The sequence below is a fragment of the Metabacillus litoralis genome (genome assembly GCF_020524045.1).
GTDB classification, from domain to species: Bacteria; Bacillota; Bacilli; order Bacillales; family Bacillaceae; genus Metabacillus; species Metabacillus litoralis_C.
The window spans coordinates 173,015-230,685 of the sequence record NZ_JAIVKL010000003.1; the positions used below are offsets into that span (position 1 = coordinate 173,015).

Genomic DNA, 57,671 nt, shown 5'->3' on the forward strand with positions numbered 1-57,671 from the left:
TTTATCAAACAAAGATATGCCAGTTACGGCTACTCCTGATGAAGGAAGTGAAGTCGCGATTCCAGGAGATACTGAAGAAGATCCAGCAGGTGGTGGAGAACCAAAAGATCAGAATGCATCTGCTGCATCAAATGCTACTCTACAAGTGTATGCTGTCCAAGGTGGAATTTACACGACAAAAGAAGGTGCGGAAACGGTAGTTGCACAGATAAAAGAAAAAAATTTAGCTTCAACCTACTTAGAGCTAGACGGTAAATATACAGTTTTAGCAGGTCTAGGTAAAGCAAAGTCAGAAACTGATGCTCTTAATGAGATGTATAAACAAAAAGACTTTTCGGAGTTTTGGGGAGGCAAGCAGCTCGGACTTGAAATTTCTACAAGTAGTTCTGCAGATCAATGGGTGAACATAATCACAGAGTTATCACCTCTAGCCTCAGCTGCTGCAACTGGTGCAGGGGTAAGTAGTGAAAATATTACGAAATTAGAATCACAAATTATGGCTATTTCACATAATGATGCTGAAAAACCAGTCATTGAGAAGTTATTACAAGCAATTGCAAGCCTCAAAGAACAAAATGGCTGGCAAGCACAGCAAAATCTCTTAGAAGTTGTTCGAGATTTACATGCGAAGTAAAGAAATAAATACTTTATGATGGTAATGGAAATACCTAAAAAGAAAGTTGATAGTGAATTCCATAGAATTTTAATATTTATTTGAAGAGACCGCATTTTTGCGGTTTTTTCTTTTTGTAATAATGTCTAGAGTGTGTCAATCAACTCTTCTTTTTCTCTAAAAATGAAAAATGTGAAATTGTTCCCTAACAATTACTTTGGTAAGATGTAGAAGTATCTTCTAATCTGAAACGAAGAAAGGATGTAACATCATGAAAACAAACCTCATCTTAGCTTCAGCATCTCCCCGTCGAAAAGAACTACTCGAGCTTCTTCAACTACCTTTTGAGGTCATTCCAAGTATGGTAGAGGAAGTGATAGACGAACAGCTTCAACCAGCCGAAATGGTTCAATCATTAGCACAACAAAAAGCTGAGAGTGTTGCAAAAGAACATCAGGATGCATTTGTTATCGGCTCTGATACTCTTGTGGTGTACCAAAATCAAATGTTAGGTAAACCAAGTAGTGAAGACGAAGCAAAAGAAACGCTTAAAGTTTTGTCAGGCAACACACATGAAGTTTTTACAGGTGTCTCGATTGTCCATGAAGAAAAAATTCAAACTTTTTATGAAAAAACAGCTGTGACTTTTTTTCCTCTCGAAGAAAAAGAAATCGAGGAATATGTATTATCAGGTGAACCGATGGATAAAGCAGGTGCATATGGTATTCAAGGATTTGGGGCACTTTTCGTCAAAGAAATTGCTGGTGATTATTTTTCAGTTGTAGGTTTACCAATAGCAAGAACAAGCAGAGAACTGATGAAAATGGGTTTGCCAGATAAAAATACCATGCTGAAAAGTGGAACAACTTTGTTGTGAAAGTGGGTTTACAAGCCTGGGTGTGTCACTAATCAAATGATTTAATTGCACACAAAAATAAGATGATCAAGTATGGAATAAAACGGGAACGTAGGAACATTATAATACACATAGAAAAGTATCATGAGCAGAAAGGGAAATGAAGGAGGATAAATGGAATTATCAACTTTTAAAATCCGTGATTTTCCCGAGGATGAACGACCAAGAGAACGCTTGTTAAAGGAAGGTGCTGACAAGCTTTCAAATCAGGAGCTATTGGCAATCTTACTTCGAACAGGTACAAAAAAAGATTCAGCTTTAGATTTGTCTCAACAGTTATTAAAGCATTTTGAAGGCTTGCGCATGTTAAAGGATGCTTCTGTTGAAGAAATTACAACGATATCAGGTATTGGAAATGCAAAAGCCGTTCAAATTCTAGCTGCACTTGAGCTTGGTAGAAGAATGAATCGTCTTACCTATGACGAACGTTATGTGATTCGATCACCACAAGATGGTGCTGATTATGTGATGGAGGATATGAGGTTTTTAAGTCAGGAACATTTTGTTTGTTTATATTTAAATACGAAAAATCAAGTTCTGCATAAACAAACAGTGTTTATCGGCAGTTTAAATGCCTCGATTGTCCACCCGCGAGAGGTGTTCAAAGAAGCTTTTAAACGATCTGCAGCTTCCCTAATATGTATTCATAATCATCCATCAGGAGATCCTTCGCCGAGTAGAGAAGACATTGAAGTGACAAAAAGATTAGCAGAATGTGGAAAGGTTTTAGGTATAGAACTTTTGGATCATCTTATTATTGGTGAACAAAAATTTGTTAGTCTTAAAGAAAAAGGCTACGTGTAATACTTTTTTTTTTGCGTAAATACGATATAATAAGGTTTATGAGTTTTTTTGATTACTTCAATTCTTTAAGAATAATTTTGACCATTCTTTTTAGAAATAGATTTTATATAAAACTCATAGCAGGAAATATGAAGAAGAGATATATAAGTATTCCTCTGATTTATAAAGAAATTCTAACTATTCAAGATTGAAAGTAGTTTAACTACCACAATATAGAAAGTTGTTTTCTATCAATTTTCCTAAAAATTAAGTAAAAGTATATTCGTTTCAGAAAGGAAGATACACCCTATGTTCGGTATTGGTACAAGAGACCTTGGAATAGATTTAGGGACAGCTAACACACTTGTATTTGTAAAAGGAAGAGGAATCGTTGTTCGTGAGCCTTCTGTTGTTGCTTTACAAACAGATACAAAGCAAATTGTAGCAGTCGGTAATGATGCAAAAAACATGATTGGTCGTACACCTGGAAATGTTGTAGCCATTCGTCCAATGAAAGATGGCGTAATTGCAGATTATGAAACAACAGCAACAATGATGAAATATTATATAAAACAAGCAGCTAAGACAAAAGGTGTTTTTTCAAGAAAACCTTATGTGATGATTTGTGTACCTTCAGGAATTACAGCTGTCGAAGAACGTGCAGTTATTGATGCGACAAGACAAGCTGGGGCCCGTGATGCCTATACGATTGAAGAACCATTTGCTGCAGCAATTGGTGCGAATTTACCTGTTTGGGAACCAACAGGAAGCATGGTTGTAGATATTGGTGGCGGTACAACAGAAGTAGCGATTATCTCTCTAGGTGGAATTGTAACAAGTCAATCAATTCGTGTTGCTGGTGATGAGATGGATGATGCGATTATTACATACATTCGTAAGACATATAACTTAATGATTGGTGATCGTACTTCAGAAGCAATTAAAATGGAAGTCGGTTCTGCTGGTTCTCCTGATGGTGTGGAAAACATGGATATTAGAGGGAGAGACTTATTAACAGGTTTACCGAAAACAATTGAAATTACGGCAGCTGAAATTGCAGATGCATTAAAAGATACAGTATATGCAATTGTTGATGCAGTTAAAAATACTCTAGAAAAAACTCCACCTGAGCTAGCGGCAGACATTATGGATCGTGGAATTGTCTTAACTGGTGGTGGAGCACTTCTTAGAAACTTAGATAAAATTATTGGTGAAGAAACAAATATGCCTGTATTAATAGCAGAAGATCCATTAGATTGTGTTGCTATTGGAACAGGAAAAGCGCTAGAACATATCCACTTATTTAAAAATAAAGCAAGAGAAAGTCGCTAATAGAAATAAGAAAATATGTAATTTATGGATGTAATCTTTATATGTTTGCTTCTTTTACCACAACAAGAGGACACAAGACTTCACTCTTTGAATGTCTTGTGACTTTTCTTGTTATTGGACTATGAAAGCAAGTGGAACATATTCTTCTTCTATGGTTACTTTTAATTGACTTGGATTAAATATATGCTCGCGATTTGTTGATGAAATATAAGTTAAGAGGGTGTTCATCATGCCACAGTTTTTCTTAAATAAACGCCTTATCTTGTTACTAGTAAGTGTTATTGTTTTAGTGGCATTGATTGGCTTTTCAATTAAGGGAGATCGCAAGTTAGCTTGGCCTGAACAATTTATACAAGATACTGTAAGTGTGTTTCAATCAATTTTACATAAGCCTGCTTCATATGTATCAGGCTTCTTTGAAAATGTAAATGATCTCAAAAATACATATGAAGAAAATGAACTTTTAAAAAGTAGACTTGATGAATATATGCAGCTACAAGCAGATTTACAAGAATATAAACTTGATAATGAAAAACTAAGAACTGAATTAGGGAAAATTTCCAATTTAAGAAAATATGATCCGATCTTTTCTGCAGTTATTGGTCGAAATCCTGATAGATGGTACGATTATATTTCAATTGATAAAGGTGAACAGGATGGAGTAGAGCCGAATATGGCAGTTGTTACTGCTCAAGGCTTAATTGGAAAAGTAAAATCAACTTCACAATTTACATCAACTGTTCAATTGTTAAGTGCAACTGACTTGAAAAATAGGATTTCTGCAGAAGTTCAACCGCTAGAGACTGATGAAGAAGTAAAAGAAGCGGAAAAGGAAGAGAAAAAAGCAACGAAGGAAAAAGTAACAGGTCTAATTGAGGGATACGATGAAGAAAAAGGTGCCCTTTTACTTCGTCGTATTGAATCAAAGGCTAAGCTGAGTGTTGGTCAAAAAGTGATTACTGCTGGTTTAGGAGGCGTTTTTCCTGGTGGTATTATGATAGGAGAAATTATTGAAATTGAACCTGATTCATATGGACTTGAACAAATGGCCTATGTGAAACCAACAGCAAATTTCTATGATCTTGATCGGGTTTGGGTTGCAAAACGTGAAGCAGCGTCTGAAGATCCAGTAGGAGTGCTGACAAAGGAGGAGGAAGAATCGTGAAACGTTTCTTTCTTCCTTTCCTAGTTCTCTTTGCGTTTATTTGTGAAAGCTCCTTTGCTCACTTAGTCCATTTTTCCTTTGTATCTGAGGATTATGTCTTTGTTCCACGCTTTGTTTTACTATTTGTCATCTTTATAACAGTCTACTTAAATCGTACACAGGGAATGGTCCTAGGCTTCTTTTTTGGCTTATTGCATGATATTGTTTTTATAGAAGTGATCGGGATCTATTTATTTGCATACGGAATTTTGGCTTATCTTATTTATAAAGCAATGAAAGTATTGCATGGGCACATATTAATCGTACTATTATTAATTGTCTTATCTGTAGCCGTGCTAGAATTTTATGTATACGGTGTTAATTATGTAATAGGTGCGACAAATATATCACTATACCAGTTTACAACCCTTAGGTTATTACCTACATTATCACTCAATCTGGTTGTTGCTATTTTGGTTAGCTTTCCTATTAAGTCATATTTAACAAAATTAAGATTTGAAATGACTGAGGATTAAGTAAATGATAATATTTATTAATCCCTCGTTTTGCTTTACCAACAGAAGATCCTAAAATCTATGAGATTAATATCTTTTAAAAAGAAGGATTTCATGCATTTCTGTCGAATAGTACAATCGTTGAGGTGAACGTCATGAAGGTCCAAAAACAACAATTTGTTACGATAAAAGGCACAAAAGATGGCTTAACGTTACATCTCGATGATTCATGTTCTTTTGACCAATTACTCCATGAACTCGAGGAAATGCTATCTTTGAAACAATACATTCAACAAGACGGCCCTGTAATTGGGGTGAATGTAAAAGTAGGAAATCGTTTTGTGAATAAGAAACAACGAGAAAAACTTGAATTAGTTATTAAACAGAAGCGTAATTTAATGATTGAATCAATTGAAAGTAACGTGATAACGAAAGATGAGGCTCTTCGCTTAAAAAGGGAAACGGAAGTTATCTCTGTTGCTAAAATAGTACGCTCAGGTCAAGTGTTAAAAGTAAAAGGTGACTTGTTACTTGTAGGTGATGTTAATCCAGGTGGTACTGTTATCGCATCAGGTAATATTTTTGTTTTAGGTGCTTTAAGAGGTATTGCTCATGCAGGTGCTGATGGTAATAGACAAGCCGTAATTGCTGCCTCTTTAATGAAGCCGGCACAATTGCGTATTAGTGATATAATTAACCGTGCACCAGATTTTTTACCACTAGAAGGTAACGAGCTAGAATGTGCACATATCAATGAAAATGGTGAAATGGTTATTGAGCGACTACAGCAACTTACTCATTTACGACCTAATTTAACAAGGTTTGAAGGGGGAATCTAACAATGGGTGAAGCAATTGTCATTACTTCAGGTAAAGGTGGAGTTGGTAAAACAACGACATCAGCTAATATTGGAACTTCTTTAGCTATTTTAGGGAAACGTGTTTGCCTAGTAGATACAGACATCGGTCTTCGGAACCTAGATGTTGTAATGGGATTAGAAAATAGAATTATTTATGATTTGGTGGATGTAGTTGAAGGTCGTTGTAAAATACATCAAGCTCTTGTGAAAGATAAGAGATTTGAAGACTTACTCTATTTATTACCAGCAGCTCAAACTAGCGACAAGACGGCTGTTAAACCAGAGCAAATGAAAAAACTCATAGACGAATTAAAGCAAGACTATGATTATATTATAATAGATTGTCCAGCTGGAATAGAACAAGGATATAAAAATGCTGTTGCAGGTGCTGACAAAGCTGTTGTTGTAACAACCCCTGAAATTTCTGCTGTACGAGATGCAGATCGAATAATAGGTTTACTTGAACAAGAAGATATTGAACCACCTAAATTGGTCATAAATCGAATCCGTAACCATCTTGTTAAAAATGGAGATATGCTTGATGTGGATGAAATTGTTACACATCTTTCCATTGATTTAATTGGAATTGTTGCTGATGATGATGATGTGATTAAAGCTTCGAACAATGGAGAACCTATTGCTATGGATCCTAACAATAGAGCTGCTATTGCCTATCGGAATATTGCTCGACGAATTTTAGGAGAATCTGTTCCATTACAATCTCTCGAAGAACCAAATAAAGGTGTTTTAGTAAAATTGAAGAAATTCTTTGGTGTACGAGTTTAATTAAATAATGATTTTAACGACTAGTTTACATTCCTGCTCCTTAAGAAGCTGCAGAATCTCACTAGTCTTTTTTTTGGCTCTTTTCTGAACGTTTGTTGCTATTTAACCAAAATTTGTAATGGTAACAGTTTTTTTCACTATAAGGGTACCGATTGCTTCGGGGATTTAAAAGCAACAAAGTTTGCGATAACAGCCATTTATAATGTCTAGCTCCAGTGCTTTTCATTCTTCAGTGCTTTACCCTACTATAATTCAACATCCTTCGCTTACCGTGTTTCTTTTATTTTTAGACGATGATCTTCCGTTATATTTTCTTTCTTGCTTAAAAAACCTTCGTAAAAGACCATTAAAAACATAAGAATTTAATCATATCTCCAATGGACAAGGCATAAACTTGTACAAACTTGCTAAAAGGATGGATGGGGATGAGTCATCGAGCGGACGAAATAAGAAAAAGAATTGCAAAAAGAAAACGTGAGCGAGGAAATACTTCAGAGCAAGATTACTCTAAAAGAACATCATTATATATGTCTGATGAAGAACGACACAGTGGGTTCTATTCCCCTCCTAATTATGAAATGGGACCTGGGAACAATCAAACAGGACACCCACTATTTCGGACAGAAGTATTTATATTTAAGATCCTATTATCTGCTGTCTTGATCTTATGTACAGCGATTGTTTTTAAAAATGGGTCACCGATGTTTGATCAAGCAAAATCAGCGATTACCTACTCTTTAGAAGAGGAATTTCAGTTTGCTGCTGTTTCAACATGGTATCGTGATCAATTTGGAGAACCACTAGCTTTGTTCAATACGAATAAAGAGACTAGTGATGTCAAGGTGGAGGAATCACAAACTGCACAATTGGCAGTGCCAGCTTCAGGGAAAATACTTGAATCTTTTAAAGATAACGGACAAGGAATCATGGTTGAAACAAACAAGCCAACTGTTGAAGCGATGAATGAGGGAATTATTATTGAGGCTAGTGAAAAGACAGAAACAGGTTTAACGATTGTTGTCATGCATGCTGATGGGACGAAATCATGGTATGGAAATTTAGATAAAGTGAATGTAGCACTTTATGATTTTGTGAAAAAAGGGACAGAATTAGGAAAAATAAAGTTATCTGATAAGCAAAAGGGAACCTATTATTTTGCCATAAAAAAGGGCGATGATTTCATTGACCCAATACAGGTGATTAAATTTGAATAACTATTTAGGTTTACTAGGGAAAATTCATATTCATCCATTACTGTGGGTCATTATTGGAATCAGTGTGGTGACGGCAAATTTTAAATCATTGTTTCTGTTAATGCTTATCGTTTTTGTTCATGAAATGGGCCATGCAATTAGTGCTCATTTTTTTTCTTGGAGAATAAAATCAATCATGTTACTTCCCTTTGGAGGCGTAGCTGAAGTGGATGAGCATGGAAATCGTCCTTTAAAAGAAGAATTTATTGTTGTTTTGTTAGGTCCATTACAGCACTTATGGCTTCAAGGTGCTGCATTTATTTTACAGAATGTGAATGTCATAAATAGTAGTGATTATCAGCTTTTTACTTTTTATAATTTATCCATATTATTGTTTAATTTGTTGCCTGTTTGGCCATTAGATGGTGGTAAGTTGTTATTTATATTGTTCTCAAAATCATTCGCTTATCGAAAAGCACACTTTTATATGATGTTAACATCAATCATATTTTTATGCATATATGTAATATTTATTGTATCCACATCACCAAGTCATCTTAATATGTGGATTATTACGACTTTTCTTATTTATAGCTTATATTATGAATACAAACATAGAATGTATAGCTGTATGAGGTTTTTAATGGAGCGATATTATGGTAAGCAAAATACGATCCAAAAATTAAAACCAATCGTAGTTGATGAATCTGACCTCATTTATAGTGTACTACTTCAGTTTCAAAGAGGATGTAAACATTTAATTGTTGTGGAGAGAAATGGCACAAAAGTGTCTGAGATGGATGAAAATGAATTATTACATGCCTATTTTGCAAATAAATTGACCGATTCAAAGGTCGGTGATCTTGTTTATACCTATTAGGTTCATACACACGAACTCTCAAAAATGATATAGTTTAATATATCATGACAGTGGATGAATATTTCCTCAGAAAGAGAGTCAATCGTGTGCGAAAAATATTTATAAATGAAAAGACAAGTGAAAAAAGAATAGCTATTCAAGAAAATGAGCAAGTAACTGAAATCCATCACTCACATTCATCTGAAATAGATGTTGTAGGAAACATCTATCTTGCACGAGTGAAAAAGGTATTACCTGGTATGCAAGCTGCTTTTGTAGATATCGGGTTTAATCAAAACGGATATCTTCATCGTAATGATTTAATATCCTTTCAACTAAGCGATAAAACAGAAGCAAAATCATCTATTTCTCATTATGTAAGAGAAGGTGAGCAGTTACTTGTTCAAGTTGTGAAAGAAGGTACAAATCAAAAGGGACCAAAGTTAACAACAAATATTGAGTTTGGTGGAAACTTAATTGTTTTTATGCCTTATGGAAACTATACAGCAGTTTCTAAAAAGATTGAGGATAATAAAGAAAGAGAAAGACTTCTGCATATTGCAAATGAACTAAGAGATAAAAATGAAGGTCTTTTATTTCGTACAGCTTGTCAGCAGCAAACAAGCGAGCAACTTCATAAAGAATATATACAATTGAAGCAATCATTTTTATCTTTAAGCATAAAACAAAGTGAAAAACCTGTTTGTGTTTATGAAGCAAAAAGTTTTGTAGATCGTTTATTAACTGAAATAGTAGTTCAAGAAGATGATACAATTATTTGTGATCAAATTGATACGGTACAAAAGCTAAGAAAAAAATTTCCAGAAGCAAGGGTTGTTTATCATGAAAAACGAGAAGGACTTTTTTCAACTTATAACCTTGAACAAGAAATAGAGAAGCTGTTCAAATCAATCGTTTGGTTGAAAAACGGTGCTTACATTATCATAGAACAAACGGAAGCAATGACGATTATTGACGTAAATACTGGAAAATTTTCCGGGAAATTATCGATGCGTGATACCGTTCTACAAACTAATCGACTAGCTGCGATAGAATTGGCAAAACAAATTCGTTTGCGAAACCTTAGTGGAATGATCTTGATCGACTTTATCGATATGAAACATACACAAGATCAAAATGAAATTTTCAATACAGTTGTTAATGAAATGAAAAAAGATCGTGTGCAACACAAGGTAATTGGTTTTACAGAGCTTAATATTTTGCAGATAACAAGAAAAAAAGTGCGTCAACCACTTCATGCAAGCTTAACTCAAGAATGTTCAATATGCCATGGAGATGGTAGAGTGGTATCTGCTGAAACCATTGCTTTTAAGTTAGAGAGAGAGTTATGGGAGTATCAGTTTATGGATAGTGAAGCTTTGTTAATTGAAGCAACAAGCGATGTAATATCGTTACTAAAAGGAAATAATGATGAACATATCGTAAAATTAGAAGATACATTAAAGTATAAATTAGTGTTGGTGGAATATTCGAATAAGACTCCTAGCTATCATATAAGACATGTAGGCGATATGAAAACAATTCTAGCAAGAATAGAGAACTAGAAATTTTAACTTCATATCATTAAAAAACAGTTGCATATTCATGGATATATTGGTATCATGTTTAATGTTATGACTTGTAGCGCACCCGTGCTACAACCGCTCAATATAAGGTATTAAAGTGATGTTTTATACATACACCTCATTTTGGCGAGTCTGAGTTTATAGGAGGTGCATTGGAATGTACGCAATTATCGAAACTGGTGGAAAGCAAATCAAAGTAGAAGAAGGTCAAGTAATCTACATTGAAAAGCTTGGTACTGATCAAGGTGAAACTGTTACGTTTGACAAAGTTTTATTTGTAGGTGGAGACAACGTTAAAGTTGGTAGCCCAACTGTTGACGGAGCGACTGTTACTGCTAAAGTTGAAAAGCATGGTCGTCAAAAGAAAATCACTGTCTTCAAATATAAAGCTAAGAAAAACTATCGTAAAAAGCAAGGTCACCGTCAGCCATACACTAAAGTTGTTATTGAAAAAATCAACGGGTAAGGCTGTTTGAAATGATAAATGTGAAGATTTATCGTTCAAATGAGGGACTTATAACATCGTTCACTCTGTCTGGACATGCTGAGTTCGCTGAGCATGGCAAAGATCTTGTTTGTGCTGGAGCATCAGCTGTTACCTTTGGATCTGTTAATGCAGTTCTAAGCTTAACTAAAATTGAACCACAAATTGATCAAGGTGGAGATGGTGGATATCTACATGTTAGATTACCTGAAAATCTCGACAAATCAACAAGTGATAAAGTTCAACTTTTGTTAGAAGGTATGGTTGTTTCTCTTCAAACAATTGAAACAGACTATGAACAATATATTTCAGTATTGATTATGAATGAAACAGGAGGTGAAACTTCATGTTAAGATTAGATCTTCAGTTCTTCGCTTCTAAGAAGGGAGTAGGTTCGACTAAAAATGGTCGTGACTCTATCTCAAAACGTCTTGGTGCAAAGCGTGCAGATGGTCAATTAGTATCTGGTGGTTCAATTCTTTACCGTCAACGTGGTACGAAAATTTACCCAGGTGAAAACGTAGGCCGCGGTGGTGATGATACACTATACGCTAAAGTTGATGGTGTTGTTAAGTTCGAACGTTTCGGACGTGACCGCAAAAAAGTTAGTGTATACCCAGTAGCACAAGAAGCATAAGTTCATTAGGAAAAACTCTAACCTAACTTAGGTTAGAGTTTTTTTTATGAGGCTGAAACATAACGTAGTAGTTAATAAAAATTCCGAACAATGTAATAGCTTAGGGAGTATATTTCAAGAGAGACGTAACTACACTTACAACCATTGTTCGGTTTCTATTTTGTTAAAATACTTATGTCCAACCTCTTTATTTAGGGAAGCAGGTTAATGACGTTAAAAGTGAAATAAACTTAAATTGATGTGGTGACATTAGTAATCAACAATTAACTTTAACGAAGATTCAAATAAATTGAACTTCTTTTAGAGTATTTTTTGTGAAATTTGGAATATCCCTTATGTTCTAAATCAATGTTTGTTATAATTTCTATTGCAGCCTTAAATAATATAACTCCTTAATGAAAATAAATTATTTTTTAATATAGTGGGAGAAATTGTATGGAAAATAAATTGAACGAAGCTAAAATTGTTGATATATTAAGTCATTCACGTCATGATTGGATGAATAAACTGCAACTAATTAAGGGAAACCTATCTTTGCAAAAATATGATCGAATTAAGGATATCATAGAAGAAATTGTCATAGAAGCACAACAAGAATCAAAATTGTGTAATTTGAAAATGCCTTCTTTTGCTAGTTTTCTTATGACATTTAATTGGAGTAAACATCAATTTTATCTAGAGTATGAGGTTATAGGAGACATCAAAGTACTAAAAGATTATGATGATCTATTAACGAATTGGTCTAAGGGGTTTATGGATATACTAGACAATACAGTTGATAGTACATGTGAAAATCATCTTTGTTTAACACTTAAAACAGACGATCAGGTTGAAGATAAAATTTGTTTTATCTTTGAATTTGAAGGGAAAATAAATAATACTGAGCTAGTAACAAAATGGATTCATTCAACAGATCAAACCAATATTGGTATTGATGACTTTGAAATAAGTACATATGAGCTAAATACAGCTATATCGCTTACTATCACAGATCGTTAAAACAATGAATGATTCTTTTAGCTATATATGTTATAGGCATGAGAACGGAGGAAGACAATGTTTGTCGATCAGGTCAAAATATATGTAAAAGGTGGCGACGGCGGTAACGGAATGGTTGCTTTTCGTCGTGAAAAATATGTACCAATGGGTGGCCCAGCCGGTGGTGATGGTGGTAATGGTGCTGACGTAGTATTTGAGGTTGAAGAAGGCTTAAGAACATTAATGGATTTTCGCTATAAAAGACATTTTAAGGCTCCTCGTGGTGAACATGGGATGTCGAAAAATCAACATGGTAAAAATTCGCAGCCAATGGTTGTTAAAGTTCCACCAGGTACAGTCGTTACAGATGAAACAACAGGACACATTATTGCTGACTTAACTGAACATGGTCAACAAGCGGTCATTGCAAAGGGTGGACGTGGAGGTCGTGGTAATTCAAGATTTGCCACACCTGCCAATCCAGCACCAGAGCTTTCAGAAAATGGAGAACCTGGAATTGAGCGTAATGTTATTTTAGAATTAAAAGTATTAGCAGATGTAGGATTAGTTGGATTTCCAAGCGTTGGAAAATCAACTTTATTATCAGTAGTATCATCTGCAAAACCGAAAATTGCTGAATATCACTTTACTACACTTGTACCAAATTTAGGTATGGTTGAAACAGAAGATGGCAGAAGTTTTGTTATGGCTGATCTACCTGGTTTAATTGAAGGGGCGCATCAAGGTGTTGGGTTAGGTCACCAATTCCTAAGACATATTGAAAGAACACGTGTGATTGTTCATGTGATTGATATGTCAGGGTTAGAAGGAAGAGACCCATATGAAGATTACCTAACAATTAATGCGGAATTGAAGGAATATAACATGCGCTTAACAGAGCGTCCACAAATTATTGTAGCGAATAAAATGGACATGCCAGACTCTGAAGAAAATTTGGCTGAATTTAAAAAGAAGCTTGATGATGATGTGAAAATTTTCCCAGCATCAGCTGTCACTCGTGAAGGTGTTCGTGAGTTATTATTTGCAGTTGCTGATGCAATTGAAAATACACCTGAATTCCCGTTACATGAGGAAGAAATCACTGAAAATCGCGTGATTTATGAATTTAAGAAAGAAGAACCAAACTTTGCGATTACACGTGATGATGAAGGTGCATTTGTGCTTTCTGGTGAAAAAATTGAAAAGTTATTTAAAATGACAGACTTCTCACGTGATGAATCAATTAAACGTTTTGCAAGACAGTTAAGAGGCTTAGGTGTTGATGAAGCTCTTCGTGAAAGAGGAGCAAAAGATGGCGATATTGTCAAACTGCTTGAATATGAATTTGAATTTATTGAGTAGAAAAAAAGTCACATACATTTTAAAATGATTTAATAGGAGAGCTAACTCATGGCTCTCTTTTTTTTAGCTTTTTCAAGGTCCTATTAAATGTGTTAAAGTAACAAACCATTATAATAATAGGCTATAAGCTTACTGTTGTTTTACATAGTACGCTCTACTTTTACACATACAGTTAGCAGTTTTTTTACGTCAATCATATACATTTGCACTTTTCTTAAGAAAAAAGGAGAAATTTAGCCAATATTGTGATAAATTATCTACAGTGAGAAAAAACATGGGAGGGACATCATGAAGGATGATACCTTTTATTTAGTTCGTGAAGATATATTACCTGAAGCAATGAAAAAAACACTTGAAGTTAAGAAATTAATTGAGAGAGGGAAAGTTGATTCTGTTGCTGAAGCTGTTCAACGTGTTGATTTAAGCCGAAGTGCTTTTTATAAATATCGTGATGCAGTTTTTCCATTTCATACAATGGTAAAGGAAAAGTTAATTACATTATTTTTTCATTTGGAAGATCGAAGTGGAACACTTTCACATTTATTATCAGTTGTAGCAAGTGCTGGATGTAATGTATTAACGATTCATCAATCTATTCCAATTCAAGGCAGAGCAAATGTTACACTTTCCCTTAATACGAATGGCATGACAGAAGATATTAACCGTTTAATGACTAAACTTAGAAGATTAGAGTTCGTTGAGAAAGTTGAAATATTAGGTCAAGGTGCATAATAAGGAGTTGAAGGGAAGTTGACAGTAAAGGTAGGTTTCTTAGGTCCTAGAGCAACTTTTACCCACTTAGCTGTAAAAGCTTTTTTTGGGGAAGAAATTGAAGAGGTTGCCTATTCAACAATTCCTCAATGCATTGATGCAGTTGCAGAAGGTAAAATAGACTATGCAGTGGTTCCTACAGAAAATGCATTAGAAGGATCAGTAAATTTAACAATAGATTATTTAATTCATGAACAGCCTTTAAATATTGTTGGTGAAATTGTTTCACCCATTGAACAGCATTTAATGGTACATCCTGAAAATATAACAACATGGGAAAGCATTAAAAGAGTTTATTCACATTCCCATGCGATTGCTCAATGTCATAAGTTTTTGCATCATACATTTAATGATATTACTTATGATTATGCAACATCAACTGGAGCAGCCGCTCAATACGTGAGTAATCATCCTGGTGAAGCAGTTGCAGCCATTGCAAATGAACTTGCAGCAAAAGAATATGGTTTAGTGATTGTAAAAGAAAATATCCATGATTATCAACACAATCACACGAGATTCGCTATATTACACCCAGCCAAACAGGAGTATAGTAGTCCATTACTTACACCAGATAAGGAAAAGTCTACTTTAATGATTACACTGCCTTCAGATGATCAATCTGGAGCACTACATCAGGTGTTATCGGCATTTACGTGGAGAAAGTTAAATTTATCAAAAATTGAATCAAGACCTATGAAAACAGGCTTGGGAAATTATTTCTTTATCATTGATATTGATATGAGGATAGATAATGTGTTAATTCCAGGAGCCATAGCTGAATTAGAGGCATTAGGTTGTGGAGTAAAGTTATTAGGTTCGTATGAAGCTTATTCAATTAAAAAAAGTATAAAAAAGTAGTAGATGAAAAAACAGGTGTTAAGTAAGCACCTGTTTTTTCATCATTGATTTCTATAATAGCTAAAACCTTAAAAAGCCTCGTTAAATAGAAAGCCAGCTTTTTCAAGCTCCTCACAGGCAAGATCTAGTTTATCGTCCGAATCTGCTTGTATCGTGTGTAAATGCAAGCCTTCCGTTAATTGAGATAAGTAGGAGGCATTATGCTGACTAATTTTTTTTATAAATTCCTTCACATCATTTCGATTTCCTACCATAATCGAAGCTGTTAAGTCTCCATAAACAGGATGCTCGACGATCACATCTTTTACAAAAACCCCGTGATCAACGAGGATGTTTAATTCATCCTTAGTATGCTCAGGACTATGTTTACATGCAATCATTCGCTCTTTCAGATTGTTTTGATTTTCTTCATGAGAGATATATACATAACCTTGACTTGTGGCCATAATAGGGTGATTTTTTGCTTTTAAAAGAGAAATATCCTGTACGATGACTTGTCTACTAACATTGGCTAAGTTTGCCAACTCCCCACCTGTTGTTGGAGAAGTCGTTTTTGTTAAAAAATTTAAGATAAAATTTCTTCGTTCTTCTCCTAATATTTTATCAGCCTTCATTCATTTCTTCCTCTTTTCAATAATGGATTAAAAGTTTTTCACAATCGTTGTTAATGTTTGAGTGAAGTTTTCTATATGTTGTTTTGTTGTTTGTTTACCTAATGAGATTCTAATATATTGTTTTGCTTGCTGTTCGTCAAATCCAATTGCAGTCAATGGACGTGATGGTGCTTGCATACCTACCTGACAAGCACTTCCAGTCGAAATGGCATAACCAAATCTGTTGCACTCTAACATTGTGTATTGACCTTCTATTCCTTTAATAACGATAGGTAATATGTTTGGCAGAGATTGATCGTTTGTTTCTGTTAATAAAGATATTTTATTTTTATGTGGTGTAAGTAGTTCAATAAAGTGATGTTTTAAGTTTAGAAAATGTTGTGTGTTTTGCTCCATATCTTTGATTATTTCTTTTGCAGCGGTAGCAAATGCTGCTGCACTTGGAACATCTACTGTTCCAGGACGAAATCCTGATTCATGAGTTGTGCCTGGAATAAATGGCTTCCAGTGTATTGCAGGATTAATGTAAGCTGCACCTATTCCTTTAGGGCCATATATTTTATGACTAGAAATTGATAGTGCATCAATATGAAAATGTTCGACATTTATTGGGAGCTTACCAAAGGTTTGTACACAATCACTATGAAAAAGAATTTTTTTATTTTTTAAAAGTAATCCAATTTCTTTCAAGGGCTGAATGGAACCAATTTCTGAATTTCCATGTTGGATTGATACTAAGCATGTATTGCTTTTTAATTCATTTTCTATTGAATGAATAGAAATATGTCCATTTTCGTTAGGCTTTAAAAATGTGACTTCATACCCTTCAGTTTGTAGTTTTTGAAAAAAAGTATGAAGAGAAGAGTGCTCTATTTGTGTTGTTATAATGTGGTTCTTTTTAGGATCTAGTCCTTTTAACAAAGATTTAATGGTGAGAATATTTGCTTCACTACCTCCACCTGTAAAGAACACACCTTTCTCATTACCGCCAAGTATATCTGCGATAATTTTTCTAGAAGCTTGCAGTGTTCTTGCTGCAAGATCTCCTACATCATGTAAGCTACTGCTATTACCATAGGCAGTTTTAGCTACTTTAACATATATATCAAGTGCAGAATCACTAATGGGTGTTGTTGCTGCATAATCTAAATAAATCATTACCTTCACCTCACCTTTATCATAATCTTACTGTAAAAAGAATAAAAACTCTTGTCATTATTTTAAATTTATGTAAATATAGGTGTCAAGACAGGTGTAAATTTACAGGAGGGTTGTTATGCCTCAAACAGATGTCCTTATTATAGGAAGCGGACTTGCAGCCCTTTCTGCTGCATATCATCTTCGCCATAAACAAATTACAATGATTACGAAATCTTCTTGGAAAAAAAGTAATTCAATGCTTGCACAAGGTGGAATTGCTGCGGCCATTCATAAGCGAGATTCATGGAAAAATCATTTTGCAGATACATTAGTTGCCGGATGTTATCATAATAACGAAAAAAATGTTGAATATCTTGTTCAAGATGGTCCTTCTGAAATACTTGACTGGTGTGAACGAGGAATGAGTTTTGATTGTGATAAAAATGGTCAATTTCTTCTAGGAAAAGAAGGAGCTCATAGTCATCATCGAATTATTCATGCAGGTGGAGATGCTACTGGTAAAGAGCTAACTCAGTTTCTATATCAATCAACAAAATCGTCAATTAACATAATTGAAAACGAATTGGTAGTAGACCTTATTATAAAGAATGGGCAATGCTTAGGTGTTTGTACAAAAAATCAGCAAGGTGAAATTGAATATTATCTAGCCAGTAAAACAATTATAGCTAGCGGTGGTTGTGGTGCTGTCTATGGACATACGTCAAACGCAGATGTTATTACAGGTGATGGTATTGCAATGGCTTATCGTGCTGGTGCAGAAATTGCTGATATGGAGTTTATCCAATTTCACCCGACAATGCTTCATATAAATGGAAAATGTGTGGGACTTATTTCTGAAGCTGTTCGAGGAGAAGGCGCTATTTTAATCAACGAGGCAGGAAAGGCTTTTATGAATGATCTTCATCATCAAGGAGATTTAGCTCCAAGAGATGTTGTTTCAAGAGCCATTTTTGATGAAATGAAAAAAGGACATAAAATATATCTAGATATCTCGATGATTTCGAACTTTTCAACAAGATTTCCAACGATTTCAACGCTTTGTCTTCAGCACGGAGTGAGTATAGCAAGTGGGAGAATACCTGTTGCGCCTGGTATGCACTTCTTAATGGGTGGAATTCTTACAAATGATAAAGGAGAAACATCAATTCCGAATTTATTTGCTGTAGGTGAGGCTGCCTGTACAGGAGTTCATGGAGCGAACAGATTAGCGAGTAATTCCTTATTAGAAGGTCTTGTTTTTGGTAAACGGATAGCTGAGCATATCTTAACACTACCTTTTACTAATGAAAATTGTTTGACGGCTAACATACAGAATCATAAGTTAATGTCTGGTAATGTGGATAAGCTTCCTTCTAAGAAAGACATACAAGAAATCATGACAACCTGTGTTGGAATCCAACGAACGAAAGCTGAACTTGTTTATGCCGTTAAATGGTTTGAAGATTATAAAAATCAAGTCTCTTTTTGGGACTTTAATGTGAAGGATTTCACAATTGAGCAAATAGAAATTATTAATATGTTAACAATTGGTTGGATCATATCTACAGCTGCTTTAAGAAGAACAGAAAGCAGAGGGGGTCATTATCGTTTAGATTTCCCAGAGCGAAATGATATTAGCTGGAGACAAAAACAAGTCATTTTAACAAAAAGCGAGATGCATGTGGAGGTGTAACGATTGAATACGATCAAATTAAGAAAAAAATTAGAAGAATTCTTTTTAGAAGATTTAGGTGAATTAGATATTTCCAGTTCAACCATCTTTGGAGAAACGACAAGAGGCGAAGCGATAATCGTTGCAAAGGAAGATGGAATCTTCTCGGGAGCTAACATTGTTGAAGCTGGATATTCTCTTTTTCAATCTGATCTATCAGTTAACCTAAAAAAACATGATGGAGAAAAGTTAAAAAAAGGAGATATCATTGCAGAAATTGAAGGTCCTGTTGGTGTTATCTTAAGCGGAGAGCGCGTTATTTTAAATTTAATGCAACGGATGAGTGGAATTGCGACTTTAACTAATCATGCGATTAAAGTATTGAATTCGAATACTACAAGAATATGTGATACGAGAAAAACCTCACCTGGTTTAAGAATGTTTGAGAAATATGCTGTTCGTTGTGGTGGAGGCTTCAATCATCGATTTGGTTTATATGATGGTGTCATGATTAAGGATAATCATATCGCTTTTGCAGGATCTATTATGAATGCTGTGAAAGAAGTTAGAGAAAAAACAGGTCATATGGTAAAAATCGAAGTTGAAATTGAAACAGAAAAACAATTACTAGAAGCAATCGAGGCTAAAGCTGATGTTATTATGTTTGATAACCGATCTCCTGAAGAAGTAGCAAAGTTTGTTGAACTAACACCTAATCAGATCATTACTGAGGCTTCTGGTGGTATTGGTTTTCATAATTTGGCAGACTACCGAAATACAAATGTAAATTATATATCTTTAGGAATGCTAACACACTCATATAAATCTTTGGATATTAGTTTGAACGTAAAATAAGGGGGTTAACACCATGGAATTATTAGATATTCTTGAACATGAGAAAAAAGAAATGATGCCTGAATCTTATAAAACACGAACAACAGAAGAGATGGAAAAAAGAGTTAGAGAAATTAAAGAGAAATTCGGCTCTAAGTTATATATTCCAGGACATCATTATCAGAAAGATGAAGTTGTTCAGTTCTCAGATGTAACTGGAGATTCACTACAGCTAGCACAAGCGGCTGCTGAAAATAAGGATGCAGAATATATCGTTTTTTGCGGTGTGCATTTTATGGCAGAAACAGCTGATATGCTAACGACTGAAAATCAAAAGGTGTTATTACCTGATATGAGAGCAGGCTGTTCAATGGCTGACATGGCTGATATTGACCAAACAGACCGTGCATGGGAAAAGCTTCAAAACGTATTTGGTGATACGATTCTTCCTTTAACATATGTGAATTCTACAGCTGCAATTAAAGCTTTTGTTGGCAAAAATGGTGGCGCTACTGTAACCTCTTCAAATGCTAAGAAAATGTTAGAATGGGCATTTGAACAAAAAGAACGAATTCTATTTTTGCCTGATCAACATTTAGGAAGAAACACAGCATTTGATTTAGGTGTTCCTCTTGATAAAATGGCGATCTGGAATCCAATTTCTAATGAGTTAGAATATGATGGTAATGTTGAAGACGTTATTGTTATTCTCTGGAAAGGTCATTGTTCTGTACACGAAAATTTCACTGTGAAAAACATTGAACATATAAGAAAAACAGAGCCTGATATGAATATCCTCGTTCACCCTGAATGCAGTCGTGAAGTTGTAGGTTTATCAGACTATGCTGGATCGACAAAATATATTATTGATATGATCGAGGCAGCAGCACCAGGAACGAAATGGGCGATAGGGACAGAAATGAATCTTGTTAATAGAATTATTCAACAACATCCAGATAAGAAGATTGTTTCATTGAATCCATTTATGTGTCCATGTTTAACTATGAATCGAATTGATCTACCCCACTTGTTATGGACATTAGAAGGCATAGAAAAAGGAGAAACAGCTAACCAAATTATTGTTCCAGAACAAATCACAAAAGATGCGGTATTGGCATTAGATCGTATGCTAGCACATGTATAATTTATAGATAATAGATACAGGAACTGTCTTAGTTAGAGTTAAAAGCTCTACTTTTGAGTAACATATGGAAGTATCTCAATCATATCTTTACACATAAGTAACAGTCTACCTACATGTGTATAAGTTAAAGGTCATTAGCAAACTTTGCGAAAAAATAAAAGAGCAACATCTAAAAGTCTTCGAATCATGCTATTCTCCAATATGCATGGTCGGGGCTTTTTTTTTTGCCTATCACAGGTGCAAAATGAAGATTTTAAAAAGGAATAGAACATATTCTTTAATAATTTCGATGAACCAAACATAGGTATTATTATAGCTATTTGAGAGGTTATCGATTATTTTATCTTGATTTTTATCATATTTAAAGATTTCTTCTCATAACTTGTTATGAAGATTAATGGCATTATGCTTATTGTTCATATTGTGCTAAAAGTTAGTGGTTGTTCATTCAATAACCATTATGATTCATTATCCATCAGATACCTTTTTATGCTTAGGAGGGAAAGCATTGAAAATTCATATTGTACAAAAAGGCGATACGCTATGGAAAATTGCAAAAAAATATGGAGTAAGTTTTGAAGAAGTAAAAAGCATGAATACACAATTAAGTAATCCTGATTTAATTATGCCTGGTATGAAGATCAAAGTTCCTTCTGGAAATGTAGCTGTCAAAAAAGAAGCTCCAATTCAAAAGGAAGCACCAATAAAGAAAGAAATGCCTTTAGCTGAGCACCCTTTTGCTAAAGAAAAACCAAAAGCTGTTGTTGATGTTGAAGACACAGTGCCAAAAGAGCCTATTACAGAAAAACCGTCAAAGCCTTATATACCGCCTGTACCTAATGCCAAACATCCGGTATATACTGGGCTCGAAGCGAATAATTATTATACGGTGAATATGGCAATGATGCCGCAAATGCCGAATCCACAGTTACCACCAAAGCCAGCAAACGTACTACCAGACATAACAAAATTTGATGAAGAAAAGCATGAGGAAAAGAATAATGCAGAGCCATATTACCTACCACAAGAAGAACAACATAAGGAGGATTTAAAAGATATGGCCAACATGCCGAATGTACCAAACATGCCTAATATGCAGATGCCTGCATATAATCAACCGGCAATGTATCAACCACAACCACAATATGTCGCTCCACAATACATGGTACCAGTTTCACCAGTATTACCAGGATCAGGACTTTGCCCACCATATTATCCAATGCAACAAATGCCTTATGGCCCTGGCCCTGCTATGATGCCAAATCAGCCTTATCCAACAGCGGTTAGTCCAGAAGACTATGATGATGATGATGACTATGATTATGAAAATGCTCCAAATCAACATCATATGCCTTATCAACAACAAGTAGCTCCAGCACAATATGGTCCAGGTTATGGATTCCCTGTTAATCCGTATGCAGGTGTACCAGTATCACCGGTAATGCCAGGAACAGGACTTGGTTATCCAAATCAAGTGATGGGTGCTTACGGAGAAGCTCCAGATGGCGATTATGGAGATCATGCAAATATGCCACCATATCCTCAAGCAGTGTCACCTGCATATGATCAGGATGATTGTGGCTGTGGAGGACCATCTCCACAATATGCAAATCCATCCCAACAAGGCTATCCAATGGCACAGCAATATGGTGGATATCCAATGCAACAAATGCAACAGCCATATATGGCACAACAAGGTTATGCACCATATGGATATAATCCTTATGGCTATAATCAAACACCATACCCACCTCTGCAAGGCCAACCTGATCCAGGAGCTCAAATGTTTGGCATGCCAAATTATGATCGTGAAGAAGAGGAAGATTAAAAATTCATTCTTAAAAAGCAGAAGTGATGTTATATCGCTTCTGCTTTTTTGTGTACAGAAAAACAAAGGTGAATAATTTTAGGAATGTTGTTTTCGATCAAATTGAAGAAGGTTTAAAAACCCATTAATGTTTCCTCCATTATTTTATCAAGTTGCCGTAATGTAACAGACTGAACTTCCTATTAAGCGCACATCATAATTAATGAGCAATTTATGATTGCTTAATTTGAATGGATCTAGGGAGGTTTTGTTTTGATAAACGTAAAAAAGGCTTCTACATTTACGGCAATTGCTCTTTTAACAACAGGTTTAACAGGGTGTAATGGAAATGAAGGTGCCTTAGATACAGGAAATAATAACAATGCTAGACCAATCGGATACTATTCAAATGAAAATACTGAAGTTGATAATGAAGGTCCAATCACAGAGATGATGGATGGTATGAATAACAAAGATAATAATTATTTTCAACGTGTAAATAATCGTACTAACACGAACATGCCTAACCCTACATTACCATTAGGTGGTCGTGACAGTGGTCTTGTAAGAGATAATCGTTATAGTCATGGAGATGCTAATTATCATGGTCACTTAAATGAAGTTGGCTATTATAACCGAGGAGACGGAGCGATTTCCGATAAAGTGAAGAATGCCGTTGAGAAAATGGATAATGTAGATGACGCTCGTGTCCTCGTAACAGATGACAATGTGTTAGTAGCCGTAGACACACACGACAGAAATGATAAGGATATGAAAAATCAAATTACAAGTGAGATACGTAAAATGACTAAAGGAAGAAATGTTCAAGTTGTTACTGATGAAGGAACCGTCACTCGTGTTCGTAATATTGATAATGATATTCGAAGCGGTGCAGATCGAAAGACCATTGACACAAATGTAACCGAATTAATGGATGATTTAGGTGATGCCATTCAACGTCCTTTTAATGGAGATCGTTAAATAATGAGTCATATTTAAAAAGGGGGAAATTTCCTCCTTTTTTTTATGTTATTTTTTTGGATAAAACTTCTATAAATGGTGACAATAATAACTGAGATTGAGGAATTGATTATTGTAATCATTAATATTGTTTTATGAATTTACATGAACGAGGTGAGATTGGTGAGTAAGTTTCATCGTGGTCGCATCATTACCGTTTGTTGTTTTCTTGTTTTTATTTTGAGTATCGTATTAACAAACGGTAATCATCAGTATATAAAGGCAGAGGAACACAGTGAAATAGACCCATTAATGGTAGAAGTAATCTTACAGCGGAAATATTTAGATGGAGAAGTAAGTGAAGAAATAACTAAGGAAACCATTTTATCGATGGAAGATTTCTGGGCAACGTATGAAAGCTGGCAGCTTGTTGACCAAAATGAAGAAAGAATTATTTTTGAAAAGAAAATTGATGATATTTCACCTTTGTTAAAGACTAATGGATATTTTGGTCTAGCGGGCGATGGGACATTATCTATTTTTAATGGAAAACCAGAAACAAATGAAGTTATTCAATCGTTTTTTCAAATTGATATGGATAAGCTTGAAAGTCACAAGCATGACGAATTAATTCAAGGTATTAGAATTCAAACAAAAGACCAATATTTAGAAGTGATAAAAATGTATGAGACTTATTCAAAAGCTGAGAAGAAATAGAAAGTCTGTTGCTAACTTAGAATTTTTCGGGTTAGCTTTTTTTTATGATCTGGGTTATATGGAGGTTCTTTTAGTTTGAATGATGCATTCTTTTGAGTGAGAAAAGATTGGAATTGGAGGGGGTTTTGTCGAAAAATGTCTAATCGTCGATAAATCGCGAGAATCGTTGATAAATTCTGAGAATCGCTGATAAATTGCGAAAATCGCCGATAAATTCAGAAAATCGCTGATAAATTTTGAAAATCCTTTTAGGCCCCGAATCAACATCTAAATGTTGACGTTTACATTACCTTCAGTTTGTTCATTTTGGTGCTTTTTTTTCATTTCCTTGAATTTGTATCGTATTTTGAATTGTTTTATCTGAAGAATCGTTGCTAATTGACCTAATTACCTGTTAAAAGTTATTCTAAGTAGCAGGATCAAACTCATTTTATTGAATACCATGCTGCTTTCGTTTCTAACACTAAAGATGCATTAAAGTTTTCGAAAATACCTTATAAATTCACCAAATTCCTGCTTATCATGGTAAAATAGAAGGGAACAATTGTACGTATTTTGTTTGCTGTATTGAATTATTCTTCTGATTAGGCTTTTTTTTTGATACAATGAGATACAGTCAATAAGAGGTGAAAGAAATGATTGAATTTATTAAAGGATATGTGGACAATGTAACACCTGAGTACATTGTGATCGATCATGGAGGAATAGGGTATCAAGTTCATACACCGAATCCTTTTAGTTATAAGAAGAATAATAAGGAAGAAATGATTATTTATACATATCAGCATGTTCGTGAAGATTTAATTGCTTTATATGGCTTTCCATCTAGAGAGGAAAAAGCTCTATTCATGAAATTATTAAATGTGACGGGTATTGGTCCAAAGGGTGCACTTGCTATCCTTGCATCTGGTAACCCATCACAGGTGATTGAAGCTATTGAAAATGAGAACGATACGTTCTTAGTGAAATTTCCTGGTGTTGGTAAGAAAACTGCACGCCAAATCATTTTAGACTTAAAAGGTAAATTAGGAGAAGTTGCGGCACTCTATTCCCCGGATTTATTTACACATGAAGATATAGAGCAAAAACACACAACAAATCAAGCACTAAACGAAGCAGTTGAAGCTTTAAAAGTATTAGGCTATGCTGAACGTGAAATTAAAAAAATTATTCCTTCGTTACAGGAAGAAAGCTTAACAACAGATCTTTATGTAAAAAAAGCTTTGCAAAAGCTATTAAAATAGGTGATAAATATGGATGAACGGCTTGTATCTGGTGAAGCCGATGTACAAGAATCGTATATCGAACAAAGCTTAAGACCACAAACGTTATCACAATATATTGGACAAGATAAAGCAAAGGAAAACCTTAAGGTATTTATTGAAGCTGCAAAAATGAGAAGCGAGACACTAGATCACGTCCTCTTGTATGGGCCCCCGGGATTAGGTAAAACTACGTTAGCCACGATTATTGCAAATGAAATGGGCGTGAATATTAGGACAACATCTGGTCCTGCTATCGAAAGACCTGGTGATTTAGCAGCTATATTGACTGCACTTGAGCCTGGTGACGTCCTGTTTATCGATGAAATTCATCGTTTGCAACGATCGATTGAAGAGGTTTTATATCCAGCAATGGAGGACTTTTGTTTGGATATTGTGATTGGTAAAGGATCAACGGCAAGATCAGTTCGACTTGATCTTCCTCCATTTACACTCATTGGCGCTACCACAAGGGTAGGATTATTAACTGCTCCTCTACGTGATCGTTTTGGAGTTTTAAGCAGATTAGAGTATTATAATGAAAATCAACTAGCTCATATTATTGAGCGAACAGCTGATATTCTTGAGGTTGGTATTAAATATGATGGTGCCATTGAGATGGCAAGAAGATCAAGAGGAACACCTAGAATAGCCAATCGTTTATTAAGAAGGGTAAGAGATTTTGCGCAAGTAATGGGTGAAGATACGATTACATATGAACTTGCCATTGATGCCTTGGAAAAATTACAAGTTGATAAATTAGGTTTAGATCACATTGATCATAAGCTTTTATTAGGTATAATTGAGAAATTTCGTGGTGGGCCGGTTGGGATTGATACAATTTCGGCTACAATAGGAGAAGAGTCCCATACAATTGAGGATGTTTATGAGCCTTATTTATTGCAGATAGGTTTTCTGCAACGAACCCCTAGGGGAAGAATTGTAACGGATCTTGTTTATCATCATTTTAAAATGGAGGCACCACATCATGACTGATTTTCCTAAAATCCTTATGATATTAGGTGGATTACTTTTAGTCATTGGATTTTTTATGCAATTTATTGGCAAACTACCAGGTGATCTTATTTTTAAAAAAGGGAACACAACCGTCTTTTTTCCAATAGTCACTTGTATTGTTATTAGTATTATCTTATCTATTGTTTTTTCATTTTTTGGTCGTTTTAAGTAATAAGTATTGATAGAAAAAGGTGAGTTTGTTGAAGGTAGAATTATTTGATTTTCATCTTCCAGAAGAACTAATTGCTCAGGTTCCTCTTAAGGAACGAGATGCTTCTAGATTAATGGTTCTAAATAAAGAAACAGGTGAAATCAAGCACGAATCATTTAAGTCAATCGTTGAGTATTTTAATGATGGTGATTGTCTTGTATTAAATAATACAAGAGTTATGCCAGCGAGATTATTTGGTATGAAAGAAGATACTGGTGCCAGTATTGAAATTCTTTTACTAAAGCAACAAGAAGATAATGTATGGGAAACACTAGTTAAGCCTGCAAAACGAGTGAAGGAAGGAACAGTGATTTCATTTGGTTCTGGTGTAATGAAAGCTACCTGTGTAGGTTCTAGTGAGCATGGTGGGCGATTATTAAAGTTCAACTATGAAGGTATTTTTTATGAAGTACTTGAAACACTTGGTGAAATGCCTCTTCCTCCATATATTAAGGAGCAACTGGATGATCGAGAGAGATATCAAACTGTTTTCTCTCGAGAAATTGGTTCAGCAGCTGCTCCAACAGCTGGTTTACATTTTACTGAAGAAATTTTAGATCAATTGAAGGCAAAAGGTGTTTCTGTTGCTTTTATTACACTACATGTTGGTTTAGGCACTTTTCGTCCTGTTAGTGCAGATACTGTAGAAGATCATGAGATGCATGCGGAATTTTATCAAGTAACAGAAGGTACTGCTTCGTTATTAAATGAAACGCGTGCAAAAGGTGGTCGAATTATTTCTGTTGGGACAACATCTACTAGAACACTTGAAACCATTGCAACTAAACATAATGGACATTTTGTTTCAGAAAATGGTTGGACAAACATATTTATTTATCCAGGGTATGAGTTTAAAGGAATTGATGGAATGATTACAAATTTTCACCTTCCTAAATCTTCTCTTATAATGCTAGTTAGTGCGCTAGCTACAAGAGAAAATGTGATGAATGCATATGAAACAGCCGTTACAGAAAAATATAGATTTTTTAGCTTTGGAGATGCCATGCTAATTCTTTAGGCGAATAAAGTAGAGAAAGTTTAAAAGTGTATGTTCATTTTCTATATAGAAATACAAACACTTTCTATTAAGGAGGAAATATAGGTGTCAACATCACCAATTCGTTATGAACTAATTAAAACATGTAAACAAACCGGTGCAAGACTTGGAAAAGTACACACACCACATGGAAGCTTTGAAACACCAGTTTTTATGCCAGTTGGAACACTTGCAACTGTTAAAACAATGTCACCCGAAGATCTAAAGGAAATGGGTGCAGGCATTATCTTAAGTAATACATACCACCTGTGGCTTCGTCCTGGTAATGAAATTGTTAGAGAAGCAGGTGGACTACATAAGTTTATGAACTGGGATCGTTCAATATTAACGGACTCTGGTGGGTTTCAAGTATTTAGTTTAAGTGATTTCCGCCGTATTGAAGAAGAAGGAGTTCATTTCCGCAATCATTTAAATGGTGATAAGCTTTTCCTTTCTCCTGAAAAGGCGATGCATATTCAAAATGATTTGGGATCAGATATCATGATGGCATTTGACGAATGTCCACCATATCCAGCTGAATATGATTATATGAAAAAGTCAGTAGAACGTACAAGTCGTTGGGCTGAAAGATGTCTTGAGGCACACCAAAGACCAAATGATCAAGGTTTATTTGGTATTATCCAAGGTGGAGAATATGAAGAATTACGTAAGCAAAGTGCGAGGGATTTAGTGTCATTAGATTTCCCTGGCTATGCAGTAGGTGGATTATCAGTAGGTGAGCCGAAAGATGTTATGAACAGAGTGCTAGATTTTACAACACCACTGATGCCAGATAATAAACCGCGATATTTAATGGGCGTTGGTTCTCCTGATTCGTTAATTGATGGAGCGATTCGTGGTATTGATATGTTTGATTGTGTTTTACCTACACGTATTGCGAGGAATGGGACACTTATGACAAGTGAAGGTCGTCTTGTTGTGAAAAATGCAAAATTTGCTAAAGATTTTGGACCTTTAGATGAGAATTGTGATTGTTATACATGTAAAAATTATTCAAGAGCATATATTCGACACTTAATAAAATGTGAAGAAACATTCGGTTTAAGATTAACATCTTATCATAATCTATATTTTCTGGTAAACTTAATGGAGCAAGTTAGACAAGCTATTCGTGAAGATCGTTTAGGTGATTTCCGCGATGAATTCTTTGAAAAATATGGTTTCAATAAACCGAATGCAAAGAACTTTTAATATATGCTTGAAAGGGGTGATATTAAAATGGATATGTTAACAACTGTTTTACCTTTAGTGTTAATGTTTGCAATCTTTTACTTCTTGCTAATTCGTCCGCAACAAAAACAACAAAAAGCGGTACGTGAAATGCAGAACAGCCTACAAAAAGGTGATAAGATTATTACAATTGGCGGACTTCACGGTATTCTAGATTCAATCGATGAAAACAAGATTGTCTTAAAAGTTGGTGACGGTACACGTTTAACGTTTGATCGTCGTTCAGTTCGTGAAGTAGCAAAAGACTAATAAACTAGCTACATACAAACAAAAAAACAGGGTTGTGATACCCTGTTTTTTGTTTGCTAATAAATTAGTATGGTCTTTGTGTAAACCCATGTTCATTTCTATTTACTGGCCCTTGATGATGCCATGTTTACCCCGAATACTCCACCAAACATAGCCACTAGGAGAAATCCTCCATGGTACATAAGCTCTACACTTGTGAAAATTTGTCCGTGACCTAAAAATTTAAAAAGAAGTATAATTATTGAATAAAGTAGGGCAGTTATTCCTCCCACTAACCAGCCCTTTTCCTTTCCGTTACCTCCAGCAACAAAACCACCGATAAATAATGTTAAAACGGAAATTCCTAAAAGTACCCATGTAATTGATGATTCTGTTAGATTGGTGAATTTTAAAAGTAGTGAAAAAATTAAACTTGTTACTAAAGCCATTATAAATATTGTCATTAAGCCATATAAAATTGCTTTACCCCATTTTTTTGTTTCCATCTATGATTCCCCCCTAAAAATAAAATTAGTACTAAAGCTTGTTGCAGCTCGTCTTATTACAGAATATTCATAGAAGAAAAAAAAAGACTATAAATATTTTGGTGGACTTGCATCATATGATGGTAAAGAGGACATGTACCAATCTATATCAATGAATATACATCTATTTAAAAAAAGTGAAAAATTAATAGGTTATTTTGAAAGTTGAAGTATATAGATATCTATTCTGATTTTGGTTTTGGTTTTGGTTTTGGCTCTTTTCTGAAGGCTCTTTTCTGAACGATTGTTGCTATGTAACCAAAATTTGGAGTGAAAACAGTGTTTTTTCACTATAAGGGTACTTTTTTAGGAAGAAAAGATGCCACTAGACTTAATACATTGCTGATTGCTTCGGGTATGAAAAGTAACAAAGTTTGCGAAAACAGCCTTTCTGAAAGATTGTTGCTAATTGACAATCATCTGTTGAAAACATTCTTTTTATCGCATAAAAGGTACTATTTTAGCAAAAAAGATGCCATTAAATTTTCACATTGGGCTGTTTCCTTTAAGAGTGTCAAAGCAACAAAGTTTTTGAAAATAGCCTTAGTTTTTTATAATTTCTCACAGTAACGCCGTTGTTTTTCAAGGGGGGATAAACGATGCTTACAATATTAACAGTTATCATCTTTCTCGTTACATATTTCATTATTATGACAGAAAAGATTGATCGAGCGGTAGCGGCTGGATTAGGTGGAGTATTAATGCTCATAGTAGGTATTTATGATGTGAACAAAGCATTTTTGTCTTATATTGATTGGAACACAATAGCTTTGTTATTTGCAATGATGCTTATCGTGATCATTACAAGTCAAACAGGTGTATTTGAATATGTTGCAATTGTTATGGCAAAAGTAGTGGGGGGGAGGCCGATACCACTGCTCATTGTTATATCTACCCTAACAGCAATCGGTTCGGCATTTTTAGCCAATGTAACAATGGTGTTGTTACTTGTTCCAATTATCCTGACAATTGTAAGAATGTTAGATATTCCAGCTATGCCATACTTAATTTCTGTTATTATTGCTTCTAATATTGGTGGAACTGCGACATTAATTGGAGATCCTCCAAATATTATGATAGGTCAGGCTGTTGAGCATTTAACGTTTAATGCTTTTCTTGTGCATTTGAGTCCTATTGTTTTCGTTATCTATGCAATTGTGTTAGTTTATTTAATATTGATTTATTGGCCGAAACTACAAGTTACTCATATTGATCAAGTCAAATTATCTTCAATCAAAGCAACGAGCTATTTGAAAGTAACGGCAGCTTTACCCAAATCAATCGCTGTATTATGTATGACAATCTCGGGTTTTATATTAAATCCAATTCTTCATGTTGATTTAACGAGTGTTTCTTTAGCAGGTGCGTTATTGCTCCTTTTGTTAACACAAGATGAATATAAGCCTGAAGAAGTTTTCAAACAAGTAGAGTGGGGTACGTTATTTTTCTTTATTGGTTTATTTATGTTAATAGGTGGACTTGAAGAGGTTGGGATAATCGATGAATTAGCACGTGGTCTTGTTTTTTATACAGAAGGAGATTTACCTAAAACATCAATGCTCATTTTGTGGATGACAGGAGTTTTTTCAGGTTTTGTTGATAATATACCGTTTGTGGCGGCAATGATCCCAGTTATTACAGAATTCAAAGATTATGGGATGACAAATTTAGATCCTTTATGGTGGTCATTAGCACTTGGTGCCTGCTTGGGAGGTAATGGGACTTTGTTAGGAGCTAGCTCCAATTTAGTTGTCGCAGGTTTAGCAGCTAAAGAAAAGGAACATATAAGCTTTTTTGAATTTTTTAAAGTAGGTTTCCCGATTGTTATTATTTCTCTATGTATTTCATCCGTTTATATTTATTTTCGATATTTAGTGAACTTTACAAATTAAATACGATTACATAAAAGTTAACTTATCGCTCAAACTAAGGAATAATGAATTGCATGCAGATAAGGAGGCCATGATTTGGAAGTATATTTGACCATTATGGCTCGGACACTTTTTCTTTATTTCTTAATTGTTCTTATTTTTCGCCTGATGGGAAAAAGGGAAATAGGTGAATTAAGCATACTGGACTTAGTCGTTTTTATTATGATTGCTGAAATGGCTGTTACGGCAATTGAAGATGAAAAAGATCCGTTAATCCATACAGTTGTACCAATGACCTTATTAATGATCATACAAATTTCACTCGCATATTTGTCTTTAAAAAACCAAAAAATCAGACATTTATTAGATGGAAAACCAACAATCATTATTAATCGTGGAAAAGTGGATGAGCATGCTATGAGAACACAACGTTATAATTTTGATGACTTAATGACACAATTACGTGACAAAAACATAAGTAATGTTGCTGACGTGGAATTTGCTATCCTAGAGCCAACAGGGAAGCTTTCAGTTATTGAAAAGCAAAAAAAACAAAAAAAACAACCTGAGTTACAGGTACCACTAATTGTTGATGGTCAAATAAATGAAGATAATTTAAAAGTGATTGATAAAAATAATTTATGGTTAAGACAACAACTACGAAAATTAGGATATAAAGATATCGGTGAAATCTCATTGTGTACGTTTGGTAAGGGGATATTTTTTATTGATATGAAGGATGAAAAAAAATAGTAAGAATTAGTTAAGAGAGATAGGACAACAGTATTTAAACAAAATAGGAAATGAACAAAGGTTGTAGGTGTATTAAGTCGCTCCTGAAATATACTACGGTTTCCGCGAGAAGCTAGCAAGCCTTCTCGCGTGATAGCACTTTGGGGTCTAGCCGATGCTGTGCATACAGCAGGAGTCTACGTATATTTCATCAGCTAAGCTATGACATGGTTCAGAATTTTTGTTAATTTACTAAGTTATTGTTCCAGTCTCTTTATTTCGTGTAGGGTCATTTCACATTTATAATCCTTCTTTTACAACAAATTTACTCTTTTGAAGTTATATAAAAAAAGCGACAGCCAAATTTAAGCTGTCGTTTTTATGTTATCTATATGTAAATTTATTATGACGGTTTTCGTAAACTTAGTTGCTTCTAGGAATTTGAAGAAAACAGCACTGTATATAGACTAGCGGCATCTTTTCTTAATAGATAAAGTACTTTTTATTCGATTAAACACTGTTTTTAACAGATAATAAGATCATTTAGCAACAATCTTTCAGAAAAGAGCCTTTATTATTTACCCGGTATTAACTTTACTAAAAATCCTCCAATATAAGGTATTCGTTTAACCTCATCCTTTTCTACTAAATTTAATATAAATAACAACAAACAATAAATAATCGACGTCATCGATAGTGCCGCAAGTAACCGAATGACCATTGAAGCATTAAGTAATAGGTTTTCGTAGAATAAGTAACCTACTATACCAGATAAAATCATTGTTAAACCGCTTTTTACATAGTCCTTCACATAGATGGTGAAAGGAATGACTTTCATAACAGTGGCAAAATGTAATAATGTAGTAAGAGTAATCCCGATCACTATAGCTAATGCAGCACCCATTATACCTAGTGACGGTCTTGATGCTAAGACGAAAATTAATGCAGTTTTGACTGCAGATCCTATTAAGCTATTGATCATAGCAGCTTTTGCTAAATCCAAAGCTTGCAACACTGCTTGTAGGGGGCCCTGGAAATAATGAAATATAAAAAATGGTGCCATTACTTGAACAAATAGTGCTGATTTGCTGCTACCATACATAACTGTCATCAATGGTTCAGCAAAAACATATAACACAACACAGGAAAGACCACCACTTACAATTGATAATCTTATTGCCTGCTGAAGCCTATGCTCAACAAGTTTTAGTTGATTTTGTGCCATGGCTTCACTTATAGCAGGAACTAAAGAGGTAGAAAGAGAATAAGTGATAAAAGAAGGCAACATAAGTAAAGGCAAAGCATAGCCTGTTAAACCACCATATTGGCTTGTGGCGACTGCTGTAGCAACGCCAGCGATGGCCAAACTATTTGCAACAACAATTGGTTCGAAAAACCAGGCGATCGATCCTATAAATCTACTACCTGTTGTTGGCAAGGCAATACTCATTAGTTGCTGAAAGGTGTCTTTGCCATTTTTAGCTGATTTTAAGAAATTTCTACGTATTTTCATCTTCTTTTTGAGCTTGAACATTGTAGCTAAATAGATAAGTGAAACGAGTTCACCAATAACAGCAGAAATCATTGCACCTGCAGCAGCATATTCAATTCCATATGGTAGGAAAGCACTTGTTAAAATGGCTACCAATGAAATTCTGACAATCTGCTCTAATACTTGAGAGATGGCAGCCGGTCGCATGTTTTGTTTGCCTTGAAAATACCCTCGAATGACTGAGGAGATGGCAACAATAGGAACGACTGGTGCAATAGCATATAATGGCCAAACTGTACGACCATCTCTAAACAATTCAGCTAAGTGAGGTGATAGAAAAATCATTGTTGGCGTGAAGATTAAACTGAGCAAACCAGTTATCGATAAAGAAACAACAAGAATTTTCTTTATTTTTCTTTGATCTCCCTGAGCTTCAGCTTCAGCAACTAATTTTGATATTGCAACAGGTAATCCAAGCTGTGTAATTGTAATAGCTAAAACGAGTGTAGGAACAGCCATCATATATAAGCCTACTCCTTCTTCACCGATAAACCTTGCGACAACAATTCGATTGATAAAACCTAAGACACGTGTAATAAATCCTGCTAATATTAAAATAAGCGTTCCTTTTAGAAACGTTTGCTTTGACATTCCTTTCCCCTGCCTTCTCAAATAACGTGGAATACTATACAATTACTATATGCATTGGATTAGGCCAAGCATGACAAGTTCTGTATAGAATATATAAGAAGACGAAATTGTTTACATAAGAAAATAAAGAAAAGGAGAGGTTTATATGGACAAGCAACCATTTGATCAATTTAGAGATCATGTTAAGCCTGCAATAAGAAGCAAACTTGAAGAATTTATTTTATTAGGATATCGTGATGTTTCAGAAGAAAAAGTATGGACATTTTTAAAAAATAAAAAATGGAGAAAAACGCCTGAATTATATGTTCATGAAGTAGTACGAGATGTTTTGGCTCTTAAAGTAGGCGATTTTATGAATTACGCAACAGTAGAATCATTTAAAAAAGAAAATTGGTTTGATAGTGATGAAGGAAAAGATCTGTTAAAAGGTCTTATTTAGCATTGATTACACTCTATATAAAGGCGTATAATTTTTTAGTGGAGAGATAACCTTTAAAAAGGGCTTTATTCTTAACTATTGATAGATAACTTAAGATTCAAGCCATATAAATTGCAACTACTAAAATTGTAAGACTTTATTAATTTGAGTAACAATACATAAGTAAACAGTTAAAGATTATTATTACAAATGAACAATAATTTTAATAACAATGAACACGAATGTTTTTGAAAGACTTTTTAAAGGACTTATTTTTATTCTATTGATTAGCAATTTAAGGAGGATACATAATGATCAAGCGAGGGCGCATCATTGCGTTTTTTCTACTTGTCCTAGTTGTGGGAAGCTTAATTGGTATGAACACAAACAAAGTGACAAACAACATCATTTTAGGATTGGATTTACAAGGTGGGTTTGAAATACTTTATGAAGTTTTACCCGCAAATGATGGAGATGAAATAAATAGAGAAGTTTTAGTTAGTACAGTTAATGCTTTACAAAGACGTGCAAATGTTCTTGGAGTAAGTGAACCGAATATCCAAATAGAGGGTGAAGATCGTATTCGTGTTCAGCTTGCAGGAGTAAGTGATCAGAATAAAGCACGAGAAATTTTATCAACACAAGCTGAACTTACTTTTCGTGATTATGAAGATAAAGAAATGTTAAATGGTTCGGATTTAGTTGAAAGTGGTGCTAAGCAGTCATTTGACGATAAGGGAGCACCTAATGTTGCAATAAAACTTAAGGAAGCGTCCAAATTTAAAGATGTTACACAAGAAATCGTAGGTAATACTCCATATAATCAGCTGGTTATTTGGTTAGATTATGAAGAAGGTGACTCTTATCAAGAGGAAGTGACGAAAGAGAATCCAAAGTATCTTTCTGCACCAAATGTAGATCAAGTTTTTAATCAAACAGATGTAACAATAACAGGAAATTTCACGATTGCTGAGGCACAGGATTTAGCTAATTTATTAAATGCAGGTTCACTTCCTGTAAAATTAAAAGAGCTATATTCAACTTCAATTGGTGCACAATTTGGTGAACAAGCACTTGATCAGACAGTACTTGCAGGAATAATTGGTATTTCAGTTATATTCTTGTTTATGTTATTCTTCTATCGTTTACCAGGTATTATTGCAGTTGTCACTTTATCAACATACATCTATGTTATTCTTCAAGTATTTGACTGGATGAATGGGGTATTAACATTACCGGGGATTGCCGCATTAATACTTGGAGTTGGTATGGCAGTAGATGCAAACATTATTACATATGAACGGATTAAAGAAGAATTAAAATTAGGAAGAACAGTTCGTTCAGCATTTAAAGCAGGAACAAGACGTTCATTTGCAACTATATTTGATGCAAACATCACGACAATGTTAGCAGGAGCTGTATTATTTTTCTTTGGTACAAGCTCTGTTAAAGGATTTGCCACAATGTTAATCATCAGTATTGTTGTTAGCTTTTTAACGGCTGTTTTCTTAACAAGAATTCTACTAGCATTATTAGTTGAAAGTCGTTGGTTAGATAAAAAGAAAGGTTATTTCGGAGTCAAAAAAGAGCATATACTAAGTATTGAAGATACTGACGATGATACAATCGCGCCAACACAATTTGATAAAGTTGATTTCTTAAAACACCGTAAAAAGTTTTTTATGTTATCTTCTGTTCTAGTTATCGCTGGTTTCGTCATTCTACTTATTTTCAAATTAAACTTAGGAATAGATTTTGCAAGTGGAACACGAATTGAGGTTCTTGCAGATAAAACCCTAACAGCAGAAGAAGTAGAAACAGAAATGGGTAAACTAGATATAGATGTGGATGATGTTGTTCTTGCTGGAAATGAGAGTGAAATTGGTGTTGCTCGTTTTAAAACCGTATTAGATCAACAAAAAATTGCAGAAGTGAAAAATCACTTTAAAGAAAAATATGGCTCAGAACCAAATGTTAGCACCGTTTCTCCAACAGTTGGAGAAGAACTTGCTAGAAATGCTATGTTAGGAGTACTTATTGCCTCAATCGGTATTATTATTTATGTATCAATTCGCTTTGAGTTTTATATGGCATTAGCATCAATAGTAGCACTGTTACATGATGCATTCTTTATTATTGCTTTCTTCAGCATTACTCGATTAGAAGTTGACATTACGTTCATTGCAGCTGTGTTAACGATCGTCGGTTATTCAATAAACGATACCATTGTTACATTTGACCGAATTCGAGAACTTTATAAAAAGAAAAAGGTTAAAACAATTGAAGATTTACAATTTATTGTAAACAGAAGTCTGCAGCAAACATTTACAAGATCCATTAATACAGTTCTTACCGTTGTTATAGCAGTGATCGCCTTAATGATTTTTGGAAGTTCATCAATCACAAACTTCTCCATTGCTTTATTAGTAGGATTAGTTTCTGGAACTTATTCATCTCTCTTTATTGCTGCGCAGCTTTGGTTAATATGGAAAGGAAAGCAGCTTACGAAGAAAAAAGATGTTCAGGCTACTGTAAGTGATGAGCCACAAATTTAATTTGGATTGTTTTCTTCATGTTGATTAGAAATAACATAGTGTGGAGAGCCCAAATTCTTGTATATATCTAAAAACAAATCTTGCTAAACAACCATAATAAAAATTCGGGTCACCCCTCTTTTTCAATAACGTATTAAATTAGTGATGAGATGAGCTCACTAGTTAATACAAATAGAGGGGATGACCCTTATTTATTCATAAGAGTTGGTTATCATATGGATAGGCTGTTTTCGACACTGTATCAAGTCTAATGGCATCTTTTCTTCATAAAATAGTACCCTTTTAGTGAGAAAAACTGTTTTCACTCGAGATTTTGGTTACATAGCAACAATCCTTCAGAAAAGAGCCTATGGATAACAGGATAAGAGGTGAGAATAATGAATAACAAAGATCGTTTTAAACAAGCTGAATTTGCAGCCATGATAGGTGTTGTAGGCAATATCGTCTTGGCGATAATTAAAGGAGTTGTAGGGGTTATATCAGAAAGTAGAGCATTAATCGCTGATGCTGTTCATTCTGCTTCAGATGTTGCTGGCTCCTTAGCGGTGTTTATTGGTGTTCGTGCTGCTAAACAACCACCTGATGATGATCATCCTTATGGACATGGTAAAGCTGAATCTATTGCTGCAATTATTGTAGCTGTTTTGTTATTTTTAGTAGGCTTAGAAATTGGGAAATCATCCATTGAAGCTTTCTTTCAAGAAATTGAGGCTCCTAAAACTTTGGCCATTTATGCTGTTATCTTATCAATCATTGTAAAAGAATGGATGTTTCAATATAAGTTTAAACTGGGTAAAAGAATTAAGAGTGATGCGATTATAGCGAATGCATATGAACATCGATCAGATGTATATTCTTCAATTGCAGCATTAATTGGAATTGGAGCTGCTATTATTGGACAAAGAATTGGCATAGATTGGTTAGTATATGCTGATCCAATAGCAGGACTATTAGTATCAATATTAGTCATTAAAATGGCATGGAAGCTTGGTTCAGAATCGATCCATACAACTTTAGATCATGTATTACATGACGAGGATATTACTGAATTAAAAGAAACGGTAAACAAGATAAGTGAAATAAAGAAAATTGATGAACTATATGCTCGTGAACATGGGCACTATGTCATTATTGATATCAAAATATCAGTTGATCCACATATGACTGTTGAAGAAGGTCATAACATTGGAAAACTAGTGAAAGAAAAATTAATGAGTGAACATGAACATGTGCAAAATGTACTTGTACATATCAATCCATATTCACCATAAAATACTGGAGGTATTTTAATGAAACGTCAGTGGAGTATTGTTGTTGCTATCATTTTTGCTCTTATCATTGCCATATTTGCTGTAATCAATGTTGAGCCTGTAAAGGTGGATTATTTGTTTGGTACATCTGAATGGCCGCTAATTCTAATAATACTAGGATCTGTACTAATGGGAGGGTTTATCATCGCATCTGCAGGTGTAGTTAGAATTTTATCAATACAGAGAAAACTCAAAATCACTGAAAAAGAAAATATAAAATTAAAAGAAGAACTAGAAGCCTTAAAGGAAGAGCCTGTTCATTTACCAAAAAATGAAGTGCAGAACGAAGAAGAAAAGCAACCTGAATAATTTTCAAAGTCTTTTTCTTAAAGCTTGTTATATACCAAGTTGACGTATGGAACGGGTATTATCTCATAAAAGATACGATTTCTAGAAGAAAAGATGCTACTAGACTTTATTTAGTTTTTACTTAAGCCCCTAAAAACAACAAACGAAAAAAGTCTGTGGAAAGAGAATATAATGTTGCTCACATCACTTTACGTAGTACTAGTTACATAAAAAAGAGTTACTCATTTGTTCTTCAGTAAATACTGATTAACAGTTGGAATATTATACTTAAATTGAAACCCCTTGACCACTCTTGTATAATGGGATGGTTGAGGGGTGAAACTATGTTAAAAGCAAAAACAAGATGGTTGGTTCAACCAACTGATGAATCTTTGATTAATACATTAGTAGAAGAATTGTCAATAACTCCACTCGTAGCGTCATTACTTGTTAACCGCGGGATTCATTCTACAATCGAAGCACGAAAGTTTTTACAAATAGAGACACAAGAATTTCACGATCCTTTTATATTAAAAGATATGGACAAAGCAGTTCATCGAATAAAACAAGCCATTGAAAATAATGAACATATCCTTGTTTATGGGGACTATGATGCTGATGGTGTTAGTAGTACTACAGTGCTGCTAACGACACTAAGAAAAATAGGGGCACATGCTGATTTTTATATACCTAATCGTTTTACAGAAGGTTATGGACCTAATGAGGCTGCATTTAGAAAAGCACATGAAAGTGGTTTTTCATTAATTATTACTGTAGATACAGGTATATCAGCTGTTCATGAAGCTGATGTTGCAAAAGAACTCGGTATTGATTTAATCATTACAGATCACCATGAACCAGGTCCTATTCTTCCAGATTCTTTCGCGATTATTCATCCAAAACAACCTGGTTGCTCTTATCCGTTCAAAGAATTAGCAGGAGTAGGAGTAGCTTTTAAATTAAGTCATGCTTTACTAGGAGTCGTTCCTTCTGATTTATTAGAAGTGGCAGCTATTGGAACAATTGCAGACCTTGTTACACTTCATGGAGAAAATAGATTAATCGCTAAAAAAGGAATTCAACAATTAAAGTCTACAAAACGTATTGGTTTGAAGGCTCTTCTAAAAATTGCAAATGTCGATCAAAAAGATATTACTGAAGATACAATAGGATTTGCAATAGGGCCAAGAATTAATGCTGTAGGTCGACTTCAGTCAGCAGATCCAGCTGTTGATTTGTTATTATCAGATAATGAAGAAGAAGCCTTTTTAATTGCTGAAGAAATTGATGCTTTAAATAAAGAAAGACAAAAGCTAGTTAATACAATGACAGAGGAAGCGATCGAAGAAGTAGAAAATAATTTTCCTGTCGAAGACAATCCTGTGTTAATTATTGCAAAAGAAGGATGGAATCCAGGGGTAGTCGGGATTGTTGCTTCAAGATTAGTTGAGCGGTATTATCGTCCAACAATCGTTTTAAGTATCGATCATGAAAAGGGAATTGCTAAAGGCTCAGCACGAAGTATTGCTGGTTTTGATTTATTTGAAAATTTATCAACATGTCGAGAGATTTTACCACATTTTGGTGGTCATCCAATGGCAGCTGGTATGACCCTTCAGCTTGAAAATGTTGATCTTCTTCGGAAAAGGTTAGTAGAGCTAGCTAAAAATCAGCTAACTGACGACGATTTTACGCCAATTACAAAAGTAGATGTAAGCTGTATGCTAGAAGACATAACGGTAAAGTCTATTGAAGAAATGCAGCAACTTTCACCGTTTGGAATGAACAATCCAAAGCCAGTTGTTCAAGTAGAAAATGTCACATTAGCAAACATCAGAAAAATTGGTGCAAATCAAACACATTTGAAATTAGTTTTTTCACAAGATGAACATCAGCTTGATAGTGTTGGGTTTGGATTTGGCTACATTCATGACGAACTATCACCTGCAGTTAAACTATCAGCAATTGGTGAACTAACAATAAACGAATGGAATAATCATCGTAAACCGCAAATCATGCTTCAAGACGTAAAGGTAGATGAATGGCAGCTTTATGATTATCGTGGCACACGTAATATAGACAAGCTAATAAATAGTGCAAATGCTGGGAATTTTACGGTTATTACATTCCAACTTTCTACATTTGAATCGATGAAAGAGAAAGGAATAGTGGATAACTTATATTTAATCGAAACAAAGGAAGATGCAGAGAATGTTGCTGTTGCTCAAAAAAACATCGCATTAATCGATATTCCATCGTCAGTAGAGTTAATTGACTCTCTTTTTTCACAAGGAAGACCAGATCGTATTTATTCTGTATTTATACAAGAAGCTGATCATTTCTTTGCAACCATTCCAACACGTGAACACTTTAAGTGGTATTATGGCTTCTTATTAAAAAAAGGAACGTTTAACGTAACTGAGCAGGGGCAACAATTAGCTAAACATAAAGGATGGTCTAAAGAGACAATAGAATTTATGTCACAGGTGTTTTTTGAACTGAAATTTGTTACAATAGAAAATGGTGTTATTTCGACAAATTCTTCATCTCAAAAAAGAGATTTAACAGAGTCGAAAACTTATGCCCAAAAACAGTTGAAAATAGAATTAGAAAAAACGTTATTATATACATCATATATGCAATTAAAGCAGTGGTTTGAAGAACGTTTTCAAAAAACTAACGAAGATGCGCATGTGAATGTATAAGGAGGACATTGAGAAAATGGATTTAAAGCAATTCGTAACAGTCGTACCTGATTATCCAAAACCAGGTATCCAATTTAAGGATATTACTACTTTAATGGATAACGGAGATGCGTATAGATATGCTACAGACCAAATAGTAGACTATGCTCGTGAAAAACAAATTGATCTTATCGTTGGTCCTGAAGCACGTGGATTTATCATCGGTTGCCCAGTAGCTTATTCACTTGGTGTAGGTTTTGCTCCTGTTCGTAAAGAAGGGAAATTGCCTCGAGAAGTTGTTCGTGTAGAATATGGTCTTGAATATGGTAAAGATGTTTTAACTATTCATAAAGACGCAATTAAACCAGGACAACGTGTGTTAATTACTGATGATTTACTTGCAACAGGTGGAACAATCGAAGCAACAATCAAGCTTGTTGAAGAGCTTGGAGGAGTAGTAGCAGGGATTGCTTTCTTGATCGAACTATCATATTTAGATGGACGTAAGTTATTAGATGGTTATGAAGTATTAACATTAATGACTTATTAATTAGTTGGTCTATGATAAAATAATAGCTAAAACAGAGAAGATGATTTTTTTAATAAAATCACTTCTCTGTAAAAAAAGAGCACTCTTACGGGTGCTTTTTTCAAAAGAGTTTGTTACAAAAGACATTTTTCGTAAACTCTGTTGCTTTTGGTCAATTGAAAAATTCTGCACTGTATAAAGTATAGTGGCATCTTTTCTTCTTAGATTTGTACATTTTTTGTCAAAACACTGTTTTTAATGAATATATAGGTTATTTAGTAACAATCTTTCAGAAAAGAGCCTTTCGAATAGATCTCAGTATAAAAAGTTTACGAGGTTATATAAACAATTTTTCCTCTTCATATACATAAAGTTGTGTTGATATTCATTATTCTCCTCATCTGTTTACCTTTCATTAGAGAATGCATAACTTCTTTGTAGCTACCATAATAAATGAGGAATTGGTCTCTGTTTATCAATGAAACCATTATTTGGTTTGTTAAAAAGATTGAATTCTCTTTACATCTACTCACTTTTTATTGATAATAGTTACAATATAGTAAATTTTCTAATAGGAAGATCGTAGGGTTCTCTTCACTATTAATTTAGTTAATACTAGTTGTTTTCAACTGGAAACGGTTCATACATGTTCTTTATGTTAGTTTTTAATTTGTTAACAGATAAAAGTCGTTTCACTCCGGTTTGATGGAGTTCAAATAAAGTTTTCATTATAAAAAAGGTGATTTCATGGCTAACGAACAAGTTTTATCTTCCGAACAAGTAATTGAAAAGGCACAGCGTTATTTATCAACTGAAGATACCGCTTTTATTCAACGAGCCTATGACTATGCAGAAGAAGCGCATCGAGAGCAATTTCGTAAATCGGGTGAACCATATATTATACACCCGATTCAAGTAGCAGGGATATTGGTAGACTTAGAGATGGACCCCTCAACAATTGCTGGAGGATTTCTGCATGATGTTGTAGAAGATACTGAAATAACGCTAGATGACTTGCGTAAGGAATTTAGCGACGAAGTAGCCATGCTCGTTGATGGAGTAACAAAGCTAGGTAAAATCAAATATAAATCAAAAGAAGAGCAACAAGCAGAAAATCATCGTAAAATGTTTGTTGCGATGGCACAAGATATACGAGTAATCTTGATCAAGCTTGCTGACCGTCTTCATAATATGAGAACGCTAAAACATTTACCACAGGAAAAGCAAAGAAGAATATCGAATGAAACACTAGAAATCTTTGCGCCTTTAGCTCACAAATTGGGGATCTCAAAGATTAAATGGGAGTTAGAAGATACATCACTACGTTATCTTAACCCACAACAATACTATCGAATTGTTAATCTTATGAAAAAGAAACGCCAAGAGCGATTAGAATATTTAGATGAAGTGATTAATGAAGTGCGTGATCGTGTTGATGAAGTAAATATTGAAGCGGACTTCTCAGGAAGACCTAAACATATTTACAGCATTTATCGAAAAATGGCTCTTCAAAATAAGCAATTTAATGAAATTTATGATTTGTTAGCTGTAAGAATTGTTGTGAATAGTATAAAAGACTGCTACGCGGTACTAGGGATCATCCATACGTGTTGGAAGCCAATGCCTGGCCGCTTCAAAGATTATATTGCCATGCCAAAAGCTAATATGTATCAATCACTTCATACAACTGTTATTGGTCCTAAAGGAGATCCTCTAGAAGTCCAAATACGTACGATTGAAATGCACCAAATTGCTGAGTACGGAATTGCGGCACATTGGGCATATAAAGAAGGCAAAGAAGTAGATGAAAAATCAACACTCGAGAAAAAACTAACATGGTTTAGAGAAATTCTAGAATTCCAAGATGATGTAACGAACGCAGAGGAATTCATGGAATCATTAAAAATTGACCTATTCTCAGACATGGTCTTTATCTTTACACCAAAGGGCGATGTGATTGAGTTACCTTCTGGTTCGGTTCCGATTGACTTTGCTTATCGAATTCATTCAGAAATAGGCAACAAAACAATTGGTGCGAAAATTAATGGAAAGATGGTCACGCTCGATTATAAGCTGAAAACAGGAGATATTATTGAAATTCTCACGTCGAAGCATTCTTATGGGCCAAGTCAAGATTGGTTAAAGCTAGCACAAACTTCTCAAGCAAAAAATAAAATTCGCCAATTCTTTAAAAAGCAACGTCGTGAAGAGAATGTTGAAAAAGGCAAAGAAATGGTTGAAAAAGAAATTAAGAATTTAGATTTTGATATAAAAGAAATTATGACGATTGATAACTTACAGCGTGTAGCAGAGAAATTTAACTTCTCAAATGAAGAGGATATGTATGCTGCTGTTGGTTATAATGGCGTGACTGCGTTGCAGGTTGCTAATCGTTTAACAGAGAAATGGCGTAAAAAGCGTGATCAAGAAGAACAGGAAAAGAATGTTCGTGAGGTAATTAATGAGGCTAAGCAAGTAACTTCTACTACGCCTAGAAGACGTGATGCAGGTGTACAAGTTAAAGGTATTGATAACTTGCTAATCCGTTTATCAAAATGCTGTAACCCTGTACCAGGTGATGAAATAGTAGGATTCATCACAAAAGGTCGAGGTGTTTCTGTTCATAGAGATGACTGTACAAATGTTCATACAGATGATGCAAAAGAACGTTTAATTGATGTAGAGTGGGAAAATCAGCCTTTAACAAGCAGAAAAGAATATAATGTTGAAATCGAAATACTTGGATATGACCGTAGAGGTTTATTAAATGAAGTTCTTCAAGTTGTTAATGAAACAAAAACCAATATTTCTTCTGTAGCTGGTAAGTCTGATCGAAACAAAGTAGCAACAATTAATATGGCCATATCTATTTCAAATATTAATCATTTGCATAAAGTTGTTGAACGAATTAAGCAAATATCTGACGTTTATTCAGTACGAAGAATGATGAATTAATGAATCAAGGCAGGTTTTGTTCGTGAAAGTGGTTATTCAAAGAGCTAAGAATGCAAAGGTGACTGTTGCTGATGAAGTAGTAGGATCAATCGAAAACGGTGTAATGGTATTAGTTGGTGTTACACATGAAGATACAGAAGATGATGCTGAGTATCTAGCAGATAAAATTGCCCATTTACGGATTTTTGAAGATGAAAATGGGAAAATGAATGACTCCCTAATAGATGTTAATGGACAAGTGCTGTCTGTTTCACAATTCACGTTATATGGTGATTGTCGAAAAGGGCGACGTCCTAATTTTATGAATGCTGCAAAACCAGACTCTGCAAAAGAACTATATAAACTTTTTAATGAAAAGTTAAAAAATAAAGGCTTGCATGTTGAAACAGGTACTTTTGGTAGTATGATGGATGTGGAATTTACGAATGTTGGTCCTGTAACATTAATACTCGAAAGTAAATAGAATAAATGTAAACAAGTTGAATTGTTGAATTTCATAGTTTATCAAAAAAGGTTAATCCTTCCAAGTTGGAAGGATTAACCTTTTTTCAAAAGATAAGAAAGTATAAAATTCTGCACGTAGTTTTGGTGTCTAGCTCCAGGCGCCATCGGCTCGAGGGAAAAAATAACCCCCTTTTTTCCTAGGTCATAAGCCAATCCGTCAAGAAGGTTAAAGAACAACCTTCCAGCCGAATCGTCTTATGCTTGTCGCCGATAGGCGGGCGCGTTGCACTTTTCTTATACTTATTTAAAATATTGAGTTAATCCATTATAGATACCTTGTGCAGTTCGTTCTTGGTAGCTTGAAGAAGCAACTGTTAATTCTTCTGTTTGATTACTTAAAAAACCTAATTCTAATAAAATAGCAGGAGCTTTGTTTTCACGAATTACGTGGAAGTTACCAAATTTGATACCACGGTCTCTTAGTTTCGCTTGTTTAACTATCTCTACATTCATTTTTGATGCTAATGGGGCATCTTTTAATGAGTTATAATAATACGTTGTCGTACCAGAAGCCCTTCTATCTGTTGTGCTATCAAAATGTAAGCTAATGAACGCTTCTGAATTTCGGTAATGAGATGTACTTACCCTAGAATTTAAACTAATGTACGTATCATTTGAACGAGTAAGAAAAACATTTGCACCCGCTGATTTTAACTTATCGTAAACTAGTTTAGCTGTTACTAATGTTAAATTCTTTTCGAGTGTTCCTCTTGTTCCGACTGCCCCGCTATCTTGACCACCATGACCCGGATCAATAATGATTGTCTTGCTTTTAACATATTGTTCAGAGCCAGGCTTTGTAATTGGAGAGCTAACACCTATAGTTTCGATCACCCAACCAGCTATAAAGGCAGTTTTGTTATTTCCAATATTAATTTTGTACCACTCTCCGGAAGTGCTAACAATTTCATAAGTTTCTCCTAGTTTCGCTCTTTTGACGATGGAGTGACTTGTTGATGCTCCACTACGTATATTTGTTCCATCATAAATAATCTTTACCTGCTTTTTTGACGTAGCTGGTGTTTCCTTAACAGGTGTAACTGACGTCGTTTTCGTCACATACCAACCTGCAACCCATCCAACTTTGTTTGAGCCATAGCTTATTTTATACCAGTCACTTCTTTCTTCTAAAATAGTCACCTTTGTTCCCTTGGTAACAGAAGAGATGACTTTGCCACTCAATGTTCCATTATCTCTTACATTTAAAGAAGTAGCAGTTACGGTACCAGTAGAAGTTGTATTTGTTGGTGTCTTTGGTGTAGTATTTGTATCTTTTGATGTTTCGGCAGGCTTTGAAGAGCCTTCCTTTAGATAATCACGATGTACCCAGCCTTTAATACTTGATGTTTCAATATATGCCCAATCACCTTGAATCTTAGTAATGTTTACTGTTGCATTTTTCTTTAAACTACCAATTAATGATCCTTTTGTAGAAGAAGAACTTCTTACATTAAGGGAAGTAGCAGTAACTGTTGCACTAGTTTTTACCGAAGGACTCGAACTTGAAGTGCCTCCTGTAGTAGCATTTTTAATCGTTACAAATTGAGAAGATACCCAGCCTTGTTTACCAGAATAGGAAATTTTCACCCAATTCCCGCTTTTTTCTAAATATGTAGCTGATTTCCCTTTATCAAATACACCAATTACTGAGAAGGTTGTTCCAGGACCTGAACGAAATCTTAAGCCAGTTGCGTTTGATATAACAGTTGAACTTTTCGAAACAGTTTCTGATGTTGTAGGTTTTGGAGAGGTGGGTTGTTTTTTCTCGGTTACAAGCCATCCTGCTACCCAACCAGTTGAGCTATTAGATAATTTAATTTTTATCCAATCGTTTTTCTTTTCAACCACATCATATGTTTGCCCCTTTTTGACCTTGGCAATAACTGAATAAGTAAGCCCAGCACCACTTCGAACGTTTAATAGGTCGACCTTAATTGTGACCTGTTCATTTGCAGCTGTCGTTTTAACAGTGCCAAACAATGAAGAAGTTAGCAGCACAGTTAGACAAATGAATAAGGTCATAAGTTTGCGAATCAATGATAAATCCTCCTTTAAAAAATTGCTAATATAACCATTTCTCTACTTATATCGACATTCCTTTTAAAATTTGAAATAAAATCTTCCAAAATAGGAAAAGATAATTAAGATAATAACTTTATTAACGCTTAGTGTTGATCTAGATGCTATGTAAGCAGCAACCTTTCAGAATTTTTAAAAGCAAGTTTATATTCTTCTAGTTACATTAGAAAAAGCTTATCCGAATGACAGAAGAAAGTGTAACAAGTACAAGATAATAAAAAGTGAAGGGGTTATGAAAATGAGAAATAGTGAAAAAGGCAATATATCACACTCAACTCGTGATGTGTTTGGTGTGAATCTTCACGATTTTATGATGAAAGAACAAGATGAAACTTCATTTGAGCTTGCATCAGAGTTTGGTATTTCACTTGGAGATGTTAAGAAATTAAAAAAACATTTAAATCGTTCTTGACAATGTACCGCAAAGATACGTATGATAAGATAAAATTCGATAATAAAATTATGTTGAAATATACATAGCATTTGAACCAATGAGGGAGAACAGTAAATAAGAATACACATGACTAGAGAGGAAATGTCTGAGGCTGAAAACATTTCTACATGATGACTTATTGAAAAACACTCCTTAGGTTTCTCTCTGAAAAACATTATGTTTAGTAGGAGCTGAACGTTACAGGCGTTAACTGTTTGAGTGGAGATAGATAATACTATTTCAACTAGGGTGGAACCACGGGTATAACTCTCGTCCCTACATTATTGTAGAGACGGGAGTTTTTTTGTTGTTTTGAACCACTTCGCAAAATAACAATTGGAGCTCGGGTAACTACCCAGATCATATAGCATTTGTGTATTGGAGGAGAAAAGTAATGTCATTCCAGATTCCTAGAGGTACGCAGGATATTTTACCTGGAGAAGTTGAAAAGTGGCAGTATATTGAAAATACTGCTCGTGATTTATGTAGCAGATATCAATACAAGGAAATTCGCACCCCGATTTTTGAACATACAGAATTATTCTCACGTGGTGTTGGTGAAAGCACGGATATTGTCCAAAAGGAAATGTATACTTTCCAAGATCGTAAAGGAAGAAGTATTACTCTACGACCAGAAGGGACAGCATCAACAGTTCGTTCTTTTGTAGAAAAGAAGCTTTATTCTAATCCGTCACAGCCAACAAAGCTTTATTATATTGGACCTATGTTTCGTTATGAGCGTCCACAAACAGGTCGTTTTCGTCAATTTGTTCAATTTGGTATTGAAGCACTTGGTAGTAATGATCCGGCAATTGATGCAGAAGTTATTTCTCTTGCTATGAATTTATATGGAACACTAGGTCTTAAAAGTTTAAAGCTTGTGATCAATAGTTTAGGTGATGCAGCAAGTCGAACAGCTCATCGTGAAGCATTAATTGCTCATTTTGAACCTAGAATTAATGAATTTTGTTCAGATTGTCAAAATCGCTTACAACAAAATCCATTGCGCATATTAGATTGTAAAAAAGATCGTGATCATGAGTTAATGAGTTCAGCTCCTTCTATTCTTGAATTTTTAAATGAAGAATCTAAGAGTTATTTTGAAAAAGTACAACAATACTTAACAGCAAATGGTATTTCATTTGAAGTTGATCAAAACCTTGTTCGTGGGCTTGATTATTATAATCATACAGCGTTTGAAATTATGAGTAATGCAAAAGGATTTGGTGCAATTACAACTCTTTGTGGCGGTGGTCGCTATAATGGACTCGCTCAAGAGATTGGCGGTCCAGAGACTCCAGGTATTGGGTTTGCACTTAGTATTGAGCGTCTATTATCGGCCCTAGAAGCTGAAGGTGTAGAATTACCAATTTCATCAGCGATAGATTGTTATATTGTGACAATGGGAGATCAGGCGAAAGACCGTGCAGTTTCATTACTTTATGAAATGAGAAATGCAGGTTTTAAAGCGGAAAAAGATTATGAAGATAAAAAGATGAAAGCACAATTTAAAGCAGCAGATCGTCACAATGCAAAATTCGTTGCCGTTCTGGGTGATGATGAATTAGAAAAGAATGTGATTGCTGTAAAAAATATGGACACAGGTACACAAGAAGAGATTGTAATAAATGAACTTATTTCATATTTAAACCAAAATTCTAAGTAATATATTGAGAGGAGAGGGTTTCATGTTTGGCCGTACATATTATTGTGGAGAAGTACCTGAAACTGCTATTGGAGAGAAAGTTATTTTAAAAGGTTGGGTTCAAAAACGTCGCGATCTTGGAGGAGTTATTTTTATTGACCTTCGTGATCGTACAGGAGTTGTTCAGGTTGTTTTTAATCCTGAAGTTTCTGAAGAAGCGTTACAAATTGCTGAAAGAGTTCGTAGTGAGTATGTTTTGGATATCACAGGTAAGGTTGTTCTACGAAGCGAAGAAACAATTAACCCGAATGTACCAACAGGGAAAATTGAAGTGATTGTTGAAAGTGTCACTATCGTAAATGCTGCAAAAAATCCACCTTTCTTGATTGAAGATAAATCTGAGGAAGTTTCAGAGGATGTTCGTTTAAAATATCGTTATTTAGATTTAAGAAGACCAGCCTTATTTAATACAATCCAAATGCGTCATAATGTAACTAAATCAATGCGTAATTTCTTAGATGAAAAAGGATTTTTGGATATTGAAACACCTATTTTAACAAAAAGTACTCCTGAGGGTGCTCGTGATTATTTAGTGCCAAGTCGTGTTCATGATGGTGAATTTTACGCATTGCCACAGTCACCACAAATCTTTAAGCAATTATTAATGGTTTCCGGGTTTGATAAATATTATCAAATTGCTCGTTGTTTCCGTGATGAAGATTTAAGAGCAGATCGTCAACCTGAATTCACGCAAATAGACATTGAAGCATCTTTTATGAGTCAAGATGATATTATGGCTATGACGGAAAAAATGATGGCTAGAATTATGAAGGAAACAAAAAATATTGATATTGAGTTACCACTTCAAAGAATGTCATATGATGAAGCGATGAGTCGTTTCGGTTCAGATAAACCTGATACTCGTTTTGGATTAGAGCTTGTTGATGTGGCTGAAGTTGTGAAAGACAGTGGCTTGAAAGTATTTAACACAGTAGTAGCCAATGGTGGACAAGTAAAGTCTATCAATGTTAAAGGTGCTGCTGATAAATATTCAAGAAAAGACATGGATGCTTTAGCTGAATTTGTTGCACCTTATGGAGCAAAAGGTTTAGCTTGGCTAAAAGTTGAAGAAGATGGCTTAAAGGGTCCAATTATCAAATTCTTTACAGAAGAAGAACAAAAAGGACTTCTACAAACGTTGGAGGCTACAGTTGGAGATTTATTAGTATTTGTTGCTGATAAAAAATCAGTTGTTGCTGATGCACTAGGTGCTCTTCGTATGAAGCTAGGAAAAGATTTAAAACTTATTGATGAAAGTAAATTCAACTTCTTATGGGTCATTGATTGGCCATTACTTGAATATGATGAAGCAACAAAACGTTATTATGCTGCACATCATCCATTTACGATGCCGGCTAGAGAAGATATAGATTTATTTGAATCAGATCCTGGCAAAATGAAAGCACAAGCATATGATATTGTTCTTAATGGTTATGAGCTAGGTGGAGGGTCCATTCGTATATTTGAAAAAGATATACAGGAAAAAATGTTTAAGTTACTTGGATTCTCTGATGAAGAAGCAAAAGAGCAATTCGGTTTTCTACTTGAAGCATTTGAATATGGAACACCACCACATGGAGGTATTGCTTTAGGTTTAGACAGACTAGTGATGTTATTAGCAGGTCGAACAAACCTAAGAGATACAATTGCGTTCCCGAAAACAGCTAGTGCAAGTGATTTACTAACAAATGCACCTAGTGCTGTAAGTGAAGCACAATTAGAGGAATTAAATATAGAGCTTCGTGATTAATTCTTGTCATAAGAGCTACCAAGAATATTGAAATGTAATGTTTAACTTGCTATTATTTAATTAACAAATAAAATAAAAAAGTCCTGATGTGTTCGTTGTACACCTAGTTTTGACCTAACATTATAGATTCGGGAGCTTGTGTTTCTAAAAGTAGTAAACGCCTCTTACTTTCGAGAGAGGACTTACAAACAGTTAGAATAGAGCACCCACCTGCTAAGGGCGGGTTCAAAACGAGGGAAACGGCGACGGCATAATCGGGACAATACATATAGAGTCAAAAATTCCAGTTGGAAGTTTGGCTCTTTTATTTTGCTTTATTTGCAATTATTTATATAATTGGCTCTGTTAAAGGTAAATGTTGATATTTGATACCTTCTCGAATTCTTTGTATAATTAGTACGAGAACAAACATTCGGAGGAGGTTTTAAGGTTGAGCAGTACGTTTAGCGAATTATTAAAGGAAATTGATAAACTATCGCATACTGAAAAAGAAAAAGTGTATCAATGGGTAAAACGCTATGTTGAACCTTCCTCCTCCGTTGGTGGTCGTTTAATCGAAGAAATGCGGGAGACTCGTTTCAAAGAGGGTTTTGAATGCCCTCACTGTATGTCCGAACACGTTGTTCGATTTGGTAAATATAATGGTCGTCAACGCTATCGTTGCAGGGCTTGCAGAAAGACTTTCACTGATACCACTAATACAGTTATTTATAGAACTCGAAAAGGAAACGAGTGGATTACATTTGTTGATTGTATGTTTAAAGGCTATTCTCTGCGAAAGTCAGCTGAAATTGTGGGGGTTACTTGGGTTACTCTCTTTTATTGGAGACACAAACTGTTAAACGCCCTTAAACAAATGGATTTTGAACAATTTGAAGGTATCGTTGAAGTTGACGAGACCTATTTCCTATACTCTGAAAAAGGAAAACGTGGCATTTCAGAGTGTAAAGCTCGTAAACGTGGTGGGAAGTCTAAACACAGAGGGATTAGCCACGAACAAGTATGTGTTCTTGTTGCCAGAGACCGCACAAAGGCTACTGTATCAAAGGTAGCTTGTATGGGGCGTATCGTTAAAACTAAGGTTGATAATATGATTGGTTCTAAACTGTCATCTGATAATGTACTTGTTACTGATGCTTGGAGAGCATATAAGACCTATGCAAAAGAAAAAGGCTTAGAACATTATCGAATTAAATCAAATGATGGGAAGCACGTCATAAAAGGCTTATACCACATTCAAAATGTAAATGGTCTCCATTCTCGTATGAAACAATGGATAGACCGCTTTAAAGGTGTGTCCACAAAGTATCTTGATAACTACCTTTCTTGGTTCTTATTTGTCGATAGTCGTAGTAATGAAGGTACAAAACACAATATTAAAGAATTCTTACTTAAATCATTTGTATTTGAAATGACAGATACTTATGATAGTTTACGTTTGTCGAAATTCAACGTGTAATTAGCTAAAGGAGTAAACGATGGAAAAAGTGTACTTAGATATAAATGTAGATGATTATAAGATGTTATCTAATAGTGAAACGTTATATTTGTACTTTAATGGAGAATTTGCAGTATTGATTAACGAGAAACAACAAAGTTTTCATTTGATGAATAACCCTTATGACCATACTTTTTGGGGAGAACTTGACCGTTTATCAATAAGTAGTACGAATTTCCAAGAAGAAAATAAACTCCAAAGTGAATATGATAAAATCTGTGAATTTAAAAATCCAATAATATCAGTTATTGCAGAAACCTACGAAATGAAATCACCTAATCAAAAGCGTAAAGAAAAGTTTCAGGGGGAATACGGTTTTATAATTGAAACAGATAAACAAAAAGTATTGGTGTTCTGTAACCCTAACCAAATCCCACTTATAACTGTTATATCACATGATTTAGATGAAATTCATAAGGAACTTAATAACTCAAATGTAGCAATTACAAGAAGTATTAAATAGGGAAACCTCTGTATATGGCTTCCCTATAATTTTTGCCTGATTATCAACATTAAAATTTAACACAGCCATATAATTAACAACAACGTTTTCACACAAATCTCTATAAAATACTTGCATTTCCGTCTGTGTATGATATATTCGTTTTCAGGTAAAAATACTCTCATTACATAGATTGACTATAACTGAAATATGGATTAAATGGAGTTGAATTAGTTGTTACATCAATTTTCTCGTAACGAATTAGCTATAGGTACAGAAGGGTTAAATATTCTTAAAAATAGTACAGTTGCAGTCTTAGGTATTGGAGGAGTTGGTTCTTTTTCAGCTGAGGCTCTAGCTAGATCTGGTGTCGGTAAACTAGTTTTAGTTGATAAAGATGATGTTGATATTACGAATGTTAACCGACAAATTCATGCACTAGTTTCTACTGTGGGACAACCAAAAGTAGATCTAATGGAAGCAAGGGTAAAAGATATTAACCCTGATTGTGAAGTAATATCACTAAAAATGTTTTATACAGAAGAAACATATGAGCAATTTTTTGATCAAAATATAGATTATGTCGTTGATGCATCTGATACGATCTCATATAAAATTCATTTGATGAAAGAATGCTTAAAACGGAATATTCCAATTATTTCAAGTATGGGTGCAGCAAATAAAATGGATCCAACAAGGTTTCAGGTTGCTGATATTTCAAAAACACATACTGATCCGATTGCAAAGGTGATCCGTACACGATTACGAAAAGAAGGCATTCATAAGGGAATTAAAGTTGTGTTCTCTGATGAAAGTCCTATAGTTATACGTGAGGAAGTGCGGAAAGAAGTAGGAAATGATGAGGCACAAATTCGTAAAGCAAAAATGCCACCATCGTCAAATGCTTTTGTCCCTTCTGTAGCAGGTTTGATTATGGGAGGATATGTTATTACAGAACTTCTAAAGGATATCAAAATTACACGAGTAAAAGATGAAAAATAAGTGAAAGAGGCTGATCTGTTATGTTCAGCCTCTTTACATTTGGCTGTTTTCGCAAAATTTGTTGCTTTTAAATAACAGAAGCAACCGGCACTCTATTAAGTCTAGTGGTATCTTTTCTTCATAAAATAGTACCTTTATCGTGAATATACACTGTTTCACTAAGAACTTTGGTTACATAGGAACAATCGTTCAGAAAAGAGCCTTACATTTAGTTATAATATTTTTTAGCTGTTGTGTCTTCAGTCATTTTTTGAGCTTGACTAAGCATGGACATCAATAGTTTATAGTCATGTTCAATATACTGTTTTCTTTGTAATAGCTTTTCATACTTTGACTCAAGTTCAGTATGTTTTTTCTTAAGCATTTCATTTTCCCTTTTTAGTTTTATTTGTTCATTTTGACTATCATGATCATTGTTTGTTAGTTCATGACTTAAAAAAGTGATACAATCATTCAAAGTTATAGGAATACCGGATTCTAAATTAGGTATTGGAGTTTTTTTCTTTAATAGATCACTTGAATTGATTTCATGTTGTGAGAGCTCTTTGTCTTTTTCTTTACTATTTTGTTTGCGTTGTATTTTGGCCTTTTCCACTTCTATTTTATAATTTTTTCTAACTTCTGCATTCCAGCGGTACCCACATGCTGCTGATGTCCTGTTTAGCCGATCACCTACTTCTTCAAATGCAGCCACCTGTGTGCTCCCTTTTTGAATATGTTGTAAAACGGTCTTGGCTAGTAGTAGATCATCTTCTTGTGACCAAGCATCTTGTCTAACCTTCATGATACCCTCCTTTACGCTGTTTATTATTTTCTCTTAGCGTTTCCTGATAAATTCATATTATTACGCGGAATATTGAGTGAGAAATTAGTATGAATCTCTTTCATTTGAAAGATTTCCACTACACTATATAATCTAATAAGATGCTCTCTTTTAGTAGAATTGTTGTTTGATGAAATATCTATGTGTTGGAAGTATGGTTTCTGTTGCATTAAAGAGGCCATAATTGAAGAAAAAGATGCTACTATACGTTATACATGGCTGTTTTACTCAAGTTAACGAAAACAGCCAATATGAATGATTGGAGTGTTAACTATGAATGGTGAGCCACTTGCTTATCGTATGAGACCAACAACAATAGATGAAATTGTTGGTCAGAAAGATATAATTGGATCACATACAAGTTTATATAAAATGATTAAAAATGGCTATGTTCCATCCATGCTTTTATATGGTGAGCCGGGAATTGGAAAAACGTCAATTGCTTTTGCTATAGCTGGTACAACTAGTATTCCTTTTATCGCTTTAAATGCAACGACGGCTGGAAAAAAAGATGTAGAAGCTGTTGTTGATGAAACTCGTCTCACAGGTAAGGTTATTTTATTTTTAGATGAAATTCATCGATTCAATAAAGCACAACAAGATTATTTACTACCACATGTTGAGCGTGGAGATATCATATTAATTGGAGCTACAACGGAAAATCCCTTTCATGATGTAAATCCTGCGATTCGAAGTAGATGTGGGCAAATAAAGCAGCTTACTCGATTAACGACTGAGAACATAAAGGAATTGATTAACAAAGCCTTACATGATGAGCAAAAAGGTCTTGGAAAGCTATCAATTAAAATTTCTGATGAGCAAATAGATAAAATTTCCTTCGGATCTAATGGTGATGCAAGGAAATCTTTAACATTGCTAGAATCAATCGTCTATGCCTCCCCAAAGGAGAATGCTACTTATTTAATCGATGATGAGATTATTAAAGATATGATCGGTCGAGTAGGTGTTTATGGAGATAAAAAAGGATCGAATTTTTATAACTTATTATCAAGTCTTCAGAAAAGTATTCGAGGAAGTGATGTAGATGCAGCACTATATTATTTAGCTCACTTACTTGAAACAGGTGATTTAGTTGCTGTAAACCGAAGATTACTTGTTATCGCTTATGAAGATATTGGATTAGCTGATACAACAATAGGTAACAATGTGTTAGCCGCGGTTACTGCTAGTGAACGGTTAGGACTACCTGAGGCTAGAATTCCCTTATCAGTGGCTGTAGTTGAGATGTGCTTATCTTCTAAATCTAATTCAGCATACAAAGCTTTAGATATGGCAATCAATGATATTCGGCATGGAAATGTGGGGGATATCCCTAAACATCTAAGAGATGGCCATTACGCAGGTGCAAAGGATTTAGGACATGTTGGCTACAAATATCCTCATGATTTTCCGATTGGAACATTTGGTGGCTGGGTTCAACAGGATTATCTTCCAACCAAACTATTAGGAACAAAATACTATCGACCAATTGAAGCTGGTGAAGAAAAGCGTCTTGCTGGTATATATAAGAAATTGGAGCAATTTAAGAAAGAAAACAAATAAGCTTCTTCTGAATGTCCTAGTTGTATAGTCGGTTTTAGTGCTAACCTTAGTGATAATATGCTATAATGGCAAGTGTTCAAAGATGATATTGGGTATTTCTTGAGCAAAGTAGGTTGCTATTATTTGATAAGTATTTATTAATTAACCTTCTAGCCGCTTTGCCTTATGCCTGTCGGGTTTAAACTGGCGCCTTTCGCTTTTCAATGTCTAGCTCCAGGCGCCATCGGCTCGAGGTCATAAGTCAATTTGGAATAGAAGGTAAAAAGCACCTTC

53 protein-coding genes, 1 other RNA gene and 2 other annotated features (1 of these 56 cut by a window edge) are annotated in these 57,671 nt (G+C 34.6%); of the genes, 48 read left to right on the forward strand and 6 right to left on the reverse strand.

Translation table 11 applies throughout. From position 1 onward, the window contains the following. The 18 genes from LC076_RS06985 to pheA all read left to right on the forward strand — a co-directional run. Positions 1 to 634, forward strand: the 3' portion of a protein-coding gene (locus tag LC076_RS06985) for a hypothetical protein (RefSeq protein ID WP_226667201.1). 404 nt of this gene lie to the left of the window's left edge; 634 of the gene's 1,038 nt are visible here — the last part of the coding sequence; its start codon lies beyond the left edge, outside the window; it ends in the stop codon at positions 632 to 634. A gap of 250 nt (positions 635 to 884) precedes the next feature. Continuing rightward, positions 885 to 1,490, forward strand: a complete 606-nt coding sequence (locus LC076_RS06990) for a Maf family protein (protein ID WP_226667202.1) — start codon at positions 885 to 887, stop codon at positions 1,488 to 1,490. Between the two features lie 153 nt (positions 1,491 to 1,643). Further along, the gene (gene radC / locus LC076_RS06995) at positions 1,644 to 2,333 is read left to right on the forward strand and encodes a RadC family protein (protein ID WP_226667204.1); all 690 of its coding nucleotides are present in this window, start codon (positions 1,644 to 1,646) and stop codon (positions 2,331 to 2,333) included. Between the two features lie 288 nt (positions 2,334 to 2,621). Further along, a complete protein-coding gene (locus LC076_RS07000) occupies positions 2,622 to 3,644 on the forward strand; it encodes a rod shape-determining protein (protein ID WP_226667205.1) in 1,023 nt (340 codons plus the stop codon). Between the two features lie 229 nt (positions 3,645 to 3,873). Further along, positions 3,874 to 4,809, forward strand: a complete 936-nt coding sequence (gene mreC / locus LC076_RS07005; protein WP_226667206.1) for a rod shape-determining protein MreC — start codon at positions 3,874 to 3,876, stop codon at positions 4,807 to 4,809. After that, a complete protein-coding gene (mreD, locus tag LC076_RS07010; RefSeq protein ID WP_226667207.1) occupies positions 4,806 to 5,324 on the forward strand; it encodes a rod shape-determining protein MreD in 519 nt (172 codons plus the stop codon). The genes mreC and mreD overlap by 4 nt, the downstream gene beginning before the upstream one ends. 134 nt (positions 5,325 to 5,458) lie before the next feature. Then, the gene (gene minC / locus LC076_RS07015) at positions 5,459 to 6,142 is read left to right on the forward strand and encodes a septum site-determining protein MinC (RefSeq protein ID WP_226667209.1); all 684 of its coding nucleotides are present in this window, start codon (positions 5,459 to 5,461) and stop codon (positions 6,140 to 6,142) included. A gap of 2 nt (positions 6,143 to 6,144) precedes the next feature. Further along, entirely contained in the window at positions 6,145 to 6,948 is an 804-nt protein-coding gene (gene minD / locus LC076_RS07020) for a septum site-determining protein MinD (protein ID WP_226667210.1), read from the forward strand. 425 nt (positions 6,949 to 7,373) lie between these two features. Beyond that, on the forward strand, positions 7,374 to 8,162 hold the full coding sequence (locus LC076_RS07025; protein WP_226667211.1) for a M23 family metallopeptidase: 789 nt from the start codon (positions 7,374 to 7,376) through the stop codon (positions 8,160 to 8,162). After that, the gene (locus tag LC076_RS07030) at positions 8,155 to 9,021 is read left to right on the forward strand and encodes a M50 family metallopeptidase (RefSeq protein ID WP_226667212.1); all 867 of its coding nucleotides are present in this window, start codon (positions 8,155 to 8,157) and stop codon (positions 9,019 to 9,021) included. The genes LC076_RS07025 and LC076_RS07030 overlap by 8 nt, the downstream gene beginning before the upstream one ends. A gap of 86 nt (positions 9,022 to 9,107) precedes the next feature. Continuing rightward, entirely contained in the window at positions 9,108 to 10,565 is a 1,458-nt protein-coding gene (locus LC076_RS07035) for an Rne/Rng family ribonuclease (protein ID WP_226667213.1), read from the forward strand. A gap of 84 nt (positions 10,566 to 10,649) precedes the next feature. Further along, positions 10,650 to 10,730: a sequence feature (ribosomal protein L21 leader region), on the forward strand. A gap of 13 nt (positions 10,731 to 10,743) precedes the next feature. Beyond that, the gene (gene rplU / locus LC076_RS07040; RefSeq protein WP_146949156.1) at positions 10,744 to 11,052 is read left to right on the forward strand and encodes a 50S ribosomal protein L21; all 309 of its coding nucleotides are present in this window, start codon (positions 10,744 to 10,746) and stop codon (positions 11,050 to 11,052) included. 11 nt (positions 11,053 to 11,063) lie between these two features. Further along, entirely contained in the window at positions 11,064 to 11,423 is a 360-nt protein-coding gene (locus tag LC076_RS07045; RefSeq protein WP_226667215.1) for a ribosomal-processing cysteine protease Prp, read from the forward strand. After that, positions 11,417 to 11,707, forward strand: coding sequence for a 50S ribosomal protein L27 (gene rpmA, locus LC076_RS07050; RefSeq protein ID WP_146949154.1), 291 nt, complete (start codon positions 11,417 to 11,419; stop codon positions 11,705 to 11,707). The genes LC076_RS07045 and rpmA overlap by 7 nt, the downstream gene beginning before the upstream one ends. Before the next feature lie 435 nt (positions 11,708 to 12,142). Beyond that, the gene (locus LC076_RS07055) at positions 12,143 to 12,706 is read left to right on the forward strand and encodes a Spo0B C-terminal domain-containing protein (protein ID WP_226667216.1); all 564 of its coding nucleotides are present in this window, start codon (positions 12,143 to 12,145) and stop codon (positions 12,704 to 12,706) included. Between the two features lie 57 nt (positions 12,707 to 12,763). After that, the gene (gene obgE, locus LC076_RS07060) at positions 12,764 to 14,047 is read left to right on the forward strand and encodes a GTPase ObgE (RefSeq protein ID WP_226667217.1); all 1,284 of its coding nucleotides are present in this window, start codon (positions 12,764 to 12,766) and stop codon (positions 14,045 to 14,047) included. 288 nt (positions 14,048 to 14,335) lie between these two features. Next, a complete protein-coding gene (locus LC076_RS07065) occupies positions 14,336 to 14,779 on the forward strand; it encodes an ACT domain-containing protein (protein WP_226667219.1) in 444 nt (147 codons plus the stop codon). A gap of 18 nt (positions 14,780 to 14,797) precedes the next feature. Further along, positions 14,798 to 15,676: a prephenate dehydratase gene (gene pheA / locus LC076_RS07070; protein ID WP_226667220.1), complete on the forward strand. Its 879-nt coding sequence runs from the start codon at positions 14,798 to 14,800 to the stop codon at positions 15,674 to 15,676. Positions 15,677 to 15,744: 68 nt separating this feature from the next. Here pheA and LC076_RS07075 read toward each other — a convergent pair whose 3' ends face one another. Beyond that, positions 15,745 to 16,290, reverse strand: coding sequence for a transcription repressor NadR (locus LC076_RS07075; protein WP_226667221.1), 546 nt, complete (start codon positions 16,288 to 16,290; stop codon positions 15,745 to 15,747). Between the two features lie 27 nt (positions 16,291 to 16,317). Beyond that, a complete protein-coding gene (locus tag LC076_RS07080) occupies positions 16,318 to 17,448 on the reverse strand; it encodes an IscS subfamily cysteine desulfurase (protein ID WP_226667222.1) in 1,131 nt (376 codons plus the stop codon). Positions 17,449 to 17,566: 118 nt separating this feature from the next. On the opposite strand from LC076_RS07080, the gene nadB reads away from it, so the two are divergent. From nadB to yajC, 12 genes are all read left to right on the forward strand, one after another. Further along, entirely contained in the window at positions 17,567 to 19,123 is a 1,557-nt protein-coding gene (gene nadB / locus LC076_RS07085) for an L-aspartate oxidase (protein WP_226667224.1), read from the forward strand. Between the two features lie 3 nt (positions 19,124 to 19,126). Continuing rightward, the gene (nadC, locus tag LC076_RS07090; RefSeq protein WP_226667225.1) at positions 19,127 to 19,957 is read left to right on the forward strand and encodes a carboxylating nicotinate-nucleotide diphosphorylase; all 831 of its coding nucleotides are present in this window, start codon (positions 19,127 to 19,129) and stop codon (positions 19,955 to 19,957) included. 13 nt (positions 19,958 to 19,970) lie between these two features. Further along, positions 19,971 to 21,080: a quinolinate synthase NadA gene (gene nadA, locus LC076_RS07095; RefSeq protein WP_226667226.1), complete on the forward strand. Its 1,110-nt coding sequence runs from the start codon at positions 19,971 to 19,973 to the stop codon at positions 21,078 to 21,080. A gap of 508 nt (positions 21,081 to 21,588) precedes the next feature. Then, complete coding sequence (gene safA / locus LC076_RS24340; RefSeq protein ID WP_319005489.1) at positions 21,589 to 22,908, forward strand: SafA/ExsA family spore coat assembly protein; 1,320 nt, start codon at positions 21,589 to 21,591, stop codon at positions 22,906 to 22,908. 252 nt (positions 22,909 to 23,160) lie between these two features. Further along, a complete protein-coding gene (locus tag LC076_RS07105; protein WP_226667228.1) occupies positions 23,161 to 23,868 on the forward strand; it encodes a YhcN/YlaJ family sporulation lipoprotein in 708 nt (235 codons plus the stop codon). Positions 23,869 to 24,030: 162 nt separating this feature from the next. Next, positions 24,031 to 24,564 (forward strand): intercompartmental signaling factor BofC, encoded by a 534-nt coding sequence (locus tag LC076_RS07110; RefSeq protein ID WP_319005490.1) that lies wholly within the window; start codon positions 24,031 to 24,033, stop codon positions 24,562 to 24,564. Between the two features lie 635 nt (positions 24,565 to 25,199). Then, entirely contained in the window at positions 25,200 to 25,808 is a 609-nt protein-coding gene (ruvA, locus tag LC076_RS07115) for a Holliday junction branch migration protein RuvA (RefSeq protein WP_226667229.1), read from the forward strand. Positions 25,809 to 25,817: 9 nt separating this feature from the next. Further along, positions 25,818 to 26,822 carry a Holliday junction branch migration DNA helicase RuvB gene (ruvB, locus tag LC076_RS07120; RefSeq protein WP_226667230.1) on the forward strand — a complete coding sequence of 335 codons (1,005 nt, stop codon included), beginning with the start codon at positions 25,818 to 25,820 and terminating at the stop codon, positions 26,820 to 26,822. After that, positions 26,815 to 27,015, forward strand: coding sequence for a DUF2905 family protein (locus tag LC076_RS07125; RefSeq protein WP_226667232.1), 201 nt, complete (start codon positions 26,815 to 26,817; stop codon positions 27,013 to 27,015). Before ruvB ends, LC076_RS07125 begins: the two co-directional genes overlap by 8 nt. Positions 27,016 to 27,043: 28 nt before the next feature. Next, positions 27,044 to 28,072 (forward strand): tRNA preQ1(34) S-adenosylmethionine ribosyltransferase-isomerase QueA, encoded by a 1,029-nt coding sequence (queA, locus tag LC076_RS07130; protein ID WP_226667233.1) that lies wholly within the window; start codon positions 27,044 to 27,046, stop codon positions 28,070 to 28,072. 84 nt (positions 28,073 to 28,156) lie between these two features. Beyond that, positions 28,157 to 29,302, forward strand: coding sequence for a tRNA guanosine(34) transglycosylase Tgt (tgt, locus tag LC076_RS07135; protein ID WP_226667234.1), 1,146 nt, complete (start codon positions 28,157 to 28,159; stop codon positions 29,300 to 29,302). 27 nt (positions 29,303 to 29,329) lie between these two features. Continuing rightward, positions 29,330 to 29,590: a preprotein translocase subunit YajC gene (yajC, locus tag LC076_RS07140; RefSeq protein WP_204955484.1), complete on the forward strand. Its 261-nt coding sequence runs from the start codon at positions 29,330 to 29,332 to the stop codon at positions 29,588 to 29,590. Positions 29,591 to 29,688: 98 nt separating this feature from the next. On the opposite strand, the gene LC076_RS07145 is transcribed toward yajC, so the two are convergent. Further along, positions 29,689 to 30,075 carry a TIGR04086 family membrane protein gene (locus tag LC076_RS07145; RefSeq protein ID WP_226667236.1) on the reverse strand — a complete coding sequence of 129 codons (387 nt, stop codon included), beginning with the start codon at positions 30,073 to 30,075 and terminating at the stop codon, positions 29,689 to 29,691. Between the two features lie 638 nt (positions 30,076 to 30,713). On the opposite strand from LC076_RS07145, the gene LC076_RS07150 reads away from it, so the two are divergent. Both LC076_RS07150 and LC076_RS07155 read left to right on the forward strand, forming a co-directional pair. Next, complete coding sequence (locus LC076_RS07150) at positions 30,714 to 32,006, forward strand: ArsB/NhaD family transporter (RefSeq protein WP_226667237.1); 1,293 nt, start codon at positions 30,714 to 30,716, stop codon at positions 32,004 to 32,006. Between the two features lie 75 nt (positions 32,007 to 32,081). Beyond that, the gene (locus LC076_RS07155) at positions 32,082 to 32,738 is read left to right on the forward strand and encodes a DUF421 domain-containing protein (RefSeq protein ID WP_413465957.1); all 657 of its coding nucleotides are present in this window, start codon (positions 32,082 to 32,084) and stop codon (positions 32,736 to 32,738) included. 553 nt (positions 32,739 to 33,291) lie between these two features. Here the strand turns inward: LC076_RS07155 and spoVB are convergent. Then, positions 33,292 to 34,860: a stage V sporulation protein B gene (gene spoVB, locus LC076_RS07160; protein WP_226667238.1), complete on the reverse strand. Its 1,569-nt coding sequence runs from the start codon at positions 34,858 to 34,860 to the stop codon at positions 33,292 to 33,294. A 145-nt stretch (positions 34,861 to 35,005) separates the two neighbouring features. On the opposite strand from spoVB, the gene LC076_RS07165 reads away from it, so the two are divergent. The 8 genes from LC076_RS07165 to dtd all read left to right on the forward strand — a co-directional run bounded on the left by LC076_RS07165 (position 35,006) and on the right by dtd (position 46,062). Then, positions 35,006 to 35,299, forward strand: coding sequence for a post-transcriptional regulator (locus LC076_RS07165; RefSeq protein WP_226667239.1), 294 nt, complete (start codon positions 35,006 to 35,008; stop codon positions 35,297 to 35,299). A gap of 293 nt (positions 35,300 to 35,592) precedes the next feature. Then, positions 35,593 to 37,833 carry a protein translocase subunit SecDF gene (secDF, locus tag LC076_RS07170; protein WP_226667424.1) on the forward strand — a complete coding sequence of 747 codons (2,241 nt, stop codon included), beginning with the start codon at positions 35,593 to 35,595 and terminating at the stop codon, positions 37,831 to 37,833. Between the two features lie 377 nt (positions 37,834 to 38,210). Beyond that, complete coding sequence (locus LC076_RS07175; RefSeq protein WP_226667240.1) at positions 38,211 to 39,104, forward strand: cation diffusion facilitator family transporter; 894 nt, start codon at positions 38,211 to 38,213, stop codon at positions 39,102 to 39,104. 18 nt (positions 39,105 to 39,122) lie between these two features. After that, positions 39,123 to 39,452, forward strand: a complete 330-nt coding sequence (locus LC076_RS07180) for a lipopolysaccharide assembly LapA domain-containing protein (protein WP_226667242.1) — start codon at positions 39,123 to 39,125, stop codon at positions 39,450 to 39,452. A gap of 323 nt (positions 39,453 to 39,775) precedes the next feature. Next, a complete protein-coding gene (gene recJ / locus LC076_RS07185) occupies positions 39,776 to 42,136 on the forward strand; it encodes a single-stranded-DNA-specific exonuclease RecJ (RefSeq protein ID WP_226667243.1) in 2,361 nt (786 codons plus the stop codon). Between the two features lie 16 nt (positions 42,137 to 42,152). After that, positions 42,153 to 42,665, forward strand: coding sequence for an adenine phosphoribosyltransferase (locus tag LC076_RS07190; protein ID WP_226667244.1), 513 nt, complete (start codon positions 42,153 to 42,155; stop codon positions 42,663 to 42,665). 726 nt (positions 42,666 to 43,391) lie between these two features. Further along, positions 43,392 to 45,599, forward strand: a complete 2,208-nt coding sequence (locus LC076_RS07195; RefSeq protein ID WP_226667246.1) for a RelA/SpoT family protein — start codon at positions 43,392 to 43,394, stop codon at positions 45,597 to 45,599. 22 nt (positions 45,600 to 45,621) lie between these two features. Then, on the forward strand, positions 45,622 to 46,062 hold the full coding sequence (gene dtd / locus LC076_RS07200; RefSeq protein WP_226667250.1) for a D-aminoacyl-tRNA deacylase: 441 nt from the start codon (positions 45,622 to 45,624) through the stop codon (positions 46,060 to 46,062). A gap of 281 nt (positions 46,063 to 46,343) precedes the next feature. On the opposite strand, the gene LC076_RS07205 is transcribed toward dtd, so the two are convergent. Beyond that, positions 46,344 to 48,140, reverse strand: a complete 1,797-nt coding sequence (locus LC076_RS07205) for an SH3 domain-containing protein (protein WP_226667252.1) — start codon at positions 48,138 to 48,140, stop codon at positions 46,344 to 46,346. Positions 48,141 to 48,420: 280 nt separating this feature from the next. Between LC076_RS07205 and LC076_RS07210 the strand changes: the two genes are divergently transcribed. The 7 genes from LC076_RS07210 to LC076_RS07240 all read left to right on the forward strand — a co-directional run bounded on the left by LC076_RS07210 (position 48,421) and on the right by LC076_RS07240 (position 55,012). Then, positions 48,421 to 48,594: an RNA polymerase subunit sigma-70 gene (locus LC076_RS07210; RefSeq protein WP_226667253.1), complete on the forward strand. Its 174-nt coding sequence runs from the start codon at positions 48,421 to 48,423 to the stop codon at positions 48,592 to 48,594. Positions 48,595 to 48,664: 70 nt separating this feature from the next. Further along, positions 48,665 to 48,896 (forward strand) — a binding site (T-box leader). Between the two features lie 113 nt (positions 48,897 to 49,009). Continuing rightward, on the forward strand, positions 49,010 to 50,281 hold the full coding sequence (gene hisS, locus LC076_RS07215; RefSeq protein WP_226667254.1) for a histidine--tRNA ligase: 1,272 nt from the start codon (positions 49,010 to 49,012) through the stop codon (positions 50,279 to 50,281). Between the two features lie 22 nt (positions 50,282 to 50,303). After that, a complete protein-coding gene (gene aspS / locus LC076_RS07220) occupies positions 50,304 to 52,070 on the forward strand; it encodes an aspartate--tRNA ligase (RefSeq protein WP_226667255.1) in 1,767 nt (588 codons plus the stop codon). A 77-nt stretch (positions 52,071 to 52,147) separates the two neighbouring features. Continuing rightward, positions 52,148 to 52,335, forward strand: a non-coding RNA gene (gene ssrS, locus LC076_RS07225) — 6S RNA. A gap of 165 nt (positions 52,336 to 52,500) precedes the next feature. Next, positions 52,501 to 53,529, forward strand: coding sequence for an IS1595 family transposase (locus tag LC076_RS07230; RefSeq protein ID WP_226667257.1), 1,029 nt, complete (start codon positions 52,501 to 52,503; stop codon positions 53,527 to 53,529). A 19-nt stretch (positions 53,530 to 53,548) separates the two neighbouring features. Beyond that, positions 53,549 to 54,031 carry a hypothetical protein gene (locus LC076_RS07235; protein ID WP_226667258.1) on the forward strand — a complete coding sequence of 161 codons (483 nt, stop codon included), beginning with the start codon at positions 53,549 to 53,551 and terminating at the stop codon, positions 54,029 to 54,031. Positions 54,032 to 54,244: 213 nt separating this feature from the next. Further along, entirely contained in the window at positions 54,245 to 55,012 is a 768-nt protein-coding gene (locus LC076_RS07240) for a ThiF family adenylyltransferase (RefSeq protein WP_226667260.1), read from the forward strand. A gap of 208 nt (positions 55,013 to 55,220) precedes the next feature. On the opposite strand, the gene LC076_RS07245 is transcribed toward LC076_RS07240, so the two are convergent. Further along, entirely contained in the window at positions 55,221 to 55,796 is a 576-nt protein-coding gene (locus tag LC076_RS07245) for an RsfA family transcriptional regulator (protein ID WP_226667261.1), read from the reverse strand. 312 nt (positions 55,797 to 56,108) lie between these two features. Here LC076_RS07245 and LC076_RS07250 point away from each other — a divergent pair, with 312 nt between their 5' ends. After that, the gene (locus tag LC076_RS07250) at positions 56,109 to 57,398 is read left to right on the forward strand and encodes a replication-associated recombination protein A (protein WP_226667262.1); all 1,290 of its coding nucleotides are present in this window, start codon (positions 56,109 to 56,111) and stop codon (positions 57,396 to 57,398) included. The last annotated feature ends 273 nt before the right edge of the window (positions 57,399 to 57,671 follow it).

Bases quoted from the DNA above. Each gene is read 5' to 3' on its own strand.
- LC076_RS07245 (WP_226667261.1), bottom strand. From the start codon at position 55,796: ATGAAGGTTAGACAAGATGCTTGGTCACAAGAAGATGATCTACTACTA.
- LC076_RS07065 (WP_226667219.1), top strand. From the start codon at position 14,336: ATGAAGGATGATACCTTTTATTTAGTTCGTGAAGATATATTACCTGAA.
- LC076_RS07235 (WP_226667258.1), top strand. From the start codon at position 53,549: ATGGAAAAAGTGTACTTAGATATAAATGTAGATGATTATAAGATGTTA.
- LC076_RS07075 (WP_226667221.1), bottom strand. From the start codon at position 16,290: ATGAAGGCTGATAAAATATTAGGAGAAGAACGAAGAAATTTTATCTTA.
- LC076_RS07150 (WP_226667237.1), top strand. From the start codon at position 30,714: ATGCTTACAATATTAACAGTTATCATCTTTCTCGTTACATATTTCATT.
- ruvA (WP_226667229.1), top strand. From the start codon at position 25,200: ATGATTGAATTTATTAAAGGATATGTGGACAATGTAACACCTGAGTAC.
- rplU (WP_146949156.1), top strand. From the start codon at position 10,744: ATGTACGCAATTATCGAAACTGGTGGAAAGCAAATCAAAGTAGAAGAA.
- LC076_RS07000 (WP_226667205.1), top strand. From the start codon at position 2,622: ATGTTCGGTATTGGTACAAGAGACCTTGGAATAGATTTAGGGACAGCT.
- LC076_RS07190 (WP_226667244.1), top strand. From the start codon at position 42,153: ATGGATTTAAAGCAATTCGTAACAGTCGTACCTGATTATCCAAAACCA.
- minD (WP_226667210.1), top strand. From the start codon at position 6,145: ATGGGTGAAGCAATTGTCATTACTTCAGGTAAAGGTGGAGTTGGTAAA.
- LC076_RS07195 (WP_226667246.1), top strand. From the start codon at position 43,392: ATGGCTAACGAACAAGTTTTATCTTCCGAACAAGTAATTGAAAAGGCA.
- recJ (WP_226667243.1), top strand. From the start codon at position 39,776: ATGTTAAAAGCAAAAACAAGATGGTTGGTTCAACCAACTGATGAATCT.
- LC076_RS07025 (WP_226667211.1), top strand. From the start codon at position 7,374: ATGAGTCATCGAGCGGACGAAATAAGAAAAAGAATTGCAAAAAGAAAA.
- yajC (WP_204955484.1), top strand. From the start codon at position 29,330: ATGGATATGTTAACAACTGTTTTACCTTTAGTGTTAATGTTTGCAATC.
- nadA (WP_226667226.1), top strand. From the start codon at position 19,971: ATGGAATTATTAGATATTCTTGAACATGAGAAAAAAGAAATGATGCCT.
- minC (WP_226667209.1), top strand. From the start codon at position 5,459: ATGAAGGTCCAAAAACAACAATTTGTTACGATAAAAGGCACAAAAGAT.
- radC (WP_226667204.1), top strand. From the start codon at position 1,644: ATGGAATTATCAACTTTTAAAATCCGTGATTTTCCCGAGGATGAACGA.
- LC076_RS07210 (WP_226667253.1), top strand. From the start codon at position 48,421: ATGAGAAATAGTGAAAAAGGCAATATATCACACTCAACTCGTGATGTG.
- LC076_RS07250 (WP_226667262.1), top strand. From the start codon at position 56,109: ATGAATGGTGAGCCACTTGCTTATCGTATGAGACCAACAACAATAGAT.
- LC076_RS07165 (WP_226667239.1), top strand. From the start codon at position 35,006: ATGGACAAGCAACCATTTGATCAATTTAGAGATCATGTTAAGCCTGCA.
- nadB (WP_226667224.1), top strand. From the start codon at position 17,567: ATGCCTCAAACAGATGTCCTTATTATAGGAAGCGGACTTGCAGCCCTT.
- LC076_RS06990 (WP_226667202.1), top strand. From the start codon at position 885: ATGAAAACAAACCTCATCTTAGCTTCAGCATCTCCCCGTCGAAAAGAA.
- LC076_RS07045 (WP_226667215.1), top strand. From the start codon at position 11,064: ATGATAAATGTGAAGATTTATCGTTCAAATGAGGGACTTATAACATCG.
- LC076_RS07145 (WP_226667236.1), bottom strand. From the start codon at position 30,075: ATGGAAACAAAAAAATGGGGTAAAGCAATTTTATATGGCTTAATGACA.
- LC076_RS07125 (WP_226667232.1), top strand. From the start codon at position 26,815: ATGACTGATTTTCCTAAAATCCTTATGATATTAGGTGGATTACTTTTA.
- spoVB (WP_226667238.1), bottom strand. From the start codon at position 34,860: ATGTCAAAGCAAACGTTTCTAAAAGGAACGCTTATTTTAATATTAGCA.
- rpmA (WP_146949154.1), top strand. From the start codon at position 11,417: ATGTTAAGATTAGATCTTCAGTTCTTCGCTTCTAAGAAGGGAGTAGGT.
- LC076_RS07080 (WP_226667222.1), bottom strand. From the start codon at position 17,448: ATGATTTATTTAGATTATGCAGCAACAACACCCATTAGTGATTCTGCA.
- LC076_RS07175 (WP_226667240.1), top strand. From the start codon at position 38,211: ATGAATAACAAAGATCGTTTTAAACAAGCTGAATTTGCAGCCATGATA.
- LC076_RS07055 (WP_226667216.1), top strand. From the start codon at position 12,143: ATGGAAAATAAATTGAACGAAGCTAAAATTGTTGATATATTAAGTCAT.
- hisS (WP_226667254.1), top strand. From the start codon at position 49,010: ATGTCATTCCAGATTCCTAGAGGTACGCAGGATATTTTACCTGGAGAA.
- obgE (WP_226667217.1), top strand. From the start codon at position 12,764: ATGTTTGTCGATCAGGTCAAAATATATGTAAAAGGTGGCGACGGCGGT.
- aspS (WP_226667255.1), top strand. From the start codon at position 50,304: ATGTTTGGCCGTACATATTATTGTGGAGAAGTACCTGAAACTGCTATT.
- LC076_RS07180 (WP_226667242.1), top strand. From the start codon at position 39,123: ATGAAACGTCAGTGGAGTATTGTTGTTGCTATCATTTTTGCTCTTATC.
- ruvB (WP_226667230.1), top strand. From the start codon at position 25,818: ATGGATGAACGGCTTGTATCTGGTGAAGCCGATGTACAAGAATCGTAT.
- mreC (WP_226667206.1), top strand. From the start codon at position 3,874: ATGCCACAGTTTTTCTTAAATAAACGCCTTATCTTGTTACTAGTAAGT.